The organism is Acinetobacter sp. YK3 (assembly GCF_001729365.1).
GTDB lineage: Bacteria > Pseudomonadota > Gammaproteobacteria > Pseudomonadales > Moraxellaceae > Acinetobacter > Acinetobacter vivianii.
This window is the reverse complement of the sequence record NZ_LZPJ01000101.1, coordinates 1-57671: the sequence shown is the minus strand read 5'-3', so window position 1 is coordinate 57671 and position 57671 is coordinate 1. Positions and strand designations below refer to the sequence as shown.

The 57671-nt window shown below is 41.6% G+C and carries 49 protein-coding genes, 6 tRNA genes and 1 pseudogene (1 of these 56 running past the window's edge); 35 read left to right on the top strand and 21 right to left on the bottom strand.

Translation table 11 applies throughout. The features are described from left to right. From A9Z07_RS11710 to A9Z07_RS11700, 3 genes are all read left to right on the top strand, one after another. Positions 1 to 235: the 3' portion of a zinc ribbon domain-containing protein YjdM gene (locus tag A9Z07_RS11710; protein WP_004775370.1), read on the top strand. 110 nt of this gene lie to the left of the window's left edge; 235 of the gene's 345 nt are visible here — the last part of the coding sequence; its start codon lies off the left edge, out of view; it ends in the stop codon at positions 233 to 235. Positions 236 to 549: 314 nt separating this feature from the next. Continuing rightward, a complete protein-coding gene (locus tag A9Z07_RS11705; protein WP_069578874.1) occupies positions 550 to 2223 on the top strand; it encodes a long-chain fatty acid--CoA ligase in 1674 nt (557 codons plus the stop codon). Between the two features lie 159 nt (positions 2224 to 2382). Beyond that, entirely contained in the window at positions 2383 to 2718 is a 336-nt protein-coding gene (locus tag A9Z07_RS11700; protein WP_004775368.1) for a YegP family protein, read from the top strand. A 56-nt stretch (positions 2719 to 2774) separates the two neighbouring features. Here A9Z07_RS11700 and A9Z07_RS11695 read toward each other — a convergent pair whose 3' ends face one another. Next, positions 2775 to 4490 carry a proline--tRNA ligase gene (locus A9Z07_RS11695; RefSeq protein WP_005259366.1) on the bottom strand — a complete coding sequence of 572 codons (1716 nt, stop codon included), beginning with the start codon at positions 4488 to 4490 and terminating at the stop codon, positions 2775 to 2777. A 215-nt stretch (positions 4491 to 4705) separates the two neighbouring features. Continuing rightward, positions 4706 to 5350 carry a hypothetical protein gene (locus tag A9Z07_RS11690; protein WP_069578855.1) on the bottom strand — a complete coding sequence of 215 codons (645 nt, stop codon included), beginning with the start codon at positions 5348 to 5350 and terminating at the stop codon, positions 4706 to 4708. Between the two features lie 278 nt (positions 5351 to 5628). Between A9Z07_RS11690 and pilG the strand changes: the two genes are divergently transcribed. The 6 genes from pilG to A9Z07_RS11660 all read left to right on the top strand — a co-directional run bounded on the left by pilG (position 5629) and on the right by A9Z07_RS11660 (position 14810). Next, the gene (gene pilG / locus A9Z07_RS11685; RefSeq protein WP_004652356.1) at positions 5629 to 6012 is read left to right on the top strand and encodes a twitching motility response regulator PilG; all 384 of its coding nucleotides are present in this window, start codon (positions 5629 to 5631) and stop codon (positions 6010 to 6012) included. A gap of 20 nt (positions 6013 to 6032) precedes the next feature. Then, the gene (locus A9Z07_RS11680; RefSeq protein WP_004775365.1) at positions 6033 to 6395 is read left to right on the top strand and encodes a response regulator; all 363 of its coding nucleotides are present in this window, start codon (positions 6033 to 6035) and stop codon (positions 6393 to 6395) included. A gap of 44 nt (positions 6396 to 6439) precedes the next feature. Then, positions 6440 to 6976 carry a chemotaxis protein CheW gene (locus tag A9Z07_RS11675; RefSeq protein ID WP_004775363.1) on the top strand — a complete coding sequence of 179 codons (537 nt, stop codon included), beginning with the start codon at positions 6440 to 6442 and terminating at the stop codon, positions 6974 to 6976. Between the two features lie 47 nt (positions 6977 to 7023). Further along, positions 7024 to 9105: a methyl-accepting chemotaxis protein gene (locus A9Z07_RS11670; RefSeq protein WP_005259361.1), complete on the top strand. Its 2082-nt coding sequence runs from the start codon at positions 7024 to 7026 to the stop codon at positions 9103 to 9105. 152 nt (positions 9106 to 9257) lie between these two features. Next, the gene (locus A9Z07_RS11665) at positions 9258 to 14342 is read left to right on the top strand and encodes an Hpt domain-containing protein (protein WP_069578853.1); all 5085 of its coding nucleotides are present in this window, start codon (positions 9258 to 9260) and stop codon (positions 14340 to 14342) included. Positions 14343 to 14354: 12 nt separating this feature from the next. Further along, entirely contained in the window at positions 14355 to 14810 is a 456-nt protein-coding gene (locus A9Z07_RS11660; protein ID WP_004775357.1) for a hypothetical protein, read from the top strand. Positions 14811 to 14858: 48 nt separating this feature from the next. Here A9Z07_RS11660 and dapE read toward each other — a convergent pair whose 3' ends face one another. From dapE to A9Z07_RS11645, 3 genes are all read right to left on the bottom strand, one after another. Then, entirely contained in the window at positions 14859 to 15992 is a 1134-nt protein-coding gene (gene dapE / locus A9Z07_RS11655; RefSeq protein WP_005259356.1) for a succinyl-diaminopimelate desuccinylase, read from the bottom strand. 124 nt (positions 15993 to 16116) lie between these two features. Next, positions 16117 to 16260, bottom strand: a complete 144-nt coding sequence (locus A9Z07_RS11650; RefSeq protein WP_167510625.1) for an entericidin A/B family lipoprotein — start codon at positions 16258 to 16260, stop codon at positions 16117 to 16119. A gap of 120 nt (positions 16261 to 16380) precedes the next feature. Continuing rightward, positions 16381 to 17241, bottom strand: coding sequence for a DUF1853 family protein (locus A9Z07_RS11645; protein ID WP_047429484.1), 861 nt, complete (start codon positions 17239 to 17241; stop codon positions 16381 to 16383). A 100-nt stretch (positions 17242 to 17341) separates the two neighbouring features. Here A9Z07_RS11645 and A9Z07_RS11640 point away from each other — a divergent pair, with 100 nt between their 5' ends. The 9 genes from A9Z07_RS11640 to A9Z07_RS11600 all read left to right on the top strand — a co-directional run bounded on the left by A9Z07_RS11640 (position 17342) and on the right by A9Z07_RS11600 (position 20054). Beyond that, the gene (locus tag A9Z07_RS11640; protein ID WP_004775350.1) at positions 17342 to 17707 is read left to right on the top strand and encodes a YbaN family protein; all 366 of its coding nucleotides are present in this window, start codon (positions 17342 to 17344) and stop codon (positions 17705 to 17707) included. Between the two features lie 336 nt (positions 17708 to 18043). After that, positions 18044 to 18547 carry a cell wall-recycling L,D-carboxypeptidase ElsL gene (gene elsL / locus A9Z07_RS11635; RefSeq protein ID WP_069578852.1) on the top strand — a complete coding sequence of 168 codons (504 nt, stop codon included), beginning with the start codon at positions 18044 to 18046 and terminating at the stop codon, positions 18545 to 18547. Positions 18548 to 18716: 169 nt separating this feature from the next. Beyond that, positions 18717 to 18792 (top strand) — tRNA-Val (locus A9Z07_RS11630). A gap of 23 nt (positions 18793 to 18815) precedes the next feature. Continuing rightward, a tRNA-Asp gene (locus A9Z07_RS11625) sits at positions 18816 to 18892 on the top strand. 43 nt (positions 18893 to 18935) lie between these two features. Beyond that, positions 18936 to 19012 (top strand) — tRNA-Asp (locus A9Z07_RS11620). A 101-nt stretch (positions 19013 to 19113) separates the two neighbouring features. After that, positions 19114 to 19189: transfer RNA gene (locus A9Z07_RS11615), tRNA-Val, on the top strand. 39 nt (positions 19190 to 19228) lie between these two features. Beyond that, a tRNA-Asp gene (locus A9Z07_RS11610) sits at positions 19229 to 19305 on the top strand. A 101-nt stretch (positions 19306 to 19406) separates the two neighbouring features. Next, a tRNA-Val gene (locus tag A9Z07_RS11605) sits at positions 19407 to 19482 on the top strand. Positions 19483 to 19571: 89 nt separating this feature from the next. Then, positions 19572 to 20054: a DUF2750 domain-containing protein gene (locus A9Z07_RS11600; RefSeq protein WP_069578850.1), complete on the top strand. Its 483-nt coding sequence runs from the start codon at positions 19572 to 19574 to the stop codon at positions 20052 to 20054. A gap of 20 nt (positions 20055 to 20074) precedes the next feature. On the opposite strand, the gene A9Z07_RS11595 is transcribed toward A9Z07_RS11600, so the two are convergent. From A9Z07_RS11595 to yccS, 4 genes are all read right to left on the bottom strand, one after another. Beyond that, entirely contained in the window at positions 20075 to 20860 is a 786-nt protein-coding gene (locus A9Z07_RS11595; RefSeq protein WP_069578849.1) for a YdcF family protein, read from the bottom strand. Between the two features lie 128 nt (positions 20861 to 20988). Next, positions 20989 to 23532 (bottom strand): PepSY domain-containing protein, encoded by a 2544-nt coding sequence (locus A9Z07_RS11590; protein ID WP_069578847.1) that lies wholly within the window; start codon positions 23530 to 23532, stop codon positions 20989 to 20991. Between the two features lie 159 nt (positions 23533 to 23691). Further along, a complete protein-coding gene (locus A9Z07_RS11585; RefSeq protein ID WP_005259343.1) occupies positions 23692 to 24276 on the bottom strand; it encodes a YcxB family protein in 585 nt (194 codons plus the stop codon). Between the two features lie 78 nt (positions 24277 to 24354). Then, the gene (gene yccS / locus A9Z07_RS11580) at positions 24355 to 26529 is read right to left on the bottom strand and encodes a YccS family putative transporter (RefSeq protein WP_004775341.1); all 2175 of its coding nucleotides are present in this window, start codon (positions 26527 to 26529) and stop codon (positions 24355 to 24357) included. 143 nt (positions 26530 to 26672) lie between these two features. On the opposite strand from yccS, the gene A9Z07_RS11575 reads away from it, so the two are divergent. Next, the gene (locus A9Z07_RS11575) at positions 26673 to 27887 is read left to right on the top strand and encodes a multidrug effflux MFS transporter (RefSeq protein ID WP_062846088.1); all 1215 of its coding nucleotides are present in this window, start codon (positions 26673 to 26675) and stop codon (positions 27885 to 27887) included. A gap of 26 nt (positions 27888 to 27913) precedes the next feature. On the opposite strand, the gene A9Z07_RS11570 is transcribed toward A9Z07_RS11575, so the two are convergent. Further along, complete coding sequence (locus A9Z07_RS11570) at positions 27914 to 28618, bottom strand: nitroreductase (RefSeq protein ID WP_069578846.1); 705 nt, start codon at positions 28616 to 28618, stop codon at positions 27914 to 27916. 425 nt (positions 28619 to 29043) lie between these two features. On the opposite strand from A9Z07_RS11570, the pseudogene A9Z07_RS11565 reads away from it, so the two are divergent. The 6 genes and pseudogenes from A9Z07_RS11565 to A9Z07_RS11540 all read left to right on the top strand — a co-directional run. Further along, a pseudogene (locus tag A9Z07_RS11565) lies at positions 29044 to 29475 on the top strand (hypothetical protein); the annotation flags it as partial. Positions 29476 to 29711: 236 nt separating this feature from the next. Then, positions 29712 to 30947, top strand: coding sequence for a sodium/glutamate symporter (gltS, locus tag A9Z07_RS11560; protein WP_004775335.1), 1236 nt, complete (start codon positions 29712 to 29714; stop codon positions 30945 to 30947). A gap of 94 nt (positions 30948 to 31041) precedes the next feature. Then, on the top strand, positions 31042 to 32523 hold the full coding sequence (locus A9Z07_RS11555; protein ID WP_069578843.1) for an alanine/glycine:cation symporter family protein: 1482 nt from the start codon (positions 31042 to 31044) through the stop codon (positions 32521 to 32523). A gap of 159 nt (positions 32524 to 32682) precedes the next feature. Then, positions 32683 to 33663, top strand: a complete 981-nt coding sequence (locus A9Z07_RS11550; protein ID WP_069578872.1) for a patatin-like phospholipase family protein — start codon at positions 32683 to 32685, stop codon at positions 33661 to 33663. 228 nt (positions 33664 to 33891) lie between these two features. Beyond that, positions 33892 to 35085 (top strand): peptide antibiotic transporter SbmA, encoded by a 1194-nt coding sequence (gene sbmA, locus A9Z07_RS11545; RefSeq protein WP_069578841.1) that lies wholly within the window; start codon positions 33892 to 33894, stop codon positions 35083 to 35085. 215 nt (positions 35086 to 35300) lie between these two features. Next, the gene (locus tag A9Z07_RS11540) at positions 35301 to 37352 is read left to right on the top strand and encodes a M13 family metallopeptidase (protein WP_069578836.1); all 2052 of its coding nucleotides are present in this window, start codon (positions 35301 to 35303) and stop codon (positions 37350 to 37352) included. Between the two features lie 55 nt (positions 37353 to 37407). Here A9Z07_RS11540 and A9Z07_RS11535 read toward each other — a convergent pair whose 3' ends face one another. Together A9Z07_RS11535 and A9Z07_RS11530 are read right to left on the bottom strand one after the other, a co-directional pair. Further along, positions 37408 to 37923: a chromate transporter gene (locus tag A9Z07_RS11535; protein ID WP_069578835.1), complete on the bottom strand. Its 516-nt coding sequence runs from the start codon at positions 37921 to 37923 to the stop codon at positions 37408 to 37410. Continuing rightward, positions 37920 to 38492, bottom strand: a complete 573-nt coding sequence (locus A9Z07_RS11530) for a chromate transporter (RefSeq protein WP_004775326.1) — start codon at positions 38490 to 38492, stop codon at positions 37920 to 37922. Before A9Z07_RS11530 ends, A9Z07_RS11535 begins: the two co-directional genes overlap by 4 nt. A 100-nt stretch (positions 38493 to 38592) precedes the next feature. On the opposite strand from A9Z07_RS11530, the gene A9Z07_RS11525 reads away from it, so the two are divergent. Beyond that, positions 38593 to 39492 (top strand): LysR family transcriptional regulator, encoded by a 900-nt coding sequence (locus A9Z07_RS11525; protein ID WP_069578832.1) that lies wholly within the window; start codon positions 38593 to 38595, stop codon positions 39490 to 39492. Positions 39493 to 39505: 13 nt separating this feature from the next. Here the strand turns inward: A9Z07_RS11525 and A9Z07_RS11520 are convergent, their stop codons facing one another. After that, the gene (locus tag A9Z07_RS11520) at positions 39506 to 40255 is read right to left on the bottom strand and encodes a DUF4850 domain-containing protein (protein ID WP_069578830.1); all 750 of its coding nucleotides are present in this window, start codon (positions 40253 to 40255) and stop codon (positions 39506 to 39508) included. Positions 40256 to 40384: 129 nt separating this feature from the next. On the opposite strand from A9Z07_RS11520, the gene A9Z07_RS11515 reads away from it, so the two are divergent. Both A9Z07_RS11515 and A9Z07_RS11510 read left to right on the top strand, forming a co-directional pair. Next, the gene (locus tag A9Z07_RS11515) at positions 40385 to 41155 is read left to right on the top strand and encodes a hypothetical protein (protein WP_069578829.1); all 771 of its coding nucleotides are present in this window, start codon (positions 40385 to 40387) and stop codon (positions 41153 to 41155) included. A 153-nt stretch (positions 41156 to 41308) separates the two neighbouring features. Further along, positions 41309 to 41824: a hypothetical protein gene (locus tag A9Z07_RS11510; RefSeq protein ID WP_069578827.1), complete on the top strand. Its 516-nt coding sequence runs from the start codon at positions 41309 to 41311 to the stop codon at positions 41822 to 41824. 291 nt (positions 41825 to 42115) lie between these two features. On the opposite strand, the gene A9Z07_RS11505 is transcribed toward A9Z07_RS11510, so the two are convergent. From A9Z07_RS11505 to gatC, 4 genes are all read right to left on the bottom strand, one after another. Continuing rightward, on the bottom strand, positions 42116 to 43057 hold the full coding sequence (locus tag A9Z07_RS11505; protein ID WP_171258973.1) for an SIR2 family protein: 942 nt from the start codon (positions 43055 to 43057) through the stop codon (positions 42116 to 42118). Between the two features lie 71 nt (positions 43058 to 43128). After that, positions 43129 to 44598, bottom strand: coding sequence for an Asp-tRNA(Asn)/Glu-tRNA(Gln) amidotransferase subunit GatB (gene gatB, locus A9Z07_RS11500; RefSeq protein ID WP_069578824.1), 1470 nt, complete (start codon positions 44596 to 44598; stop codon positions 43129 to 43131). Then, positions 44598 to 46076, bottom strand: a complete 1479-nt coding sequence (gatA, locus tag A9Z07_RS11495; RefSeq protein WP_047429722.1) for an Asp-tRNA(Asn)/Glu-tRNA(Gln) amidotransferase subunit GatA — start codon at positions 46074 to 46076, stop codon at positions 44598 to 44600. Before gatA ends, gatB begins: the two co-directional genes overlap by 1 nt. Positions 46077 to 46129: 53 nt before the next feature. Further along, positions 46130 to 46447 (bottom strand): Asp-tRNA(Asn)/Glu-tRNA(Gln) amidotransferase subunit GatC, encoded by a 318-nt coding sequence (gene gatC / locus A9Z07_RS11490; protein ID WP_004652310.1) that lies wholly within the window; start codon positions 46445 to 46447, stop codon positions 46130 to 46132. A 133-nt stretch (positions 46448 to 46580) separates the two neighbouring features. On the opposite strand from gatC, the gene A9Z07_RS11485 reads away from it, so the two are divergent. The 6 genes from A9Z07_RS11485 to A9Z07_RS17815 all read left to right on the top strand — a co-directional run bounded on the left by A9Z07_RS11485 (position 46581) and on the right by A9Z07_RS17815 (position 51349). Next, complete coding sequence (locus A9Z07_RS11485; RefSeq protein WP_004775309.1) at positions 46581 to 47621, top strand: rod shape-determining protein; 1041 nt, start codon at positions 46581 to 46583, stop codon at positions 47619 to 47621. A 17-nt stretch (positions 47622 to 47638) separates the two neighbouring features. Next, positions 47639 to 48496 carry a rod shape-determining protein MreC gene (mreC, locus tag A9Z07_RS11480; RefSeq protein WP_004775307.1) on the top strand — a complete coding sequence of 286 codons (858 nt, stop codon included), beginning with the start codon at positions 47639 to 47641 and terminating at the stop codon, positions 48494 to 48496. Then, the gene (gene mreD, locus A9Z07_RS11475) at positions 48483 to 48974 is read left to right on the top strand and encodes a rod shape-determining protein MreD (RefSeq protein WP_005259310.1); all 492 of its coding nucleotides are present in this window, start codon (positions 48483 to 48485) and stop codon (positions 48972 to 48974) included. Before mreC ends, mreD begins: the two co-directional genes overlap by 14 nt. Further along, positions 48962 to 49522, top strand: a complete 561-nt coding sequence (locus A9Z07_RS11470) for a Maf-like protein (RefSeq protein WP_069578822.1) — start codon at positions 48962 to 48964, stop codon at positions 49520 to 49522. The genes mreD and A9Z07_RS11470 overlap by 13 nt, the downstream gene beginning before the upstream one ends. A gap of 63 nt (positions 49523 to 49585) precedes the next feature. Next, positions 49586 to 51040, top strand: a complete 1455-nt coding sequence (rng, locus tag A9Z07_RS11465; protein WP_004775302.1) for a ribonuclease G — start codon at positions 49586 to 49588, stop codon at positions 51038 to 51040. 135 nt (positions 51041 to 51175) lie between these two features. Next, the gene (locus A9Z07_RS17815; protein WP_004775299.1) at positions 51176 to 51349 is read left to right on the top strand and encodes a PA1571 family protein; all 174 of its coding nucleotides are present in this window, start codon (positions 51176 to 51178) and stop codon (positions 51347 to 51349) included. Between the two features lie 35 nt (positions 51350 to 51384). Here A9Z07_RS17815 and A9Z07_RS11460 read toward each other — a convergent pair whose 3' ends face one another. Beyond that, complete coding sequence (locus A9Z07_RS11460) at positions 51385 to 52773, bottom strand: WS/DGAT/MGAT family O-acyltransferase (protein WP_069578820.1); 1389 nt, start codon at positions 52771 to 52773, stop codon at positions 51385 to 51387. Positions 52774 to 52954: 181 nt separating this feature from the next. Continuing rightward, on the bottom strand, positions 52955 to 53575 hold the full coding sequence (locus A9Z07_RS11455; RefSeq protein ID WP_005259304.1) for a phosphoadenosine phosphosulfate reductase family protein: 621 nt from the start codon (positions 53573 to 53575) through the stop codon (positions 52955 to 52957). 208 nt (positions 53576 to 53783) lie between these two features. Between A9Z07_RS11455 and thrH the strand changes: the two genes are divergently transcribed. Continuing rightward, positions 53784 to 54401 carry a bifunctional phosphoserine phosphatase/homoserine phosphotransferase ThrH gene (gene thrH / locus A9Z07_RS11450; RefSeq protein ID WP_038342814.1) on the top strand — a complete coding sequence of 206 codons (618 nt, stop codon included), beginning with the start codon at positions 53784 to 53786 and terminating at the stop codon, positions 54399 to 54401. 80 nt (positions 54402 to 54481) lie between these two features. Here thrH and A9Z07_RS11445 read toward each other — a convergent pair whose 3' ends face one another. Next, a complete protein-coding gene (locus A9Z07_RS11445; protein WP_069578818.1) occupies positions 54482 to 55711 on the bottom strand; it encodes an OmpP1/FadL family transporter in 1230 nt (409 codons plus the stop codon). Between the two features lie 253 nt (positions 55712 to 55964). Further along, positions 55965 to 57407 carry an outer membrane protein transport protein gene (locus tag A9Z07_RS11440; protein ID WP_062846073.1) on the bottom strand — a complete coding sequence of 481 codons (1443 nt, stop codon included), beginning with the start codon at positions 57405 to 57407 and terminating at the stop codon, positions 55965 to 55967. Positions 57408 to 57671 lie beyond the last annotated feature (264 nt).

The following is a 57671-nucleotide window of genomic DNA, read 5'->3' as shown; positions in this document are numbered from 1 at the left end:
TACTGAAGTACAAGACATTATTAAAGATGCAAATGGCAATGTTTTAGCCGATGGGGATAGCGTCACTGTTGTCAAAGATTTAAAAATTAAGGGTTCATCATCTGTTGTTAAAGTGGGGACCAAAGTAAAAAGTATTCGTTTGGTGCCAGATGCAAGCGATGGTCATAATATTGATTGCAAAATTGATGGCGTCGGTGCAATGAAACTGAAGTCTGAGTTTGTGAAAAAAGTTTAATTAAATAGACTTGGAAAGGAGCATATAAATGCTCCTTTCTGCATTTAGATTAAAGCCATTTTTATTTTCGCTTTATGTATGCGTTTAAATAAAGAATATTGAGCCGATATTACTTAGAAAAAGAAGAGGATATGCCCAGAAAAATAATAAATATTCTGATCGGTGTTCAATTTAAAGTATTAAAAATTATCATAAGTTTTATGTGGCTATGCTATGTGGTGTAGTTCACATTCTTTTACATAAGCAGCCACTTTATTTGAGTAGAAAAATTTATACTTGAAATTTCACTCAATAAATAGACTTTATAAATGAAAATTAATCGTCCTTGGCATAATGAATACCAGAAGTATAATATTTCTCATCAGTTACAGTTACCCGCTCAACATGAATCTCTCCTTGAGATGCTTGAGCAATCTTTTCAGCAATATCGTCATGCTGCTGCTTTTATTTTTCACGATCAAATACTTTCTTATGCAGAACTGGATGAACTTAGTCTTCGATTTGCAAGTTATTTACAACAATTAAATTTTCCGAAGCAAACACGCATCGCAATCATGCTGCCTAATGTATTGCAATACCCAGTCATTGCATGTGCCATTCTTCGTTCAGGTTATATCGCGGTTAATGTTAATCCTCAGTACACTGCTCGTGAATTGCAATATCAATTAAATGATTCAGGCGCGGAAGTACTGATTATGATTGATGCCGCGGTTGCAACTTTTCAGGAAATTGAAGCACAAACAAAAGTTAAAACGATTATTCAAACATCAATTTCAGATTTGTTGACTGAAGACACATTAGCTAAATATCCACATTTAAAAGAAAACAAAGCGGATCAACCTGTATTTACAGGACGTACTTATCACTTCAAAAATATTATAAATGAGACCAGTTCGCTTGATTATCAACGACCTGAATTAGAGCTGAAAGATATTGCTTTACTTCAGTATACGGGTGGAACCACAGGGCTATCTAAAGGCACGATCCTAACGCACGGGAATTTATTTATTAATACCTTGCAGATGGATGCTGCTTTTTCTCCAAACCTGGTGTTATCAGCGCAAGGTGGCAGTAGCCGAATTTTATGTATTCTGCCTTTTTATCATATATTTGCATTTTCATTTAGTATCTTATATAGCTTATATTCTGGGCAAACCGTGGTATTGATACTGAATCCACGAGAGATCAATTACATTCTCGAAACATGGAATCGTTATTCGCCACATGTATTTCCTGGCGTAAATACCATATTTAATACACTCGCAAATCAGCCTGCATTTAAAACCATCGACTTTTCTGATTTTAAACTTGCCGTGAGTGGGGGGATGCCGACTTTACAGGCCACGGCAGAGCTATGGCAGCAACTGACTGGCAATATTATTTGTGAGGTTTATGGTCTTTCAGAGACGGGTCCGTTGGCAACTTTTAATCCCAAAGGTCAAACCACTTTCAGCGGAAAGGTAGGTATTCCTGTTCCCTTAACAGATGTGGTGATTATTGATGAACAGGGCAATGAGCTGCCTTATGGTCAGGCGGGCGAGGTGGCCATACGTGGTCCTCAGGTGATGCAGGGATATTGGCAAAAAGTAGAAGAAACTGCACAGGCAATGACTCAGACTCAGCTTTTTCGTTCAGGTGATATCGGGATAATGGATGAGCAGGGATATATTGAGCTGATTGATAGAAAAAAAGACATGATCGTGGTTTCTGGCTTTAATGTATATCCAAGAGAAATTGAAGAAGTAATGGCTCAATATTCTAAAGTTCTTGAGGTGGCTGCTATTGGTATAAAAGATGAAAAATCGGGTGAGGTACCCAAAGTATTTATTGTCAGAAAAGACGAATCTTTAACGGCTGATGAAATTTTAACTTATGCGAAAGCCAATTTGACTGCATATAAGTGTCCAAAATATATCGAATTTGTGAGTGAAATTCCGAAATCAAATATTGGAAAAATATTACGCAGACATTTAAAAGAAAGCGAGTAGCTCGAGGAATCAGTACTTTATAACTTAGCTTAATTTGAAAACTAAGTTATAAAGTAAATTACCAAAAACGAACAAAAGTTAATCTTCTTAAACGGCAATTGCTGATCTATATTGGATGAGATAACAATCAAAATGTAACTCCAATAAATAGAGGTCCTTATGGCAGGATGGTTCGAAGTAAGTCAGGCAAGCGATGGGCAATACCGTTTTGTACTCAAAGCAGGAAATGGTGAGCCAGTTTTAAATAGTGAATTATATAAAACCAAAGCAGCGGCAATGAATGGTATTGCATCTGTTCAGAAAAATAGTCCAGATGATGCCCGTTATGAGCGTTTAACTTCAAAAAATGACAAACCTTATTTTAATTTAAAAGCAGCGAATCATCAGGTGATTGGTACCAGTCAGCTTTACGCTAGTGAGCAGTCACGTGACAAGGGCATTGAATCTGTTAAAAATAATGGTCCATCTGAAACTGTAAAAGATTTAACCGTGTAATTAAGCCATAAAAAAGCCGTTTAAATTAAACGGCTTTTTTACATCTGTTGGTCAGATTAACGGACAAGTTTTGCCATTAATTCTTCTTTATTCAGATTGCTTGCTTCTGCATCGCGACGACCTTTGTATTCGAAAGTGCCTGCATCCAGACCTTTTTCACCAATCACGATACGATGTGGAATCCCCATCAATTCAAGATCAGAGAATTTCACCCCCGGACGTTCATTACGGTCATCCAGTAATACGTCGTAGCCTTGTGCTTGCAGTTCTGCATAAAGCGCTTCAGCTGCTTCGAGTGTACGCGGTGACTTGTGTGCATTCATTGGTACGATTGCCACTTCAAAAGGTGCAATCGCTTGTGGCCAGATAATACCTTTGTCATCGAAGTTCTGTTCAATAGCAGCAGCCACCACACGTGTTACACCAATTCCATAACAACCCATTGTCACGGTTAATGGCTTACCATCTTCACCCAGTACTTTACAGTTTAGGGCTTCTGAATATTTGGTTCCTAACTGGAAGATATGACCGACTTCAATACCACGTTTGATCTGAAGTGTGCCTTTACCGTCTGGAGATGGATCGCCTTCGACGACATTACGTAAGTCGAATACTTCTGTGAATTTGGCATCACGATCCCAGTTTACACCCGTCGCATGTTTGTCTACTTCATTGGCACCAGCAACAAAATCAGCCAATACCGATGCTGCACGATCTACGATAACTGTTAAACCTTTTTCAACCAGACCTTGTGGACCACAGAAGCCAGCAGTCAAACCATGTTCTTGTAACTGTGCTTCAGTTGCAAAAGTCAAAGGTGCAGCAATTAACGGATGTTTTTCAGCTTTAATATCATTCAGCTCATGGTCACCACGTAAGAACAGGGCAACCACTGGTGTATTACCTTTTTCATCCGTTGGGCCTTGCACCAATAATGCTTTGACCGATTGCTTTGCATCTGCATTCAGGAATTGGCAAACATCTGCAATGGTTTTCTGATTTGGTGTGTCGACAAGCGTATAAGCTTGAGTCGCGGCAGCACGTTCACCCACTAGAACTGCTTCAGCCATTTCAACATTGGCTGCATAATCAGATTCAGTTGAGAACGCGATATCGTCTTCACCACTGGCTGCAAGCACATGGAACTCATGTGAAGCTGAACCACCAATTGAACCTGTATCTGCCTGTACTGGACGGAAATCCAGTCCTAAGCGGGTAAATATACGGCTATAGGTGTCATACATCACATCATAGGTTTCTTGCAATGATGCCTGATCTGTATGGAATGAATACGCATCTTTCATGATGAATTCACGAGAGCGCATCACCCCAAAACGTGGACGAATTTCGTCACGGAATTTGGTTTGGATCTGATAAAAATTCAGGGGTAATTGCTTATAACTTTTTAGCTCATTACGTGCCAAATCGGTAATCACTTCTTCGTGGGTTGGACCCAATACGAATGGATTATCATGACGATCTTTAAAACGTAATAATTCTGGGCCGTATTGTTCAAAACGACCAGACTCTTCCCAAAGCGCAGCAGGTTGCGTCACTGGCATAAAGACTTCTAATGCACCTGAACGGTTCATTTCTTCGCGCACAATCGCATCTACTTTCTTTAAAACGCGCGTTCCCATGGGCAACCAAGAGTATAAGCCTGAAGCTAATTTACGAATCATCCCCGCACGTAACATGAGCTGGTGTGAAATGACCTCAGCATCATTTGGGGTTTCTCTTAACGTTGCAAATAAAAAGCGGCTTGCGCGCATGGAAACTGTCCTAAAGTTAAGTGTTATTTAAAAGATGCTACAACAAGGAGCAAAAATAATAGGCTCACTTTGAGCTGTTGGCATTATGACATGAATCATTCAATTTAGCGCAGTATAAACCACTGCAATGTATTTAAATGTTGAAAATGTAGAGGCATTTAGATGAGATAAAAGCAGAATTGGCCCTGTAATTTCTTACTTTTAATGGCTGCGTTTTATTCCAGTGTCTTTAAACGGCTAATGATATCTGCGTATTCAATTTCTGTTTTATGGTAGGCATTGCGCAGGCTTTCAACGGTTTTTTTGACGTTCTCAATATTCTTGGAATTATTTTCCAGATTGCTTTTTAATTGGGCTGGCAGCATTTCACCTTTACGATGGTAATCCATTTCCTGACGCTTAAAAGCAATCTTATCTTTTTGTAGTTGCTGTAACTGCTCCTGTTGATAATTCAGCTGCTTCTTTAAATTCGCTAAAATCTGATCACGTTTGGCGGTGGCGATCTGGGTATTGCCATAAGCACGTTTTAATCTTAGATCCTGTTCCCGACGACGGGCAACAGATTCACGTTGAGCAGATTGTTGCGCATCAACAGTAGCATTATAAGGTCGATTACGCTTAATCACCTGCATATTGCGGTCAAGCGCTTCATAACCATAACGGATGTGTTCAGGGGTGACTGAGGTGCTGACATTGGCAACGCCGTTCTTGTCATAATAGCGGTACCAAGTGGCTTTGGTGGGTTCCACTACGGCAAAAGTTGAACTTGCAACAAAAAATAGAAAAAATGAGCAGATGTAAGTACGCGTAATCGTTGTAAAGTGACGAATGCGGAAACCGCACTTTAACGAACCAGCCATTACATTCCCCGAAAAAAGTTAATTAAATCACTTATTTTTAAATAATAATCAGTTGTATATTAGTGCTAATTTATACATTTAAAAATACTTATTAGGCAAAAAAATTAGGAATTTAATTAAAAGTGTGATCTGCTTAGGATTGTTTAGAGAAACTGATAGGTTGGTTCAAAAAACTTCATTGATAATGCAAGTAAAGATATGTTAAAAATATCAACTGATCTGTATAAAACAAATTAAACCAACCATAATTTGTATTGAGTATTGGGGCAGGACAATAAATGGAAGATAAATTTCAAAATTTAAAGGTGATGGTGATTGACGATTCTAAAACGATTCGTCGTACAGCTGAAACGTTATTGCAACGTGAAGGCTGTGAAGTCATTACTGCGGTTGATGGCTTTGAAGCATTATCAAAAATTGCAGAAGCTAATCCGGATATCGTTTTTGTTGACATCATGATGCCTCGTTTAGACGGATACCAAACCTGCGCATTAATTAAAAACTCTCTAAATTATCAAAATATTCCAGTCATTATGTTGTCAAGCAAAGACGGTTTGTTTGATCAGGCGAAAGGCCGTGTCGTGGGTTCGGATGAGTATTTAACCAAGCCATTCAGTAAAGATGAGTTGTTAAACGCGATTCGCAACCACGTTAGCGCATAAAATTAAAGATTGAGGAAAAAATGGCTCGCATACTTATTGTAGATGATTCACCTACTGAAACTTTTCGCTTTAGAGAAATTTTAACAAAGCACGGTTATGATGTAATTGAAGCAACCAATGGTGCAGATGGGGTGACCTTGGCACAAGCAGAATTACCTGATTTAGTGCTTATGGATGTGGTTATGCCAGGGATGAATGGCTTTCAGGCAACCCGTCAAATCAGTAAAGGTAAAGACACACAGCATATTCCTGTGGTGATCGTTAGTACCAAAGATCAGGCAACTGACCGTGTTTGGGGTAAACGTCAGGGTGCTTGTGACTATTTGACCAAGCCTGTAGATGAACAACAACTTATTGATGTGATTAAACAATTATTAAGTTAATTCGCTCAATGTGAGCCTTCTCATTATTCAATACGGGATAGGGTATGGCAGCAAATGGATTTATCGAGTTGCTTCGTTTATCCAAGCGAGGCAATAAACAATATACTTCAACTCAAAATGAAACGAACCGTTGGTCGGGCATTGCATTTGAGATGTTGGGGCAATATTTTGTTGCGCCATTGGGGGAAATTTCTGAGGTAATTTATCCTCCGAAATATACACCGGTACCAAATACTCAGGCGTGGGTACGTGGTTTGGCAAATATTCGTGGAAGACTGCTTTCGGTTTCTGATTTAACACATTTTATTTCAGGGCAAAGAAGCCAGTTTTCTCCGACGCAAAAAGTGATTTGTATTAGCCATCAAGATCATTATGTGGGGTTGGTCGTTGATCAGGTTTTGGGGATTCAGCACTTTAATAAAAAGAGTTTTTTCTCTCAAAATAATGATCTGGATAATAAGTTAAAAGACTATTGCCAAGGTCATTTCCACCAACATAATCAACAATGGCATGTGTTCTTATTGAGCCGATTATTAAAAAATCCTCAATACATGAATGCATCAATAAAATTTATAAACTAATTTAATACGCTACGGAAGATAAAGGCGTATTTCGGGGAGAAGCTGACATGGGCTTTAAACTTAAAAAAAAGAATGGTAGTGATAGTGCGGGGCTGAAAAAGGGTGGAGCGTTTCTCGATAATATACGAACGCAACTCGATCAGTTCTCCCGTTTATTCGGTGAAACTGAGAAATCAAAACCGATTATCTATCGTGCTTTAATTGCTTTGGCCCTTGCAGTCATCCTCTTAATCTACTTGTTCGTTAGTGTACCGCGTTCAAACCAGTTAACCCGTAGTCTGGGTGAATTGCGTTTGTTATCGCAAACCATTTCACGTCAGGCGACAGAAGCGACAGCTTCGGGTAAACCTGAAGAGATGAAAAAGCTGGTTGAATCGGAAAAGCAATTTACTGAAAACCTTGAAACGGTTGAAAGTGTCTATGGTAAAGGCTCAGATGAATACAAGAAGGTGAATGAGCTTTGGGGCGGAATCTCTAAAAATATTGACCTGATTGCATCACAACAGAAAGTCATTAATCAGCTTTATGATACCAACATTGCGATTAGCGATACCATCCCTGAGATTCAGGCTGAATATAACCTGATGGTTGACCAGATGGTACGTGAGAACATGCCGAGTAGTCAGGTAATTATCACCAAGAACCAAGTGTTTATTGCTGAACGTATTTTACGTTCGATCAACTCGGTGCTGGTCGGTACAGATAATTCTAGCGTTTCTGCAAATGACTTCGGTGCCGATATTGATACCTTTGGTGTGTATTTAAATGCACAGTTAAATGGTAGTTCTGAATTGGGTGTAGACCGTATTAGTTCAGCTGCTTTACGTGAGTCTGTAGACAGCATTAAATCTGACTATGACGCCGTATTGAAATCAGCAGCGGCAACGGTATTGCAAAACGCGAACCAGATCGTGCGTGTACGTCAGGCATCTTCGCAAATCTTCTCTCAATCTGATGCGCTATTGAATTCTTTAAATGCGTTATCAAATAAAGCTGAAGGTGGCTGGGGCAATGTTATTGCAGGTATCGTGCTAATCGGTGCTTTAGGCTTACTGGTTTTCTCTGCACTACAATTACTTGCTTTACGTAGTAACACCGATAAAGAGCGTGTAACCCGTTTACAAGACGAATATGACCGTAACCAGAATGCGATTTTACGTTTATTAGATGAAATCGCAGACTTGGCAGATGGTGACTTACGTTCTTATGCGACAGTATCTGAGGACTTTACAGGTGCAATTGCCGACTCGATTAACTTTGCGATCGATCAGTTACGTGACCTTGTATCGCGAATCACGGATACTTCTCAAGAAGTTGCACGCTATACCCAAGATACCCAGAACATTACCAACCAGTTAGCCGAAGCTTCTGAACATCAGGCGCAAGAAATTGCGGGTGCATCCGCGGCAATGAACGAAATGGCACTGTCCATTGACCAAGTATCTGCCAACGCATCTGAATCTGCTGATGTAGCACAACGTTCGGTACAGATTGCGACCAATGGTGCACAAGTGGTAAACCGTTCAATTGAAGGTATGGATCACATTCGTGAACAGATTCAGGAAACCTCGAAACGTATTAAACGTTTGGGTGAATCGTCTCAAGAGATTGGTAATATCGTCTCGCTGATTAACGATATTGCAGACCAAACCAACATTCTGGCATTAAATGCAGCAATTCAGGCGTCGATGGCAGGTGAAGCAGGTCGTGGTTTCGCAGTCGTAGCCGATGAAGTACAGCGTCTTGCAGAACGTTCTGCATCAGCAACCAAACAGATTGAAAGTCTGGTTAAAACCATTCAAACGGATACCAACGAAGCCGTAATCTCGATGGAACAAACTACTTCCGAGGTTGTTCGTGGTGCGAATCTGGCAAAAGATGCGGGTATTGCACTGGATGAAATTCAAACAGTATCGGGTGACTTGGCGAAACTGATTGCAAGCATTTCGGATGCAGCAAAACTTCAGTCTGCTTCTGCAAGTCATATTGCAACTACGATGAATGTTGTACAGGAAATTACGTCACAAACGACAACAGCAACGTTTGATACAGCACGCTCAGTTTCTGAGTTGGCAAATATGGCTGAATCGTTACGTGAATCAGTAACTGACTTTAAGTTACCTGAGTAAAACGAATTGGAAAGGCAGATGGGGGTGTCTGTCTTTCCATTTTAGATGTGTTGGATATCTCAACAAGGTGATGGCGAAGTGGAACTACATCTTGTGTGATAGATAGACGTAATTTTTACCCACGTTGGTGGATAAAAACGAAAGAAGCAGCTATGAAACAAATATTAAAAACGTTAGTTGAAACGATGACGCTTCCTGAAGACAGTTATCTTGAACAAGATGCAGAGATTCTTGAGATTTTTATTGAAGAATTAGATGAGATCTTTGTTGAGTTAGAGCCATTACTTGTTCAATGGAAAGAACAACCACATCAACAGAATGTGCTGACCGATATTCGCCGACATTTCCATACTTTAAAAGGTTCTGGAAGAATGGTCGGCGCAAAGTCTTCAGGTGAGCTGGCATGGACAGTCGAAGATACTTTAAATCGTGTGATTGCGGGCACGATTACTTTAAATGCTGATATTCAGCGTTTTGTACAATCGGTTTTTAATCTTTATCGCTTTAAACTTGCGCATGACTTTAAGGCAGTTCAGGCCCATCAGGTCGACTTCAAACCATTGGTTTTACTCGGACAACAATTACAACAGCAGCAAAGTCCTGAACCTGCGCTGGCAGAGCTTTTAAATCTTGCCACTGATCTTAATCATGACGAGGCATTGACTGGTCTTGAGCTAGTGGATGATGTTGTCGTTGAAACGGATGCACAGGATCAAGCGCCACAGCAAGTTGAGCCTGTATCTGAGCTTGAATTGGCGACGCCGTTTGAAGATGAGGCACTGGCCAAAGAAACTCTGGCCATTTTCCAGGAAGAAGCCGAAGAACATTTGGCGACCATCAATCAGTTCTTACAAAATGATCGTCCAAGCAATGATCAATACAATACCTTGATTCGTGCGTTGCACACCTTGCGTGGCAGTTCTGCAATGGCGCATGTCGATCATGTCTTTGAAGCCAGTTCAAAAGTTGAAAATCTGTTTAAAACATTATTACAGGAAGAGCTGGACTCAAGTTCAGATGAAACAGCTTTATTGACGCATTATGCACAGTTTGTCGGTGATTATTTACATACCTTGAAGCATGAAGGTACTCAACAAAAGTTCAATGAAATTTATGAGACTTTTAATGTTGCGTGGGACAGCTATGACTTCCAGTTAGAAGAAAAGAATGGTGAAGCAATACGTCCACAAGGTCTGGTATCTCAATTAATTGAATTGGAAATTAATGACTTACTGGATGTTGAATTTGATTTCGAGAAGCGAGCACGCCATGAGTTCCCGCAATATATCCAGTTACTGAGTCAACAGGCCGAAATTCTGTTGCAGCATACGCATCATCATGCAACGATTGGTATGTATCAGTACACCAGTTTATTGCGTTCAAGCTATCAAGATCTTATTTTTAAACCAAGTTTACTCAATCTTGATTATGCTTTTGAACTTTACCATCAAGTTCATCAACAGTTTATCCAGTTATTTGATACCTTGGCAGCCGGTCAGCGTGTCACTTTAACCAAAGCACATGAACGTGTTTTAAATGAATTAAGCTCATTTACTCAGCAAAATGTTGAGTCTGTGCAGCAAGAAGCTGTGGATGTCGAGACCCATACAGTTGAAGAAACTTTGGCGGTTGAACCACAAGCAACTTCAAGCGCTGTGACTGACTTAGCTGCCCAATTTGCACTGGATAAGCAACAGTTAGATTCGGATGAAGCGAACCGTGATTTTGATCCAGACTTGCTCGATATCTTCCTTGAAGAAGCAGATGAACTGCTTGCAGGAATTGATACTGATCTCAATACATGGGCGGCGGATCATAAAAATATTGATGCTTTAAAGAATCTGATGCGTTATTTGCATACTTTAAAAGGTGGTGCAAATATGATTCAGGCACGTCATATTGGCCTGATTTCGCATGAGCTAGAAACCATTTATGAAAAGTTGATTAACCAGCAAATTCAAGCAACACCTGCACTCATTGCTGTGATTCGTGCTGTACAGGATGATATTGCTGATCGGATTCAAATTATTCGTGATCAGCATGTCGATTATCCAGCAACGCATGCTTTGGCCGTTCTCCATAATTTGGAAAAAACCACGGTTACAGCTCCGCAAGCTGATGTTACTTTCGCTACGCCACAACCTGTCCTTGAGACGGTTGAAACACAGACCAATGATAGCGCTGTTGAGACAAGTAACTCGGGAACTGCAATCCCAGCCAATGCAACTGTCGATGTAACTGCGTTTGCAGCACAACTGGCACTGGATAAGCAGCAATTACAATCAGCAGAGTCAAATCGTGACTTTGATCCAGATTTGTTGGATATTTTCCTTGAAGAAGCCGATGAACTGCTTGCAGGGATTGATATTGACTTAAGCACATGGACCGCCGATCATCAGAATTTGGATGCTCTAAAAAATCTGATGCGTTATTTGCACACCTTAAAAGGTGGTTCAAATATGATTCAGGCGCGTCATATTGGCTTGATTGCGCATGAGCTGGAAACCATCTATGAAAAGCTGATCAATCAGCAAACTCAGGCGACTCCACAATTGGTGGCAATTATTCGTTTAGTTCAGGACGATATTGCAGACCGCATTCAGACCATTCGCGATCAGCAAACAGATTATCCATCATCGCATGTGGTGCAGTTACTTCAACAGGCAGACCAAACGGTTGCTCCTGTAACGCTTGAGCCAGTGATTGAGGCTGTAGATGCATTTGCAGCAATTGAAACAGATGTTGTTGAAGCGCAAGCCGAATTACCTGAATTTGCCGAAGTTGAACCTGCACTTGATGCACAGACGCTGACATTAGAGCCAGAAACAAGCGCGGTTGCCTCAGATGAGATAGTTGATGCGACTTCTGCAACTCAAACCCTTGAGACGGTGGCAGAGCCATTGGACGATGATGTTCGTTCGCTGGTCGAGCAGACTTTCCTCGAGGAAGCAGAAGAGCTGCTGGAACAGGCACAAAGCTTATTGAAGCAATGGTTTGAACAACGTGGTAATCGTAGTGTGCTGCTACAGTTACAACGTAATGCCCACAGCTTAAAAGGTGGCGCACGCATGGCTGAAATGGATGCCATTGCTGTAATTGCCTATCATTTAGAAAATGCTTTTGAGCAGTTTGGTGTTCATCATTTCAATTCAAATGTGTATGACAACCTGCTGAATACCGCATTAGCATGGCTGCATGAGGCCATCTTTAAGCGTCAATATGCGAATTTTGATGGTTTAAAACAAAGTCTGGAGAAGATGGAGTTTGTCGATGTTTCGGCACAACTTCCTCAGAAACTTTCTGCGAGAGATATCTTCACGCCTGAATATACGATGGAGTTTGTTCAGGGCGATGGAACAGAACCGCCATCAATGCTGGGTGAGTGGGAAACCACAGAACGTATTGAACAGAATAATGAAATGATTCGTGTCTCTGCAGATGTCATCGAGAAGATGATTGACCTGTCAGGGGAAAATGCGATCAACCGTTCGCGTATCGAGATGGACTTAGGTCAATTGGGCGGTACGCTGACGGAAATGGAGCTGGCGATCAAGCGTTTGGCGGATCAGTTACGTCGAATGGAAGGTGAGCTGGAAAGTCAGATTATTGCACGACATGGCGGAGAAGATGCGCGTTATGCCGACTTCGACCCATTAGAGATGGACCAATATTCATCTCTGAACCAGTTGTCAAAATCACTGGCCGAATCTGCTTCGGATTTGGTTGACTTCAAGACCACATTGTCTGAGAAGATTCGTGATACAGAAGGCTTGTTGCTGCAACAATCTCGTATTCAGGCTGAGATTCAAGAAAGTTTAATGCGTACTCGTCTGGTACCATTTTCACGCTTGTTACCGCGTTTACAGCGTATCGTGCGCCAAACCGCTTCAGCATTGAACCGTCCAACTGAATTGGTGGTGAACAATACTGAAGGAGAATTAGACCGTAGTATTCTTGAGCGTCTGGTTTCACCTTTTGAACATATGTTACGTAACGCGATTGACCATGGTATTGAAGATCGTGAACAGCGTTTACAAGCCAATAAACCTGAAACTGGTCACATTGTCCTGAACATTGGTCGTCAAGGTACTGATGTGGTCGTGACTTTCAGTGATGATGGTAAAGGGATCGATGTTAACCGTATTAAAGAAAAAGCACTGCAAACGGGTCTAATGACGCCAGATCAGAAGCTGGAACAGGAAGAGATTTTACAATTTATCTTCCATCCTGGTTTTAGTACCGCTGCTCAGGTTACACAGATTTCTGGGCGTGGTGTAGGACTGGATGTGGTACAAAGCGATATTAAAGCTTTGGGTGGCCATGTCAGTGTAGATTCTACATTGGGTACAGGCACTACCTTTACCATCCGAGTTCCAACAACGGTTGCAGTAAGTGATGCCTTGATGGTTAAAGCAGGCGATCAACAGTTTGCATTCCCATTGGCACAGATCGATCGTATTGTTCGTATTTCACCAATGGCACTTGAGCAATACTTTGACAGTCAGGATGACTATTTCACCATTGATCAGGAACGTTACCGTTTACGCTATCTTTCTGAGTTTGTGGCAGGACAGCCAATTCCGCGTTTGAGTGGTGTGGTGCATTCTTTACCTGTATTGCTGATCAAAGGTGCACAAGGCCAGACTACGGCATTACTGGTGGATCAGTTGATTGGTTCGCGTGGTCAGATTGTGGTAAAACCTGTCGGACAGCAGTTCTCTAGTATTGGTGTCATTGCGGGTGCAACGATTCTGGGTGATGGTCAGGTCTGTTTAATTCTGGATGGTCAGAATATTGCGCGACAAGCGCAGTCGACTGCACGTAGTAAGCAGGCCGATGAGACTTATACTAAACAGCGTTATGATGAACGCCGCCTGATCATGATTGTCGATGACTCGGTCACCGTACGTAAGGTGACTTCGCGTCTATTAGAGCGCCAAGGTTATGATGTGGTCACTGCCAAAGATGGTGTTGATGCGATGGAGCAGCTCGAAACAGTGAAACCTGACCTGATGCTACTGGATATTGAAATGCCACGTATGGATGGTTTTGAGGTCACAAACCTTGTACGACACCATGAGTTGCATAAGGACTTGCCAATTATCATGATCACCTCACGTACAGGTGAGAAACATCGTGAACGTGCATTGTCGCTTGGTGTAAGTCAATACATGGGTAAACCATTCCAGGAAGAAGCACTTCTGGAAAATATCGAAAGTTTACTGGCTGTGCGCTAAGAGGTAGAAAAAATGGTAAAGAAAAGCGCAAACTCGGCATTGGGGCAGATTGACCAGCAAGAGTTACAACATTTAATTACGGTCTCAACGGGATTTATTGATGCATACATTATTGAATGTCATCAAAAGGTTCCGATGTTGTTGCCGCAGAATATTGTCTTGTCAGCAATGGATACTCAAACCAATGTTGAACATATTGAATGGCATGATTTGAAGCTGCCTGTTTATGCGGTGAATGATCCTGAGCAAAAACAAGGTGTGGCGCTGGTTGTAGAAGGTGAGGATGTGTCACAGCGTTTTGCACTGGTTTGTAATGAAATGCCCGAGTCGATCCGTTTACGTATTTCGGAGATTGTCGATGAAGAACGTGAGATTGATGATGATAAAGTCTTTCAATATGTGAAGATGGGGGAAAACAAGTTTTATGTCCCTAATCTGCAAAATATACAAGCCCAACTGGGACTGTAATAAAAAAGGAACTCATTTGAGTTCCTTTTTTATGTGCTCTTGTAATGTTTAAGCAAGTAGCTCTACTAAAATTTGCTCATAGATTTCAGCGAGTGGCTCTAATTCTGCGACATTGACATGCTCATTGATCTGATGGATGGTGGCATTCAATACGCCCAGCTCTAGCACCTGTGCACCTGTTGGCGCGATAAAGCGACCATCTGAGGTTCCACCGCTGGTTGATAGTACAGTGTCAACGCCAGTCACATTTTTAATTGCTGTTTTTGCTGCATTCACTAGCTCACCGACTGGAGTCAGGAAGGGTAAACCAGACAAAGTCCATTGAATGTCGTAATTAAGCTGATGTTTATCTAAAGTCTCAAGTACGCGTTGTTTCAAGATATCAGCGGTGACTTCAGTTGAGTAACGGAAGTTGAAAGTTACTTTCAAAGTGCCCGGGATCACATTGGTCGCACCTGTGCCTGCCTGAATATTTGAAATCTGGAATGAGGTCGCAGGGAAATATTCATTGCCATTGTCCCAAACGGTTTCACACAACTCATTGAGCGCTTTAGATGCGGTATGAATTGGATTTTCTGCCAGATGTGGATAGGCAACATGGCCTTGTTTACCATGAACAGTTAAAACGGCATTTAATGAACCACGACGACCATTCTTAACAATATCACCAAGCTGATGCGTACTTGATGGTTCACCCACCAGACACCAAGTCATTTTTTCATTACGCGCTTCTAATGTCTCAACCACTTTAACCGTACCATTAATCGATGGGCCTTCTTCATCAGAAGTGATTAAAAATGCAATTGAGCCTTTATGGTTCGGATGTTTGGCAACAAAACGTTCAGAAGCCACCACCATTGCAGCTAGCGCTGTTTTCATATCAGCAGAGCCACGGCCATACAACTTACCATCGCGAATACTTGGTAAAAACGGGTCTGAATTCCATGCATCTAAATGGCCGGTCGGCACCACATCGGTATGGCCTGCAAAGCAGAATACTGGATTTTCAGTACCACGACGCGCCCATAAATTATCAACATCTTCAAAACGCATGTTTTCGATATTAAAGCCAATCTTTGCTAAGCGTTCAGCCATAATATTTTGACAATCATGATCAACAGGAGTGACGGACGGCTGACGTAGAAGTTGTAAACTAAGTTCAAGAGTATCGGAATGGTTCATGCGAGATGTAGCTAAATCTGGTGAAATATGAACCGGTATAATAGGGGAATCTGATCGAGAAAGGTATTAAAAATAAACCTTATCTAGGTCTAGATAAGGTTCAGGGATGCTTTTTCTATAAAAATTACATTTTATCCTGAGTTTTTTCGGCAGTCTGAGTAACCTTGTCACCAGCTTTAGATACATCTTTACCAAAACCCTTAAATGTATTACAGCCAGTTAAAACAACAGCAGCCATGATCGAAGCAACTAAGATTTTTTTCATCATCTTCTCCGTTTAAATGTAATTATGATGTACTTAAGAGGCTAAAAAATTTACCATTAAATGAACATAAGGGTTTGATGGTAAATGTGTTATGAAATGTTATTTACCTAAGTAACAAATCAATTAAGTTAAACTAAATAAAAGTGAAGATTGGCGGAACATATAATAACTAGGCGTTGGTGTATGGTGATAATAAAGCCCATTGGTCCACCAGATAGCGGGTAGCGATGAAGCGTCTTGATCAGGGCAGAGCCATTCATGTCGTTGTAAGCGATAATAGGGTGTAGTTGGTATCTGGGTTCCCCATTGACCTAAACGCCGTGAAGTATTAATCCACGAAGGTATGCTTAATTCGCTTTGATCTGTAGGCAAGTACAACTGACCTTTCATCACTGCAAACTTACGCTGAATTGGATAATGATTTGCCTCGGTAAACTGGAATTGACGTTCGGTAAAATGTTTTAATTTACGCTGTAACGTATCTTCTCTATTTAACCCAAACCATTGTGCTAGATCGAGTTTGCCTTCGCCTAAATAATATTTTAAGGCAACTTCCCAATGTTCAACTTCTTGCGTTTCCTGATTGAGCACAACAAAATCCAGCTCACCTAAGGTAATGGCACCTGCAATTTTTTGAATGCTATGCCCAAGCAGTTGATAGGGATGGTAGTCATCATCCAATAACCAGAACCAGAGTAAGTTTTCAAAACGTAAGCCAAGTCGTGTGCTTTTAAGTTGGGCCAGAAAATCAATCAGTGGTTGTGGTTGCTGATCCAGTTGCTGTAAACGTGATTCATAATTTTGATAATGCGTTTGCCATTTCTGATCAGGATGTAATTCAAAATGATTTTTTATGGCGAGATCGTTTGGAATTTCAGTCAGGATATTCGGGCTGGCAATACAGAATGCCAAATGCCGTACGATTGGATTGTTAAACTGTAACCACGGCTCAAAAAAACAAGGGGTGGTAATCATTTTCGACATCAAGCCACTCAATCATTGAAATAATAGGTTAAGTTTAAGAAACCACAATAAAAACACTTTATACTAGCACGGTTGTAAACAGCTGTTGGTTAATTGCTCAATGAAAACTTTATTCTGGCGTAGCTTAGTCGTGATTTTTATTACGTTGGGAATCATTGGGGCAATTTTACCGGGCATGCCTACAACCGTCTTCCTGATTTTGGCTGCATGGGCTGCTTCTAAAGGCTGGCCTGAAATGGATGCATGGTTATTGAACCATCCTAAATATGGCCCCACCTTACGCAACTGGCGTGAACATGGCACAGTACCGCGTAAAGCAAAATGGATCGCCAGTATCATGATGCTGCTCAGTGGTATTTTGATGCTATTCACCAATGCGCCATTCCTCGTCAAAGTTTTTACCGATGTCACTATGTTTATCGTGGCCGTGTGGTTGTGGTTACGACCCGAGCCTGAGCAGCGTTAAGAAAAGCAACGCTCTTGCGGAATATATTCCTCATGCGCAAGATGAGCAGCTATGCTGCAAGTGGCGAGTTAAGAAAAGCAACCTCTTGGGAAATGTATTTCTCATGCGCAAGACGAAAACCGTATTCGAGTAAATGTATTAAGCAATCTTTATCTTAAGTCCCATCCAACACATATCCGAATAACACGAACAAAGAACGCAGATCATGTCTACGACTCTATTTTATTTTCCTCGTCAGCTTTAACACCTACCACCCACTAAAACTACTGAAAAGTACAAGAAAAAGTGCTTCATCTATGTTGAAATAAATGTGTTCTATCATTTATCGAGATAATAATGACCTATACCCTTGATCAGGCAGACATCATCATAGACTTGGCACAACAAACGCTACGTTTGCCTAAACATAACAAATTCTATGTGATCTCTTCGGGCAAAAACGGTATTGGTGAACAGGAAAATAGCGGTAAGACCCCAAGAGGTTGGCATCAAGTCGCACAAAAGATTGGTGGTGATGCACCAAAACATGCAGTATTTATCGCGCGTCAACCGACTGGTGAAGTCTATGATCTGCAATTAGCTCAGCAATTTCCTCAACGGGACTGGATCTTGTCACGCATTTTATGGCTGGATGGTCTGGAAGAAGGCTTTAATCATGGGGAAGGGCACGATACCTTTAAGCGTTATATCTATATTCATGGTACACCTGACACCGAGCCAATGGGCATTCCAATGTCTCATGGTTGTATTCGAATGAAAAATGATGAAATCGTTGAGCTGTTTGATCTCGTTTCTGAACAAGCGCTGGTCTATATTTCTGAACAAGCCTTAGAAAACTAAATATGAAAATGCGAATAAGTGCTTAAATAAAATACGAAAATATCATTTTTTGCATGGAATTACTTATTTTTTAATCATTCGTTCGGTTTTTTCAGAAAAGAATGGCAAAAGCGTTTGACAGGCTGTAAAGATTCTCTATAATGCACCTCACAAACGATGAAGACGTTAAGGGCGCTTAGCTCAGTTGGTAGAGCGTCTGCCTTACAAGCAGAATGTCGGCGGTTCGATCCCGTCAGCGCCCACCAAGCCTTTACGTTAAGACTCAAGTGCAGCGGTAGTTCAGTTGGTTAGAATACCGGCCTGTCACGCCGGGGGTCGCGGGTTCGAGCCCCGTCCGCTGCGCCACTTAAGTTTTAATATTCGTTTGCCATGATTGCAAAATTATCGTGCAGCGGTAGTTCAGTTGGTTAGAATATCGGCCTGTCACGCCGAGGGTCGCGGGTTCGAGCCCCGTCCGCTGCGCCACTTTAAGATTGCAAGATTGGATAGAGTTGAGTAAATTAGAATTTATTCTTTTTATTCAAACAAATTCCTAAAGCATTGCTTTAGATTTGTTACCTCGCTCAGGGCGCTTAGCTCAGTTGGTAGAGCGTCTGCCTTACAAGCAGAATGTCGGCGGTTCGATCCCGTCAGCGCCCACCATAATTTGTGACATTTACTTCTCTATGGAAGTAATACAGTGCAGCGGTAGTTCAGTTGGTTAGAATATCGGCCTGTCACGCCGAGGGTCGCGGGTTCGAGCCCCGTCCGCTGCGCCATTCTCTTGATTCCCTGTTCAAGAGGGTGATAATGTAAGACACTACGCACTCCGTTTGTCTTGCGTCATAAAAATTGATATTCAATCAATTTTTATTCCTCAGGGCGCTTAGCTCAGTTGGTAGAGCGTCTGCCTTACAAGCAGAATGTCGGCGGTTCGATCCCGTCAGCGCCCACCATATTTCTTCCCCAATCTCATATCATTGTAATCAATACAAAGTTATTTTATGATTAGCGTCAATATAATGATTCTAATATGAAGTACTTTATGAGAAATCCTTATCAACGCAAGGCTGCGTCGAAATCTCAAGCTACACCTGCCAATTTTTCGCTCAAAGACACCTATCGTCAATTTATTCAAAATATTATTATGCAACGTCACGTGATCGCGCTCTATCATGACGGCTGGGCTTTATGTTCAACACCATCGGGTCAGCATGCGTTATCTGTATGGCAAAATAAAAGCTTGGCGAAATTATTGATTAAAGACAATTGGGCGCAATACGAAATTCAGGAAGTACCCTTATTGGCTTTTATTGAGAAGATGATTCCCTTTCTAAAAGAAAATAACACGATTTTATCTTTGGATTTAACACCTGAAGGGAATAACCTGCTGGTTACCCCTGATGCTTTATTATTAGATATTAAGAATTTTTTATACCAGATTTACTTACAACGACCAGATGTGTTTGCTGAGTTAAAGCTTCCGTTGCCTCGAGATATTCGTTTGCATAACTCAGCTTCATCATAATTTGAACAGAAAAACCTTAATCAATATTCATTCAGCAACCAGCCGCTGGCATAAGCAAAATATTCTCTTAACCAGGCGTTATAGCGTGTGGCTAAAGGCGTGGTTGCACCGAGCAAGGTAATGTCACGATAGCCTTGTTTCTTGGCAATTGCGGCAGCTCTTAAAGTGTGGAAATCACTGGTCACAATTGCAATCGGTTGCTGGATATTGATGTGTTGGGCTTGTAATAAAGCCTGACTGTTTTTCAGATTGAGTTCAGTACTGGTGCTTTTATCTTCCAGAATGATTTGTGACACAGGAATATTATATTGCTTCTGTAGATAACGAGACATCACCACGGCTTCGCTATCCGTTTCACCATAATCAATCCCGCCTGTCAGTACCAGTTTCGCATTTGGCTGAGCTAGGGCAACAGGAGCCGCACGGTCTAAACGTTTTGCCAGCGTCGCCGAAGGTTCTCCATTTTCTACACCGCTACCCAAAACAATAATGGCCTTTATGGGTAAAACATGTTGTGTTTTTGCATTGTTGTCAGCAAGATAATCAAAGAAATAGCCTAAGCTAATTAACCATGCCCAAAAACAGAGCCAGCCAAAACGCCAGATTGAATGCAAACGGAAGTGGTAGAAAAAGAAACGCTCAATATGATAATAGAAGTAAGAATATAGGCAGAAAAATAATCCAAGCAGGAGAGGGAGCACTGTACCAATATGAATCTTTTTAAATGCGATGAGAATAGCGCCATCTAAAAATAAAACTGAACCAATAAGGGCGAGAAAAACACGAACCCATGAACTTATTTGCATAATCTTAATCGTAGTCGATTTGAACCGTGCTAAGTGTATGCAAAATTAAAAGAAAGGCAAACTCTCCGATTGTCTTAGGAAAATAAAAAAACGAGTGACTGGCACCCGTTTTTTAGAAAAGAATAACGTTAGTAAACGTCGCGGCGATAACGACCTGCTTGTCGTAATTCATCCAGCGTTGCTTCACCAAGAATATCAGTTAAAGCTTGGTCTACACCTGAGGCCATACCTTCAATACTACCACAGACATAAATCACGGCACCTTGCTGAACCCACTTCAGCAGTTCCTCTGCATTATTACGTAAAACATCCTGTACATAGATACGCTGTTGCTGATCTCTTGAAAAAGCGAGATCAAGTCGTTGTAATGTGCCCATGTTTTTCCACGCTTCAATCGTTTCCTGATGGAAGAAATCATGTTCGCGTTGGCGTTCACCAAAAATGAGCCAGTTGGCTGTGTAATTTTGTCGGTTACGCTGCTGTAAAAGGCTCATTAAACCTGCGATACCGGTACCATTACCAATGCAGATAATTGGACGGTTATCATCGATTAAATGGAACGATTCATTGGTGCGGATGCGTAGAGCAATCGGTTGTTTGAGTGGCGCATATTCGGTTAACCAGCCAGAACCTAAACCGAGCTGATTATTTTCATCACGGTTTTGACGTACCACCAGTCTTAATAGCTGTTGGGCAGGAATACTGGCAATTGAATATTCACGCGTTGGCAATGTTGGAAGCTGAGCTAATAATTCTTCTACAGTATTGGAAGGTTTAACTTCAACACGTAGATTTTTATCCCAAAGTGCCTGTTCAATAGTCTGATTGAGAGATTGCACAACAATTTGTGCTGCAATTTGGTGTTTAACCAAAAAGTTTTGGATCTCTGTCTGGCTATTTGCTGGCTGAATCTCAGCAATATCTCCCGCATGCCACGTCATATCCGAAGCTGTGGTCAGTTCAATATTGTAAGCCGCTTGGCCTACACTATTTGGGTTGAGTAGAGTGCGTTCGCTTAATGTCCATTGATCAAAGACTTTTTCAATATTCATGGCATGTAATTCATGCTTGGTCACGACTGAAAGTGCTTCATTCCAGCGCTGAATATCATTGGCATTGGCGTTATCTACTTCGATGAGGTCGAAGAACGGTTGTGCCTTGGATTGTTTTAACCATGCATCCACTGCATAACCAAAGCTGCAATAACTTTCTGGATATTCCTTTGAGCCAAGCGCAAGCACTGCATATTGCATGTGACTTAAATCAAGACTTTGCTGCATCAGCTTTTTGCTAAAACTAGAGGCGAGGTCTGGTGCATCACCAGTACCATAGGTACTGATCACGAATAAAACCTGTGGTGCCTGTAGCAGATCTTGTTCAGTAAGCTGTTGAATCGGTTTTACGTTGGTAGGCTGTTGTGCTTCTTGTAAGCTTGTGGCTGTACGCCACGCCAGTTGCTCTGCGACACCTGTTTGAGACGCGTAAGTAATCAGCCAAGGTTGTGCATTTGGATCAACCTGTTGAGTACCAAGTGATTGACGTGCGGCTTGAGTGAGTTTCTTTTGTTTACGACGCTTTAAGTACAACATCCAGCCAGTTATGAAAAACAGTGGCATGGTCAGTGACGCTAGCATCGCAATGAATTGATAGGTCGAACCAAAGAAACTACCGCGATGTACAGGAAGCATACTGCTCATGATCTTTTCATTGAGCTTTTTATCTTCATACAGTTCAAACTTTTCAAACTGCTTATCTTGGTAATTATAGACGGCCTGATTTCGTGCGCGCTCGTGTTGCGGGATGATATCCACAAAAGACACTTCAACTTTTGCATCATCACGCTTTGGAATATTTAAGGTCAATGTTGAATATTCATGACCAATTTGAGCATTCACACCTGTCCAAGTTTGGGTCAGGATGGTATTGACCTGCTGAGTCGATAAACCTTCTTCTTTATGCTTTCTATTTCTAGGTTCATTGTGCTGTTGGTTACGTTGTGGCTGTTCGACGCCCATGACTTTGAACATACCCGCACGCCACCAGTCATACGACCAATATAAGCCTGTGCAGGCAAACAGTAGATAGAAGATAACCACCCATGTACCGACAACGGCATGAAGATCCCAAATAAAATTACGGCCTTTTAACTTGGGTTTGATAAAGAACCATTGTTTAAAAGTATGTTTCTTTGGAAAGCGTAAATAAAGACCACTCAATACAAAGAAAATCAGCATCAGGGTTGAGGCGCCCGTAATTTGTGCACCAAACTCACCCGCAGTTAAATTTCGGTGTAAACGTTGGATAAATTGCAACGTATCACGACCTTTAATATCGGGTAAGACTTCCGCTGTATATGGGTTGACCATCATGTTATAGCCGCGACGTGCACCTTCTTTTTTAATATTCACGGTGGAAGAGGCGGCGGGATCAGAAGCGATTGTAATACTGTTGATTTCGATTTCTGGTTGTTTTTGGTTGAAATGTTGATAAAGCTGAGCAGGTGTTAATTTGGGTGATTGAGCCACTTCAACAACATAGCTGTCCTGATTAATCCATTTGAGAATTTGTGGTTCATAAGAGTAAATCGCCCCCGTTACGCCCATTAAAGAGAGTATAAGCCCCGCGGTGATCCCTAAAAACCAGTGAATCTGGAAGAAAACTTTTTTAAACATGGTCAAAAAATGTAAATAGAGTGGAATTCATGTAAAAAATTATAACTCAAGAATAAGAATACATTGTGGATTTTGCAGGTAATATTGATTTTGATTCTCATTTATTTTACGGGCAATAAAAAAACCTCTCATTGCGAGAGGTTTTTATTCATCCATGTCTTAAATCGATTTAGGCGCGCCTACAGTTTCATTTAAGTGCTTACGAACGGTATTGAAAGAAAAGTTCTTTGAATCCATACGTTTTGGCAAAATATAAGCACCTTGCTGTTCTTCACCTTTTGGGGTTTTTACCTTGAAATTTACAAGGATAAAGTCTGGTGAGCTATACCATTCATAAATATCTTTCCAGCCAATTGTCGCTGTGCCTTCTTGTAGGCCAACTTTTTGACGCATCACGATACCATGCGGTTGTACACCTAAACGTAAACCTTTAATTTCCTGAACAGGGAATTCAGTCATTTTACGTTTGACGTACCACTCCAGACCAAATTTCTTGATCAAATAAAAAAGAACCACACTCACAATCACTACCCAGCAAATCACGGTAGAGTAGGTTGAGTAATATTTAATAAGTCCTGCTGCAACTAAAGAAAGCACAACAAGTGCAATCATAATCATCCATGCTTTGCGGCTGAATTTGTTGGTACTACGCCAAATCATAAGTTGAGCTTGACGTTGTTCAGCTTCAGAAACTTCGTAAGGAACAGGTTGTAGCGTATAAGCGTATAGCGTTTTGGCGGTCATAGTGTAAAAAATGAGTTTAGAACTGGGTTAAGTTTAACACCTATTGGCATGCAAAGATATTATGCCAATGGCGAATGATTAGAGCGATGCATACTCTGTGCCGTCTTCATTTGGTTCATGACTCAGGCTTTGTTTCAGCATACTTAAACGGGTCAGTACACCTAGCATCAATGACAGTTGCTGCAAGATAATTAATGAGTTTTGATCATTTTCTTCATTGCGGCTTAGACGGTCACGAATGGTTTGCATCATATTTTGTGCTGATAAATCAGGAACTTCATCTCTGAGTAATGCACCTTGAATATCATCCAGCGCCTGATCAAGTAGAGATAATACTTCCTGATCCTGAATTTTTTCACGATGTGCCCCTAATGCTGCGATATAACTTAAAAAAGTATGGCTGAGACATAGAAACTCGAAGGCTAGACTTTTTTGGTTCACATCAATATTCGGTTCGGTGGCAATGGTTGAAATCAGCGAAGCCACTTCTGCATCAGTATTGTGGGCAGCGCGTCGGACAACACGATAATTCAGGGCATTATTACGGCCATGATGATATTGCTCGACCACTTCTGCAAGATATTTACATTGCGCCTGTAAAGAACGACGGATCGAGCGGGGCAGTCTGCGGAATTTCCAGTCTGGCCAGATAAAACTGACACCAAACCAAGCCAGAGCACAACCAATCACCGTATCAATCAAGCGTGGAAAACCAGCTGCAAAGGCTGAGCCATCCAGATTAAAGTTGATTAAGGCTAAAATGGTAATAAAGGCAGTGGCTTGTGCATACTGTTTACTGCGCAATTCTAAAAATAGCACACCGCTCAGCACCAGCATGACCAGTTGTCCTTCAATCGAAGGAATAAAATAGATAATCGCAAGACCGACAATAATGCCGACCAATGTACCAACAATTCGCAAATACAAACGGCGTTTGGTGGCGTTAAAGTTCGGTTGGCAAACAAACAGTGCTGTTAACAGAATCCAGTAACCGTAGGCGATATCAGTCATCTGGATAAATAGATAGCCGATAAACAGCACAATCGATAAACGGACAGCATGGCGAAATAACACCGACTCAGGTGAGAGATGTTGTTTCACACGCACAATAATGTCATTCCAGCCTTTGAGGTCATCATCTTTGAGCTGGCTTTCCGCATGTTGTGCATTGATTTTTTGCAGATTCCGTTCGGTTTCCAGATTCTGTAATTGTGCATCAATTGATTTCAGGTTCTGATATAGCGCAAACAATGCATTAATCCGCACCTGATCATAATGTCCATCTTCGCGCAGTTTTTCCAACGACATCCTTAAATTTTCAAAACTATGTTTGAAGCGTTTGTTATGGACATAACGGGTACGACTGAGGATCGACTGAGACAAATCCTGACAGGCCTTGCCTTGAATGGAAAGAATGCGCTGGAAACGGAACAGAATATCGCTGTGCTGGAAGACTTTTGCCAATTTCTGATAATCAATATGGGCTGAATCGGCACGCTCATGAATATCTTGAGCTACAAAATAATATTGCAGGCTACGCCGTGTGTCCTTTTGACCGCGGTCACCTTTGAGACGAGTTAATAAGGACATGCGTAGATCATTAAAGATCGCCACCAGCTTGCCATTCTCCATGGCAATATCAATCATGCTTTGTTGATAGCTGGATGGAGTCATATCCACATCAAACAGGTTAGACTTGGCAAATAAGAAACTACCTAGCGCAGAATAGGAAGCTGAAAGCTGATCCCGAACTTTCCGCACAGGGAAAAGCAGGAAGCTGATGGTGGAGAGTAGGCCATACCAAGCCGCACCTGCGACTAAAAGGGCGGGTTGAACATACCATTGCTCAAATAAATGCACCCCCAACATGGTATAGACGGAAGTGACCAGACAACCGTAAGCGATTGTGGCATAACGTCGCCCGAGTGAACCGAGTAAGATCCAGCCGATACATGAGGCAATTAATCCGATTGCAAAGGCAACAGGATAGGGGAATAACAGTTGAACCGATGCAGCAGTGATAAAAAATCCGATATAGGTATAAATCAGATTCATGATGCGCACAGAGAAGCGGTCATCAATATCACTAATCGCTGCAGCGACGACACCTAATGTTAAGGGAATCGTTGCAAGTTGATAATCTAATAAATAAGGAACAAAAGCTGTCCCTGTAAAGGCAATTAACATACGCACGTTATACATAAACGTGGTGTTATAGGTTGTTTGTTTTAAACGTCCGAACCAAGGATTCAAGGGTTGTCCTTCTTGTATTCTACAATTGAATTTTCATCGTGACTGTTCACAGGGATAAAGTGTTCGCAGACGTTAATATTATGCACAAATCTGGTGGGGATGCTAAGCTTAGAATATTCCAAAATTTGTTAAAGTGGGGCAGTATGCAGGCCGAGCAAACCAATCAACGTCAATATTCAACAGCATGGATTATGTTGCTTGCTTTGTTAACTGCGTTAGGGCCGTTATCCATTGATATGTATTTACCTGCTTTGCCTCAAATGGCAGATGAATTCGGGGTAAGTACACAAATGGTTGCCAATACCTTGCCTGCTTATTTCTTGGGTTTGGCAATTGGTCAGTTGATTTATGGCCCTGTCAGTGACCGGATTGGACGTAAAACCCCTCTTTATTTTGGCTTGGCGCTTTATGCCATCGCCAGTCTGGCTTGTGTCTTTGCAACCAATGAATGGGCCTTGATTGCAGCCCGTATTTTTCAGGCTTTAGGTGGTTGCGTGGGTGTCGTGATGGCACGCGCTGCAATCCGTGACCGTCTTGACATGCAAGGATCTGCACAAGCATTTTCCAGCATGATGATTGTGATGGGATTAGCCCCAATTCTTGCACCGATGTTTGGGGCGTGGATTCTGAATTTTTTCCCGTGGCAAGCAATCTTTATTAGCTTGGCCATTATTGGCGTAATTTGCTGGTTCTGTGTGCATTTCTTCTTTAAAGAATCTTTGCCCGTTGAGCGCCGTTTAAAATTATCGGTCTATCAAGTCACAACATTATATGGGGCGATCTTAAAGGATGAGAGTTTCCGTGTGCCGATGTTTGCGGGATGTTTAACAGGCGCTGCCTTATTCTGTTATATCAGTTCTGCTTCAGCTGTTTTCATGGGACAGTATGGTTTATCTCAGCAAAATTTCTCTTATGCTTTTGCCTTAAATGCAGCTGGCATCATGTTGATGTCTTCTATTAATAAACACTTAAATACCCGTATGGGCATTTTCCAGCGTTTAAAGCTGGGTGGTGCGATTCAGTGTTTTGGCGCGTTGATTGTGCTAGGGGCGGGCTTTATGGTGCATGCGCCATTATGGTTACTCATGTCTGGCTTGTTCTTGGTGGTGTCTGGCATTGGTTTAACGGGGCCGAATGCGATGGCTTTGGCAATGTCTCAACAAGGCGCGCGTGCAGGCACAGCCAGTGCGATTATGGGCAGTATGCAATTTGCTTGCGGTCTATTGGCGGGGATTATCCTGAATTTCCTGCTCTGGAAAGCGTCCCTGAATATGGGCATCATGATGCTGTTATTTACCAGCGCAGGTTTCTTGGCGATTTTAAAAGTGGGTAAGTTGCAAAGCAGTCGTTCTAGCTAAAGAACTACTGCTGCATTTCTAGTGGATTAATCTAAAAAGACGGTGAAGTTTTCAACTGGTTCGCGTGGCGTAATGAAAGTATTCACAATATGGTCAGGATCGGCATAACCCAAAGCAATTGTGCATACCAGTTCTTCGTCATCTGGTGCACCTAAAATATCTAAAACGATTGGGTGGAAATGATTCCATGCGGCTTGTGGGCAAGTATCCAGACCACGCGCCTTAGCAGCCACCATGACATTTTGGAGCATCATGGAAATATCCATTTTGGAACCAATGCCCATTATTTTATTTACGGTAAAATACAAGGCAACAGGCGCATCAAATAGCTGAAAGTTACGCAATTGCTGCGCTGCCATTTTTTCTTTTTCATCTTTCTGGATGCCGAGCAAGCCATAAAGTCCCCAGCCATTGGCACGACGACGATCAATAAACGGTGAAATCCAGGTTTCAGGATAGTAGGCAAAAGTTTCCTGATATTGGGCAGCCAGTTCAGGCTTTTGCAAAAGTTCAATTTGCGCTGCACAAACACGGTCAATCATTTCAGCACGTTTTTGCCCTGTCACTACATAGACTTTCCATGGCTGAACATTAGTACCAGAAGGCGCACGACTGGCAACCGTCAAGATATCTCTAATGGTTTGGGGATCAACAGGGGTATCTAAAAACGCACGTACCGAGTGACGAGATGTAATGGCCTCATCCACAAGGCGGACTTGTTCCGTGTTCATGAAGACTCCTCAACATTTTGATTTTTTAATGTCTGGAGACTATAAATCAATAAATGTTTTTTGTTGCCAGTTTTTCAGGTATAAATATAGGTTTGAGTAAAAAATATGCAAATAAATTAGCGGATTAACATTAATTGTTGTGAGTTTTCTATCTTTTGTCTGATTTGTGTGAAAAATAATTCTATTGGTAACATAATGAAATCGAAATAATATTTATGCATACTCAATGAAATCAATAAAACTCTTTAAATAAAAAGTACACACAATATTCGAAATTTATGCATAATACGCCCTTTTTAAAATTGATTAGGCTTTCCTTGCTGATCCGGTGAGGGGGAATTTTCTATTTAAAAGACAGCTTGAGTTTATCCAGTTCAATGTCTGTGGGAATTGTTGAAATATACACTATATACAAGGAGCTTCTCATGAGTTTAACTCTCATCCGTAAGCCGTTCGTAATGCAAGGTCTGGCAATTACTGTTGCAACCTTAATGATGAACAGTACACATGCTGCTTCAGAGCAAAAACAGATTCAGCGACTTCATGATGAAGTGAAGGAATTAAGCGCTTTATTACAGCAATATGTTCCCCAAGCAAAACAACAAAATGATACGCCTCAAGTTGCCGTAGCTCCTGCTAGTACAGGGGTTACCACCAATAATCAAAATACTCCTGCTGTTGTCGCGGCCAATACCCCGAAAAAATCTCCATTAAGTTTTAGCGCTGCATCTGGTGCAGAAGTAAAGCTTTATGGTTTCTTGCGTGGTAATGCTTTGTATCAATCAAAAGGCGGCGATGGTATTTTTAACCGCATCAATAAGGTTGATCTGGAAGGCGCTGAAAAGAATAGCGATCGAGGGTAAAGATAATCGTGTAGGGGCAATGGCTTGCTATAACTTCTAAGCCATCTATCCTACAGATGAAAATCATCCGTGAAAACTGAATCACTATAATGTGTAAAAGGTTCTTATATCGGACTGTATGCTTTTTATAAAGTTGATTGAGTTTTCACTCATTTTGAGAGTTACTATTTTAGCAGTTTTGAGGTGGGGACAAGCCATCGAATGAACTGGTGAAATAAACGGAAGAAGATATGGAATTTACTTTTAATGGTTTTTATACCCTGATTTCAGCCGTTATCGTGTTGTTATTAGGGCGTTTGCTCGTTAATAAAATTGATTTTTTAAGACGCTATAATATTCCTGAGCCTGTTGCAGGTGGTCTTGTTGCTGCGGTAGTTTCGCTACTTGTGCATTCGCTTTGGGGCTATAGCATTGTCTTTAGTAGCGAGTTACAAACCAGTTTTATGTTGATCTTCTTTGCTTCTATTGGTTTAAGTGCCAATTTCATGAAGCTCAAAGAAGGTGGTATCGGGTTGGTGATCTTCCTGGTCTGTGTTGCATCATTCATCGTGGTTCAGAATGCTGTCGGTATGAGTCTGGCAACGATGCTGGGTATCGATCCGCTGGTTGGTCTGATTGCAGGTTCAATCACGTTGACAGGTGGTCACGGTACAGCAGGTGCATGGGGTGAGATTCTTGAAACTCAACATGGGATTCAAGGTGCCTTGGCGTTAGGTATGGCGAGTGCAACGTTTGGTCTGATTATCGGTGGTATTATCGGTGGTCCATTGGCTAAATTGTTGATTAACCGTTATAGCCTTGCTCAAGCACAGACACCAGCAGAAATCAAAAACCGCGATACGCATTTAGATCAGCATCCTGACGAACTGGCACCATTTGAAAATCCACATCAAGTCCGTTTAATCACTGCTGATAATGCCATTACTACTTTAGGTATGTTTGCTGCGTGTCTTGCATTTGCAGAGTTCATGACTGGCTTTAGTAAGGGGACATGGTTCGAGTTACCAACTTTCGTTTGGGCACTCGGTGGCGGTGTTATTTTACGTAATATCTTAGAAAGCGTATTAAAGATTGATATCTTTGATCGCGCGATTGATGTTTTTGGTAACGCGTCATTGTCACTTTATTTAGCAATGGCATTGCTTTCGCTTAAATTATGGCAGTTGGCAGATCTTGCTGGGCCGCTCGTCGTAATTTTAGGTGCGCAAACTATTACTATGGCATTGTATGCAGCATTCGTGACCTTCCGTGTCATGGGTAAAAACTACGACGCTGCTGTATTGGCAGCTGGTCACTGTGGTTTTGGTATGGGGGCAACACCAACAGCAGTTGCAAACATGCAGGCAATTACCAACATGTATGGACCATCTCATAAAGCGTTCCTGATTGTTCCGCTTTGTGGTGCGTTCTTTGTTGATTTAATTAACGCAACAGTAATTCAATTAATTTTGAAATTCTTTGCCTAAGTCGGATCAAAAGCCCCCAACGGGGCTTTTTTGATTCATCCATTGTTATCGTATATGTACGGATGTACATAAAATATTTAAAAGCGAATAAGTGATGAATGAAAAATTAAATGACACCCTGATGGCTTGGGTAAGTTTTTTCAATGATCCTTTATGGGACTTCCTCGTTGTTTTCCTTCTTGCAGTGGGTATCTTCTATACCATTGCGACGAAAGCTGTACAGATTAGAATGTTCTTTCACAGTATCAAGGTGATGAAGGGCAGTCGTACTAAAGGTGAAGAGAAAGATTCACACGGACTTACACCCTTTCAGGCATTTGTAACGGGTTTAGCAAGCCGTGTTGGTGTAGGTAACATTGCGGGTGTTGCGATTGCGATTGCGATTGGTGGACCTGGCGCCGTGTTCTGGATGTGGTTTACTGCATTATTGGGTATGAGCTCAGCTTTTATTGAGTCTTCGCTTGCTCAGTTATTTAAAGTGAGAGACAGTAATAGCAAGCAGTTTCGGGGTGGACCAGCTTACTATATTACTCAAGGCTTACGCAGTAAAACCTTTGGTGTGATCTTCGCACTTGCACTGATCTTTACTTATGGTTTCGTATTCAACTCAGTTCAGATCAATGCGATTGCCAACGCTTCTTCACATGCATGGGGCTGGGACAAAGCCAATCTTGTTGCGCACCTAGGTGGTGTTGATCTTGAAATCTCATGGGTTGGTCTGGCACTTGTTGTTTTAGTGGCACTCGCAATTTTTGGTGGTATTAAACGTATCGCTAAATTTGCTGAAATGTTTGTTCCATTAAAAGCAGGTCTGTATTTAGCCGTTGCTTTGTATATTGCACTGAGCAACTACGAACTTCTTCCTGGCATTTTCAAATTGATCTTCACTGAAGCGTTCCAGTTCAACGCCGCAGCGGGTGGTTTCTTCGGTGCCATGATTTCTATGGCAATGATGCAAGGGATCAAGCGTGGTTTGTTCTCAAACGAAGCAGGTATGGGTTCGGCTCCGAATGCTGCCGCTGCTTCTGATGTAAAACATCCTGTGAACCAAGGTTTGGTTCAAATGCTTGGTGTATTCGTAGATACCTTCATTGTATGTACAAGTACGGCAATCATTATCCTTGTTTCTGGTGTTTACCATGATGCAGGCTTCGTGGGTGTTGAATTAACTCAACGTGCTTTAGAGTCTCAAGTGGGCAGCTGGGGTGGTGACTTCCTTGCGATTCTCTTATTCTTGTTCTGTTATTCAGCCGTGTTAGGTAACTATGCTTATGCGGAAAGTAATGTGCAGTTCATCAATAACAATCCAAAAGTCATGTTCATCTTCCGAATTTTTGTGTTGGTGATGGTGTACTTTGGTGCAATTGGTAGCGTTCCGTTAGTTTGGTCAATGGCTGACTTGTTCATGGGAATCATGGCAACCATTAACTTGATCGCAATCTTATTGTTAACACCAATGGCGCGTACTTTATTGAAAGACTATACCTCACAGTTGAAGAAAGGCATTAAAGAGCCAGAATTCAAAATTGATAACTATCCAGAACTGAAGAAAAAAGTCGGTTCTGATATTTGGTAATTTGTTTTTAATAAGACATTGAATCAATGAAAAAAGTCCCTTTCGAGGGACTTTTTTTATGAAGTTTTTATGACAAATGCAAAGAAATTGATACATCTTTTCAAATGTGCTGGCGCTAAAATCCGACACAGAAAAATAGTCAATATGGCAACACTGCGTATGAAACAGCTTAAATTATGGACGCTTGCGCTTTCAATGGTGACCTTGGCGGGTTGCCAAACGACAACTCATTTAAGTCCTGCTGTGGAAGATGCTCAAGCACATGCTGTTTCGCAACCATTTACCTATATTAAACAGCAACAAAAGCGCCCTGTAGTGGCACTGGTGCTTGGAAGTGGTGGGGCGCGTGGCTATGCTCATATTGGTGTGATCGAAGTTTTAGAACAACAAGGCATTCGTCCTGATTTTATCGTGGGAACCAGTGCGGGTAGTATTGTGGGTTCAATCTATGCCAGTGGAAAAAGTGCAGCTGAATTACGTGATATTGCCTTGAAGCTAAAAGCCAATGATGTCCGTGATGTCAATCTGAGTCTGAAAGGCTTTTTTGATGGAAAAAAGGTTGAAGACTATATCAATCAGCAAGTTCACAATACACCCTTAGAAAAGCTGAAAATCCCGCTCTATGTGGTTGCGACAGAGTTAAAAGATGGTACGAAAACCGTATTTAACTATGGCAATACAGGGCAGGCTGTTCGTGCTTCTGCTTCGATTCCAAGTATGTTTGTGCCGACCATGATTCATGATGTGGAATATGTTGATGGTGGTCTGGTCAGTCCTGTACCTGTGCAGGTGGCACGCGAATTGGGCGCAGATGTAGTGATTGCAGTAGATATTTTGGCTCAGCCGATCCATACCGAAACCACCAATGTATGGGGCTTGTTTAACCAGAATATCAATATCATGCAAGGTCGTCTGGCTGAAGAAGAGCTCAAGGAAGCAGATATTGTGATTCAACCTGATCTACGTGAGAAAGCGCATATTTTTGATGTGAAAGGCCGAGAGTCGACCATGCAGGCAGGGATTGATGCAGCCAATGAAAAACTGGCAGATATTCAATGGGCGATTCAAAGTAAAACGGATTTTTCAAAGACTGATCAGCAAAATATGGCGGTACAGCAAAACCGTTCTCTACCACGATAACTTGGTATTCTTCATATTTATACATGGACTTAAGTCGTTGAGTCCATTTACTAAAATGGATTTTCTATAAGAATAAGTTATAAATATTCTACAAAATGCTATTAAAAAGTGCAGAAAAATAGTAAATAACTACAAATCATAAAACTTTTCTATCAGATAGTTTTAAGTTTTGAGTCATAGGATGACGCATTAAAGTTAATTGCAGCACAACAAGGATTGTTAAACACGATGTTTAAATCTTTTTTTCCTAATCCACGATTGTTTTTTATTTCAGTGATTGTGTGGTTATCTCTCAACATGTTGCTCTGGTATACCGGTGGGCATAGTTGGGGAGAGTATCTTGGTTTTCCTAAAGGCTATGCTGAGGCAGAGCTGTCTGTCGGAGTCAATCGATTCTGGGAACCTTCTTCACTTTGGTTTTATCTCTGGTTTATCACTGCAACAGCATTATTCGCTGGGTTTTGGCGTATTTTCTCAGATAACAAATGGCAAGGTTGGTCGATCTGGGGTTCTGCTTTTATTCTGTTTAATATTTGGTTTGGCGTTCAAGTGAGTTTGGCCATAAATGCTTGGTATGTACCCTTCTGGGATATGATTCAGAATATGCTGACCAATGGCGGAGGAAGTATTTCTGATTTGTATAAAGAAACCATGGTTTTTTTATACATTGCCATGGTTGGTGTAACTATGGCTGTGTTAAATGCTTTTTTCACCAGTCATTATGTATTTCGTTGGCGTACAGCAATGAATGAGTATTATACCGAACACTGGCCTAAGCTACGCCATGTCGAGGGTGCGGCACAACGTGTGCAGGAAGACACGATGCGCTTTGCCACGATTGTTGAGGATCTGGGTGTTGAACTGGTCAAAGCGATCATGACATTGATTGCATTTCTGCCATTATTATTTCAACTTTCAAAACATGTTCCTGAAATCCCCGTAATTGGAGAGCTTCAATATTCGCTTGTTTGGGCTGCAATCGCATGGGCGATATTTGGTACGGTTTTGCTCATGGTGGTTGGGATAAAATTACCAGGGCTACAGTTCAATAATCAGAAAGTCGAAGCCGCATTTCGTAAGGAGTTAGTTTATGGGGAAGATCACGAAGATCGAGCACAGCCAGCAACTCTAAAAGAGCTGTTTGGACGGGTCCGCAAAAATTATTTTCGCTTATATTTTCACTATACCTACTTTAACTTAACTGCTTCATGGTATGGGCAGCTGGATATTCTTTATAACTTATTCGTACTATTCCCAGCGATTGCTTCTGGTAAGTTGACGCTTGGTTTAATCAATCAGATTGGCGGTGTTTTTGGAAAGGTTCGTGAATCCTTCCAATATTTGATTAGCTCATGGAAAACCATTATTGAGCTACTCTCTATTCATAAACGTCTTAAAGCTTTTGAAAAAATCTTGGATTAGTTCAGTCATTTGTATAGCAAAGCCTTAGTTCAACACTAAGGCTTTTTTTATGGGCGATGATTTTTTGTGTATTAGTTTTTATGTGAAAAGTGAATATATATTGCAGGGAAAATGACTTTATTCAGCAAAAGTGTTTCACTATAGTCTGTTGATAAAATTAATGATCTCTCATTTTTCTCTTGTATCGCTTAGAACTTAAATAAACAGGATAAATCATGAAACCTTTATTGCTTAAAAGTGCCTTGGCCGTTGCGCTGACTGCGACAACAATAAATGTCTGGGCAGCTCAAGCTATTCAATCCGCCCAAACTCAAAAAATCTCAGGTATTGATCAACAGTATATTGATCAGAATGGCAGTGCAAATAATGACTTTTATGATTATGTGAATGGAACATGGCTGAAACAAACTGAAATTCCAGCGGACAAGGCTCGTTGGGGTGCATTTAATGAGTTACATGAATTATCAACCAATCAATTACATCGCATCGTTGAAGACCTGACTGCGCAAAAATGGGCAGCAGGCAGCGTAGAGCAAAAGATTGCCAGTCTGTATGCCAGTTTTATGGATGAAAAAGCGATTGAGGCGAAGGGCATTCAATCTTTGCAGTCAGAGTTAGCACGGGTCGATGCACTTCAAAGTAAACAAGGTTTTGCCCAATTAATGGGGCATTTTTCTCGAATTGGCGTCAGAACACCGTTTGATATCAGTATTGGTCAAGATATGAAGCGCTCAGATGTGATGATTGCGGGATTGGTGCAACGTCGACTGGGTTTACCTGATCGTGACTATTATTTAAAAGACGATCAGAAGTTTGTAGAAACGCGTGCAAAATATCTCAAGCATATTGAACGTATGCTGCAATTGTCAGGTGATCAGCAAGCGGCTCAACATGCAAAAGAAATCCTGACGCTTGAAACCGAACTGGCGAAGATTCAGTGGAGCAATGTTCAGAATCGTGATTTATCGAAGCGTTATAATATTTATAAAACCAAAGATCTAAAAAAATTAACGTCGACATTTGACTGGAATACTTATCTCAATTCGGTTGGGGTGAAGGATAAAATCCAAACCATTCAGGTGAACCAGTTAAGTTATTTTCAATCCCTTGATCCAGTGATTGATCGAACTCCTTTAAACGTTTGGAAGGCTTATTTTAAATGGAATCTCATCAGCAGTTTTGCGCCTTACCTGAATAAAGCCTTTGTCGATGAAAGTTTTGCTTTCTACGGTAAGACTTTACGTGATGTTGCCGAACAGGAAGTGCGCTGGAAGCGTGGTGTACAAACTGTGAATGGGGTACTGGGTGATGGTCTAGGCAAAATCTATGTGGAAAAGCATTTTTCTGCGGATAAAAAACAACGCATGGATACTTTGGTTCAGAACCTGATACAGGCTTATGACCAGAGTATTAGCCAATTGGACTGGATGAGTCCCGAAACTAAAGTACAGGCCAAAAAGAAATTATCCAGTTTGTCGATTAAAGTCGGTTATCCAAAGAAATGGCGTGATTACTCAGCGCTAGATATTAAAGAGGGTGACCTCATTGGTAACGTGATTCGTGCCAGCGAGTTTGAGCATCAAGATGATTTAGATAAACTAGGTAAGCCAGTGGATCGTGATGAATGGTTTATGACACCGCAGACGGTGAATGCCTATTACAATCCATCATCTAATGAAATCGTATTCCCAGCTGCCATTTTACAACCGCCATTTTTTAATATCGATGCCGATGATGCAGTTAATTATGGTGGCATCGGCAGTGTCATTGGACATGAGATTAGTCATGGTTTTGATGATCAGGGTAGTCAGTTTGATGAATTGGGGAATATGCGCAATTGGTGGACTGCACAAGATCACAAGCGCTTTAAAGCCAAAACACAGGCTTTGGTGGCACAGTATAATGCCTATGAACCGATTGCAGGGTATCACGTCAATGGTGAGCTGACTTTGGGTGAAAATATTGCAGATAATTCTGGACTATCGATTGCCTACAAAGCCTATCAAATTTCATTGGCAGGCAAGCCAGCACCTGTTATTGAAGGTCGAACTGGTGAACAGCGTTTCTACATGGGTTGGGCACAGGTCTGGCGTGCCAAGACCCGAGAAGCTCAAGCGATTGTATATTTAAAAACAGATCCACATTCGCCAGATAAAGTTCGGGCCAATGGCGCTTTAGTCAATCAAGCACCGTTCTATGATGCGTTCAAGATTAAGGAAGGGGACAAAATGTATTTGGCGCCTGAAAAACGGGTCAGTATCTGGTAATTCGAGATTCAATAAAAAACCTGCATCAAGCAGGTTTTTTATTGATGTTTAAAGCTTAAAGAAAGGCAATTCCCAGTCCAGCACCCGCAGCCATGACCCAGAGTGGATGAACTTTTTTAAACATGCCCAAGATTGCGGTGACGATTACGATCATTACCAGCAGCAGGTTTTGTGCAGATGCATCGGCAATCAACCACGCACTGACTAGAACCAAACCCACAGTAATCGGTTTCAAGGCTTTTTCAAAACGTGCACGTAATGGATTGGCTTTAAAACGTTCCCAGAATTTAAGTGCATAAATGGTAATGATGGATGAGGGGCCAAATTTCGCTAGTGACGTAACCAGTAGTCCTGCTGGGCCTGCGACATGCCAACCAACCAAAGGCACAATCATCATATTCGGGCCAGGGGCCGCTTGCGCCATCGCAAACAGTGAACTAAATTGCTCGGCAGTGAGCCATTGATGGACAGTAACAACCTGATGCTGCATCTCAGGCAGAATGGCGTTACCACCACCAAAAGCCAGCAATGAAAGTTGAGTAAAAACAATGGCAAGGGTGAGTAAGATCATGATTTTTTCACTCCTAAAACCAGCATGTTAATTGCGAGTAGAATGGCTAAAGTCAGTGCCAGTGGGAGCTTGATCCAGATCATAAAGACGAAGGTCAATCCAATGGTAAAGATGGTCAGGTAACTTTTTAAGATCGGTCTGAGCATCTTCAATCCTGTCGCAAAAAGTAAGCCTGCCGCCGCTGCTGCTAGACCTTGAATCATATGTTTGACTGCTGGGAGATACTGAAAATACTCATACACCTGATAGATGATCAGCACGATTGCCGTCGGTGCGGAGATCAAACCAAGCACTGAGCTGATTGCGCCTTTAACACCTTCGAATTCCATGCCAATTGCAACAGCCATATTGATGATGTTGCCGCCGGGCAATAATTGGCAGACGCCTAACAAGTCGGTAAATTTGCCTTCATCTATCCATTTGTGTTCTTCAACGATGATGCGATGAGCCAAGGGTAAAACCCCACCAAAACCCATCAATCCCAACTTCATAAATCCCGTGAATAATGCCTTACAATCAGGAGCAGTTGTGATGGGCTCATTCTGTATTGATAGGGCTTGGGCTTTCATTGGATAACCTTTCTGTTCAACTTCGTGAGCTATAGCATGAAAGATTTATGGTATATTCACAAATGCTATTTTTGCTGTTAGATATACTTTTAAGGTATGTATGATTGATATCCATAAACTGAACGCATTCGTTGCTGTGGTTGAGGAAAGTAATATTTCCAAAGCTGCCGTTCGACTACACATGCAACAGCCACCTTTGACCCGACTGATTAAAAGTCTGGAAGAGGAGTTGGATACAACATTGCTAAAACGTTTGCCACGTGGGGTTGAAGTCACCGAAGCGGGGAAGGCTTTATATCAGGAAGCGATCACGATTCTGGCACATGCCCAATCCATTCCAAAACGAGTAAAAAATATTGCACAAGGTCTGGAAGGACAGATCAATATCGGTTTTACCAATTCGGCTGGTTTACATCCATTTCTGCCTGCCTTATTGCGTGAGTTTCGGGAAAAATTTCCAGCCGTTGCCATTCATCTGGAAGAAAAAAGTAGCAGCTCCTTAACCGATGCAGTGATTAATCAAGAGCTGGATATTGTGTTTTTACGCAAGCCTGCGCCGATTCGTATTGGACTGCAAAGTCTGCATGTGCTGGATGAACCATTAATTGTGGCATTACCCAGTAATCATCCTCTAGCCGTTGAAGAGGGGCCAATTCGACTGCTAGACCTCGAGCCTTATGAGTTTGTATTGTATCGCCGTATTGCTGGACAGGACCTGTTTGATAATATTCTGGCGAACTGCTATCAGGCTGGTTTTAATCCCAATATTGTGCAGGAAGCACCGCGCTTAACTTCAAGTCTTAATTTGATTGCTGCGGGGATCGGCATTTCCATTGTGCCCGCTTCAATTCAGGATTTTTGGAACAAGCAGATTGTCTATCGCAGTCTGGAGGCGAAAAAACCGTGTATTGCCCCCATTTATGCGATTTTTCGAAATAAAGAAAACAATGTTCGGGTCGAGCATTTCCTGAATCTGCTCAGAGCCAGCCAGTCTACTTAAACATTCTCACAGGCTAATGAGTAAAATGATAAAAATTTAAAATCGTCCCGACCAAAGGCTGTTGGGATTTATCTAGGGTTACTTTAATGATCCTGAAGTTAAAGTCGCCATCATCGATATATTTAGCCACACCATGGGTTTTGTTATTCAGCTTTGGAATCTGATAACTAAAGAAGGCCACTTGTTTGGAAGGGTGCACAACGTTGACTAATTTCTTTGGATCTTTATATCCACCATATTCATTTTCAATACTTTGTTTTAGCAAGTCTGGAAAATAAAGGCTGGCATAGGGCATACCACAGCCAACACAAACAGATGAATCATAGAGTTCAATGGCCTGTTTCTGATTTGGACTCATGAGTAATGCTGAGCCTGTGCCATTTGCCCCTGCATGCGCTTCTACATCGCGCCAGTCTCTAGGTAAAAGAACAAGACCAATTTCAGGCAATGCAACCAGTTTAAGTTGCTTGGCCTGATCTGCGGCTAATTTAAAATTGAAATGACAACTTTTTGCCGTACAGGTTTTAAAATCTTTTAATAGTCCATCATCGACAGGATTTGGCGCAGTAATACCATAGAACGGTACACGAACGTCATTGGCAAAGGAGACTTCACCCAGTGCATAGATTTGGTTTTCGGTTTGACGTTGTTGTGCTGTATTTGAGAATTGAGGAAAATTCGGTTTGAAATTGTGAATCTCCGCATGCGTTGCCGAAGTGAAGATCGAGAATACAAAAGCAAAAGTGGTAAGGAATATTTTCATTTTTAATGGCGTGTTTTAAGTTTCGCTTTAAATTAACATATTTCGGATGATGAAGATTTATCACCAGATCAAACTCAAGCAATTGTAAAATCATTGGATAAATCTATAAAAATAGCCTAAGGAAATACCATGTTTAAAAATAACAATAGATTGAGTCGAGCCATTTTCACTGCTGTGTTGAGTTGCATGAGTGTCTCTACTTTTGCTGCACCATTACAGATTCTGGAGTTTAAGAAAGCACAACTGAGCCAGTCAGAACAAAAACAACTCTGTGAGCAAGTCAAAGATCTTTGTACGCAGCAAGCAAAATGGCTGAGCTTAAAAATACCCCCTCAAGATGTATGGTTATTATCTGAGGGAAATATTGTCCAGTTTTATCACTCAAATTCTGGCTTTAAATTATTGAAGCAATGGCATATTCCATTAGCACCTGCGGAGGAGATGGCAAGATCAGGACAGTATATTTTTCCTAAACTGTTCCCGATGGATCAGAACCGTTATGCCATTGCGGTGATTGATACTTTTTCTGAAATGTATTCAGGTGGTGGGGCGGGGATTGAGCGTGCCAGCTTTTATGAATTAAAGGATTCAGGCAAAACCCATCGTTTTATTGAAAATTATCCTTTTAGTTTTCATCGTATGATTCGAGCTTGTTTCTCTGAACAGGATTATGAGAATTCCAAAGGCAACTGTCATGATGAAGATGGATTGAGTCTGGATATTCGTCCGATCAAGCCGATGGTCTGGCAATTTCGTTATCGTTACAGTCTAGATGTATCACCAGCATCAGATTCGGGTGAGAAATCGTTTAAAGGCAGTCGCAACCTGAATATTGATTTAAATAAAGTGCCAAAGCAGCCGAATATTCCCGCATCATGGGATTATGCAGGTATGGAATAAATGCGCATTCAGGAATATAGGATTGTTTTAGAGGTTCATTTTACACTTTGCCAAAGCTTTAAAGGCGTGGACTTACGCAATTTACAGCGTCATAACAGATGATTTGCCTTGTACATGGTACAAAGGGAAAGATTGAAATTTGGAACTGTGCTTATGTCTCGTGTTTATTCTTCTGCCCGCCGTAAATTTTCTCATTTGAGTCGTTCTGTGTTCATGGCTGCGGCTGTGTTGGGTACAACCCAAGTGGCAATGGCAGGGCCAACAGTCGATCAACTCAGTGATTGTTTGGTGAAAGCGACCACCGCAGCGGATAAAACCACAGTTTTGCAATGGACTTTTAGCGCTTTGTCTGCGCATCCAGATTTAAAGTCCTTCAGTAATGTTACGCCTGAGCAGAAAACCCAGTTGGATCAGAAGCTGGCACAGGTGTTACAGCGTGTGATTGTGGAGCAGTGTTCGACACAGACTAAGGCTGTGATTCAAGCCGAAGGTGTTAAAGCAGTTGGAGAGGCTTTTCAGCAGTTAGGTCAGAGTGCAGGACAGGATATTGTCAAAGATCCAGCAGTTAGACAGCAGTTGCAAGGTACCTTGCGTTATATTGATTTAAATAAACTAGTTATGACTTTTTTAACACCTGATATTTGGAATAAATTGGGTGTGGTGAGGTAGTTATTACTACTTTTTCTTCCAAGAATGAGAGAGGATATCCAATTTAAAATCCATGATGTTATTAGATTTTAATAAGAAATACTTCCTCTCGTTAGGAGGAGGGGAGATAAAATTAACTATAAATCACGTATAAAGTAGTGCTTAGAGACTTGGATGCTTCCTAGTCTTCGATTTAAATAATAGGGAAAATTTATCTAATAAATTAAGAAAAAATAACCTACTATATAATTGATTCATTGGGTTCAACTATATAGCAGGCTTTAATAATTCATTTATTTTTACGAGGAAAGTTTACTCTGTACGCATAAGTTCGATGAATTCATCCCATTGACGTATATAATCATATTCATCTAAGTCATTTTTATGAAGTTCTACTTCTCTAATTTCTACAGATAAAATTTCTAGCATTTGTCTTTTTCTAATTTCAACTTTTTTGATCGCATCATTAACAATTTGGCTTAGCGGTTTTGTATAGTAATAAATTCTATTATTTATTTGAGATTTTAGCCGAGCACGTTTGGTTAAAATATTCCATAAATCGATTTCATAAAAGTCAAAACTGAAACCTGCAATATGAACATCGCTATTAAAAAAAAGCTCAACCCATGATAGGCTGTCGTAAGAATTTGTTGCGATTTTTTTTTCAATTTTCTTAATCTTGGGGATATTAGGGTTTGAGTCTGATCTATATTTACCTTTCATGTATGAGTCGACTTTAGCTACAGAGCCTACATAATGGTTGAAACCTAACATGATGCTATTACAAGGATCAATTTCACCATGTATATGCCAAACTATTCCAACAGTATCTTTTCCAGTTTTTAACTCAGTCTTTCTTCGAATACTGTAATACTTTTCACCTTGCTGATCATTTTTCTCAGAATTGGAAAATGTATTTTTGTTATTTAGTGATTTGAATGAGTTTTCGATAGCATAATCATAGTTGGTGGTAATGTAATTAGTAAATCCTGACTCTAATATTTTTTGACAAGTAGGATTTCCTGGATGATCTTTCAGTTTTTCTGCGATATGCTGTTTCAAACGTGAACTATCTTGATCACGATAATGTGCTTGCCAATCGAATCTAATTTTTTCATAGGCCATCGCATATGGTAATTCATCAAAATCAAATTGTTCATATTTCATCAGCTCTTTTAATAATTTGCTCCAACTTATAGGTGTTCCACCTAGGTAGTTAATTCCATTACCAACAAAAATTGTTTTCGATTTCATTATTTTCTCTCGTATAAAACCCCACATTAAGTGAGGTTTTTTATCATGAAATCAATTGATTAGCTAGTAAGTTAACCAATCAATTTCTTCATTAATTCATTTACTTGGGCTGGGTTAGCTTTACCTTTTGCCGCTTTCATGACTTGACCAACAAGACCATTAAAGGCTTTTTCTTTACCAGACTTGTACTCTTCGACCATTTTTTCATTGGCTGCAAGTACGTCTTTGATAATCGCTTCAATCGCACCTGTATCGGTTTCTTGCTTTAAGCCTTTCTCAGCAATGATGTCATCCGCAGATTTTCCTTCTGCTTCCCACATAAAGCCAAATACTTGCTTCGCGATTTTGCCGTTAATGGTATTGTCGACAATACGCGCGATCATGCCGCCCAATTGCTCAGCAGAAACAGGAGAGTCCGCCAATTCTAGGCCTGCTTTGTTTAAAGCACCTGAGAATTCACCCATCACCCAGTTTGCAGAGACTTTACCTTGCTTCGCACCGCCAGCAGCAGCCACAACCGCTTCGTAGAAGTCCGCCATTTCGCGTGACAGTGTCAATACGTGTGCATCGTACTCAGTCACACCGAAGTCAGCAATAAAGCGTGCACGGCGTGCTTTAGGCAGTTCTGGAAGGGCAGCGCGTGCCGCTTCGATTTGCTCATCAGCAATGATTACTGGTAACAAGTCTGGATCTGGGAAGTAGCGATAGTCGTTCGCTTCTTCTTTCGAACGCATTGAACGGGTTTCCATCTTGTTTGGATCGAACAAACGGGTTTCCTGATCGATCTCACCGCCATATTCCAAGATTTCCATTTGGCGTTCAATTTCAACATTGATCGCTTGCTCAATGAAACGGAATGAGTTGAGGTTTTTTAACTCGCAACGCGTACCAAAAGGTTGGCCCGGACGACGCAACGACACGTTACAGTCAGCACGGAATGAACCTTCTGCCATGTTACCGTCAGAAATACCTAACCAACGCACAAGCGTGTGAATCGACTTGATATAGGCAACCGCTTCTTCAACCGAACGCATATCTGGCTCAGATACGATTTCAAGCAATGGTGTACCCGCACGGTTTAAGTCGATACCTGACATGCCTTCGAACTGGTCATGGATCGATTTACCTGCATCTTCTTCAAGATGGGCACGAGTCACGCCAATGCGCTTTATAGTGCCATCTTCAAGCTGGATGTCGATATGACCCAAGCCCACAATCGGATTATCCATCTGGCTGATCTGGTAGCCTTTTGGCGAATCTGGGTAGAAGTAGTTCTTACGTGCAAACACAGAGGCTTGATCGATATAGGCATCGATTCCCAAACCGAAGCGAATCGCAAGATCAACCACTTCAGCATTCAATACAGGTAAAACACCCGGCATTGCTAGATCAACAAGGCTGGCTTGTGTATTTGGGTCTTGACCAAATTCAGTCGATGAACCTGAGAAGATTTTAGACTTGGTCGCCAACTGCGTGTGGATCTCGATCCCGATAACGACTTCCCAACCGTCAATTAACTTTAACTTTTGAGCTTCAGCCATTATGCATTCTCCTCAGCAATTGCCGCACGTTTGGTATGCCAGTCTGTGTTTTGTTGATATTGATGCACAATCGAAAGCAATTGTGATTCTGACCAGTAGTTACCAATCAACTGTAAGCCCACAGGCAAGCTGTCTTTATCAAAACCAACAGGTGCGTTGATGGCTGGTAGACCTGCCAAGTTCACAGCAAGGGTATAGATATCACCTAAATACATTTCAGTCGGGCTGAGGTTGGCTCCGATTTTGTAGGCAGTGGTTGGAGCAGATGGCGCAGCAATCACGTCAACATTTTCAAATGCTTTCAAGAAATCTTGCTGAATCAAACGACGAACTTTTTGTGCTTTGACGTAGTACGCATCGTAATAACCTGCAGAAAGGGCATAAGTCCCGATCAGGATACGACGTTGTACTTCTGCACCAAAACCTTCTGAACGTGAACGTTTGTACAAGTCCATCAAGTCCACAGGATTTTCACAACGGTAGCCATAACGAACGCCGTCAAAACGTGACAGGTTCGAAGATGCTTCTGCAGGAGCGATCAAGTAGTAAGTTGGTACATAGGCTTCAGTCATGTTGAGATCAACCTCAACCAGGGTTGCGCCCATCTCTTCAAGCTTTTTCAATGACTCTTCAACGCGTGCTTTCACATCTGCATCTAAACCAGCAACATTGAAGTACTGTTTTGGAATACCAATGCGTAAACCTTTCACCGCCGTGCCATTTAGGTTGGCAACATAATCATCCACTTCTTTATTGATCGAAGTAGAGTCTTTGGCATCATGACCCGCAATCACATTCATCAAGTACGCACAGTCTTCCGCCGAGCGCGCCATTGGGCCGCCTTGATCGAGAGAGGATGCATACGCAATCATACCGAAGCGAGACACACGACCATAAGTCGGTTTTAAGCCTGTTAAGCCACAGAATGAAGCAGGTTGACGAATTGAGCCACCTGTATCCGTGCCTGTTGCGATTGGCGCAAGATCAGCCGCAACTGCTGCTGCAGAACCACCCGATGAGCCACCCGGAACGTGATCCAGTGCCCACGGATTCGAGGTTGCGCCGACATAAGAGTTTTCAGAGGTTGAACCCATTGCGAATTCATCCATATTCACCTTACCTAAAGTCACGAGACCGGCAGCTTTCGCTTTTGCAACAACCGTTGCATCGTAAGGTGAAATGAAATTATCTAGCATTTTTGAACCAGCAGTGGTTTTAATGCCTTGAGTACAAAAAATATCTTTATGTGCAAGTGGAATACCTGCCAACGCGTGTGCATTGCCTGACTTAAGTGCAGCATCTGCGGCATCTGCTTCAGCAAGTGCCTGTTCTGCGGTTACCGTCACATAACTTTTTACTTTTGGGTCAATGTGGGCAATACGCTTTAAATAATGTTCAGTCAATTCGCGTGATGAAAATTGGGCTGTTTTTAAGCCTTCAGAGAGTTCACGGATTGATAAGCGATGTAAATCTGTCATATGAAAAATTTCTTTACATTCTAAATATAAAATATTGACTAATCGAATAAAACTTATTCAATTACGCGAGGTACGAGGTATAAACCTGCTTCTGTAGCAGGTGCGACCGCTTGATATTCATCACGATGGTTGCTTTCAGTCACAACGTCAGCGCGTAAAGGTTGCGGGTTGTCAAATGGGCTCTTTAAAGGCTCAACATCATCGGTATTAATGCCTTTCAAGCTTTCCATCATGCCAAGGATTTTATTTAAACTTTGAGCATATTCAGCAGATTGCGTGTCATTGAGAGATAAACGGGCAAGGTGTGCAATTTGCGATACCGTTTGCGCATTTAAGTCTGTTGTCTGCTGAGCATCTGATGATGTAGACATAACTTTACCTAATTCAGTATTAAAAAATTTCAAAATATCGTGCGTTATAATAAGCGATTGACTTGTTCAAATCATCACATTTAGTTAAAGTTGCCACCTTGTATTCACACAAAGTTTAATTGAGAACGCCCCCGTGATTCTAAAACGACTAATTGGCTTGTTTTCGCCGGATTTAGCCATTGATTTAGGTACTGCAAATACACTTATTTATGCACCAGGCCGTGGCATTATATTAAATGAACCAACTGTTGTGGCAATTCGTCACAGTGGTTCGCAAAAAATTGTTGCCGCTGTAGGTCTTGATGCTAAACAAATGTTAGGCCGTACACCAGCGAATATTTCAGCGATTCGTCCAATGAAAGACGGTGTCATTGCTGACTTTGAAGTAACTGAGACCATGTTGAATCAGTTTATTGGCAAAGTGCATGAGAAGCGTTTATTCCCACCAGCGCCACGTGTTGTGGTGTGTGTACCATGTAAATCAACCTTGGTTGAGCGTCGTGCAATTCGTGAGGCTGTATTCAATGCAGGCGCACGTGATGTCCGCTTGATCGAAGAGCCGATGGCGGCTGCAATTGGCGCAGGTATGCCAGTTGAGCAAGCTTGTGGTTCGATGGTTGTAGATGTGGGCGGTGGTACGACTGAAATCGCAATCATTTCATTACAAGGTTGTGTATACGCAGATTCATTACGTATAGGTGGTGATGTATTTGATGAACAGATCATCAACTACGTTCGTAAAGCGCACGGTTGTGTGATCGGGGAAACCACAGCTGAAGTGATCAAGAAAGAAGTGGGTATGGCTGTTGCTGATGGCAAAACTCTCGAAATCGAAGTTCGCGGACGTAATCTGGCAGAGGGTGTACCTCGCGCGATTACCGTCACTTCGGATGAAATCACTCAAGCCATTGCTGATCCATTACAAAGCATTGTGAGTGCGGTTAAATCTGCACTTGAACAAACCCCACCTGAATTATCTTCTGATATTGCAGAGCGTGGTATTGTCTTGACAGGTGGTGGTGCATTACTACGTAACCTCGATAAATTGCTTGCTCAGGAAACAGGTTTACCTGTGATTGTTGCAGATGATCCTTTAACTTGCGTCACTCGTGGTGGCGGTAAAGTCTTAGAATTCTTTGACAATCCAAACCATGACATGCTTTTCGTTGGTTAAATCATAAGGACTAGGCGGTGCAACCGAATCTTTTTTCAAGACAACCGCCATCTTTTCGCTCATTTGTCATTGCGGTCATTACATGTTTGGTGGTGCTTTTCTTTGATTGGCGCATGCCCTATGTAATTCAACCAGCAAGGGATGTCTTGTATGCCGCGTATAATCCAATTTATGCGCTGGCAAGCTATCCTGTACTGTCGCGAGAATGGCTTAACCAACAAACCAAATCTGAAGCCCAATTGCGTCGTGAAAATACGGCCATGCAGGCTGAACTTCTTCAGGCACAAGTCCGTCTACAAAAACTTTCAGAACTCTCTGCGGAAAATAACCGTCTAAGAGGGCTTTTGGATACGCCATTAATTATTGATGGTCGTATGCAGATTGCTGAAGTGATTGGAACAGATGCTGACCCATTGCGACATATTATTATCATTAACCGTGGTTCCGTGGATCATTTAAGAACAGGTCAAACTGTGCTGGATGATAAGGGGATTATGGGGCAGATTATTAATGTCTATCCACATAGTTCACGGATTATGCTGCTATCTGATAAGGAACATTCATTGTCGGTGCGTTTAGAGCGTACGGGAATGCGTGCCATTGTCACGGGTACAGGCGATTTGGGGCAACTCAAAATGGAATATGTCCCGACCAGCGCCAATATTCAGGTTGGGGATAAAGTATTTAGTTCTGGACTCGGTGAACATTTTCCAGCAGGTTACTTAGTGGGTACGGTATCAAAAGTCAGTCGACATACGTCGGGTGAATTTGCTGAAATTGATGTAGCTCCAGCTGCCCAACTGGCAAGTGGTCATCATGTGGTCGTATTATTCTCTGAATCTTTAGCGCAGGAGCAACCTTATGCCGATCGCTAAACTGAACTATGAGAAACGTAAAGATCCATTGTTGATGATCATCCTGTCCATTGTTATTGGCTCAGTGTTGATGGTTTATCCGATGCCTTATGAGGCTTCTGGATGGCGCCCGTCGATGATGTTGATGATTATGCTGTTCTGGATTCTATATCAGCCTGTCTGGTGTGGAGTCTGGTTTGCCTTTGGCATGGGACTTTTTGTCGACCTGTTACTCGATGCACCTTTTGGCTTAAATGCACTGAGCTTTGTACTGATTGCCTTTGCGACACGTTATTTGATTCGTGAACGTCGCATTCTGACGTTTGGGAACTCATGGGTGATTGCGGTGATTGCCATTGTTGCGCATATTACCTTTCTGTGGATTAGCCAGACCATTGCGGGAACTCACTTTTCGATTGCCCGTCACTGGCAACCTGTGGTGACAGGTGTGTTAGCATGGCCTTTGGTTTATTATTGTTTACATAAATGGCGCATATAATTCTTGCATCAAGCTCGCCTCGTCGGCAGGAGCTATTAACACAACTGGGGCTAGATTTTGAAATCTACAGCCCAGATGTTGATGAGGCTGTGCAAGAAGGGGAAGCGGTTGAGCACTATGTTGAGCGTCTGGCCAGAGCCAAAGCCAAAGTTGTTTTAGATCAATTTCCTGATGCAATCGTGATTGCGGCTGATACCAGTTTAAGTTTTGCTGGAAAGATTATTGGAAAACCAGAATCAAAGCAGCATGCCTTTGAAATCTGGTCAGCACTATCCGGACAATGGCATGATGTCTATTCTGGTCTATGTGTTGCGACTTCTGCACAGATGCTCAGCACCGCTGTACGCACTCAGGTTGAGTTTCAGCAACTGAGTCACGCAGAAATGGAAAAATACTGGGCGACTGGCGAGCCGATAGGAAAAGCTGGCGCCTATGCGATACAGGGAATTGCTGCACAATATATTCCTCAAATTCGGGGCAGCTACAGTAATGTAGTGGGTTTGCCTTTATACGAGACAGCACAGTTATTAGAAAGAGTTAAAGCCTAAGTATTGGAATACTGGGGATAACACTTTCGGATATAAGAATTTTTATAAAGTTTTGAGTTTGTTATGGCAGAAGAGTTGCTGATTAACGTCACGCCGATGGAATGTCGTGTGGCATTGATTGAAAATGGTACGGTCAATGAACTATTCGTTGAGCGGACTGTTAAACGTGGGTTGGTGGGTAATATCTACAAAGGTAAAGTTGTGCGTGTACTTCCGGGTATGCAAGCGGCCTTTGTTGATATTGGTTTGTCTCGAACCGCTTTTTTGCATATTAACGATATGGTGTGGTCGCGTTCGCAACCTACGCCAAATGTCTTTGAGTTATTACATCCCGGGCAAATGCTGACGGTTCAGGTCATGAAAGACATGCTGGGAACCAAAGGTGCCCGTTTAAGTACCGATCTTTCCATTCCTTCGCGTTATCTGGTGTTGATGCCTTATGGTAATCACATTGGTGTGTCTCAGCGTATCGAATCTGAAGAAGAGCGTGACCGCTTACGTGGCATTATTGAAGGTATTCAGGCTGAGCATCATTTGCCGGGCAGTGTGATTGTACGTACTGCCGCAGAAGGGGTGGATGAAGCTGCGATTGCGCAAGACATGTGCTATCTCAGCAAATTATGGGAATTTATCCAGCGTAAACAAAAAGAAGCAGCGACGGCTGAACTGATTTTTGAAGAGTTACCTTTACCGCAACGCATCGTGCGTGATTTGGCGAGTGATGAAACGGCAAAAATTTATGTCGATTCACGGGAAATTCACGGCAAACTGAGTGAGTTTGTGGATGAGTTTGTGCCGACCATTCAAAACCGTTTGATTCATTATCCGGGCGAGAAGCCGTTATTTGATTTATATAACGTCGAAGAAGATATTCAAAAAGCACTGCAAACCCGTGTAGCACTTAAGTCTGGTGGCTATCTGATGATAGACCAGACCGAGGCCATGACCACCATTGATGTAAACACAGGTTCTTATGTCGGCGGGCGTAGCTTAGAAGACACGGTATTTAAAACCAATATGGAAGCCACACAAGTGATTGCAAGACAACTTCGTCTGCGCAATCTGGGCGGCATTATCATTATTGATTTTATCGACATGCAAGAAGCTGAGCATCGAGAGGAAGTGATGCGTCAGTTTGAACGCATGCTTGAGCGTGATCATGCCAAGACTAAAATTACGCAGGTTTCCGAGCTCGGTTTAGTGGAAATGACGCGTAAACGTACACGCGAATCTTTGGAACATTTGCTTTGTGAATCGTGCCCAACCTGTCAAGGACGGGGCTATGTGAAAACAGCAGAGACAGTATGTTACGAGATATTTCGAGAAATCTTACGTTATGCTCGTGCATTTGATTCCAAGGGTGGCTTTACTGTCGTTGCCCACCCAGCGGTCATTGATCGGCTATTAACAGCAGAAGCCCCAGCTGTCGCGGATTTAGAACATTTTATTAATCGTGTGATTAAATTCCAGGTGGAAAATCTGTATACGCAAGAGCAATACGATATCATTTTAACCTAAAGTTGTAACAAGATTTCGCTTAAGCCTTGTTACAACTGAAATTTTACTTTCTATCATGAATTTTAAATACTAGAACCATAGAATGAGCCATAGGTACTTTTGGGTACCTTAGCAAATAATATGAGGTATATAATTATGAATGTGAGTGAAAGATTAGTGAACCACGGTTTCAAACATGTTTTAGACAGTAATCCTGTAAACACATGCTATATGGTAGACAGTCAAGGTAAAGAAGTTCAGATCACCACCGCGATGATTCGTTCAGCCTGCCATCAGCTTTTGCAGCGTTGCCGTACAATTAAAAAGTAAGGGGCTAACGAAAGCCCCTTAATTTATTCTGGGATTTAATTCGCCACTTTCTGAGGTTGAGGCAAGTCTTGAATCGCTTGTTCAAAACGTTGAATTTCTTCTTCTAAATGAGTCAGTAAATTCTGCATTTTCGGTAGTGCATTGCGACATGCAATCAAACCGACTTCCAGCTTGTCCAAGTAACTTGTCATGGTGATATTCAGCGCCTGACCATCCATCACAATCGATGCAGGATAGAGTGCATCTAGTTTGGCGCCATTCCAATATAATGGCTCACGCGGGCCGGGTACATTTGAAATCACAAGGTTAAAGGCTTGACGCTTAGGCAACATGCCAGATGCAATGTTTAAACCAGCAGGGCCATACACCACCGCGCTATAGTTTAAGATTTCGTTGGCAGTCATACGACTAAAACGCTGTTTTGAGTTTTGTACGCTACGACGAATAATTTCCAAACGCTCAATCGGGTCTTCGATATGAGTCGCAAGATTTGCCAGAATCATGGTAATACGGTTGCTAACATCAGAATCATCCGTACGTAAAGACGCAGGCACCATCGCAATCAGTGGCTTTTTAGGCAAGCTATTGTGACTGAGTAGATATTCACGTAATGCGCCCGAGCAGACTGCCAAAATTACATCATTCAGGGTCACACCCAAAGATTTGGCAATACGACGGAAACGTTCCAGTTCAAAAGATTGTGCAGCAAAGCGACGTGAAGAACTCACGCGTTGATTCAGGATAGAGGGCGGTGCCTGAAAGGTCGACACATAGTCTGGATTTCTACCCATCTCTTTAAAGATAGTTTGTGACAGCTCCTGCATGACCTTTGGAGCTACTTCAAGCTGGGATTTAATCCCTTCCATCACGCTTTTAATTTTGCTCACCGTCGGTGGCTTAGGCGCTTTTAAACGTTTAGTTCTTTTGCCCTCTACACACCATAACGGTACAACATGCTTTTCATTTGGATCATGAGAAAGTGATTTTTCAATCAGGCGCATTCCCGCAACGCCGTCTACCATCGCATGATGGATTTTGAAATACATGGCAAAACGGTTGCCTTCAATACCCTCGATAATGTCACATGTCCAGAGTGGTTTGGCCCGATCAATCAAGGAACTATGCTGCTGAGAGATATACACCAGAAGTTCACGGATACGCCCTGGATTAGGTAAAGCGATATGACGGAAATGATGGTCGATATCAAACTCGCTATCTTCACCCCAAAACAAACCATTCAACTGATTGTTAAATGGCGGGACAGGAATACTTTTAGATTGACGAATTTCGTTAACTAGATCATGCACAAATGTAGGTGAAGCATTCTCTGGAAGCTCGAATAAAAACAAGCCGCCTACATGCATAGGCTGTTGTCTTTTCTCTAGCGAGAGAAAAATAAAATCAATGGGGTGTAGTGGGCGCATAGCAGATCTAGCCTCTCATCGCATTTTTTATAAGATACTCTTTGAGCTCTTATTAGTATTATTGAACCGTTCTGCGCAGTATATACTGTTTGTTCTGGTTAAAATATGACTTTGTACAGACGAGTCAGGAAAAATAAAACCACTGATGAATCAGTGGTTTTATTTTAATGCGGCCCTGAAATCAGTGATTTAAGTGCAAACCACATTCGCGATGCTCTTCACCTTTTGTTGGATCAAAATAATCTTCATTATCAGGTAGGTTATGCTTTTGCATATATTCCCAAAGGTCTTTTGAAGTCCATTTTAATAATGGGGCAACTTTGATCAGGCCATCTGGATTAATGCTGACAGGATCCATTTCTGCACGTACAGCGGTATCTGTAGCACGTAAAGCGGTAAACCAGACTTTAGGAGCAGTTTCACGGATTGCACGTTCAAACGGCTCTAATTTTACTTCCGCAGTAAAGGCTTCGTGTTTTGGATCATCGAGTGCAGGAACAGGACCTTCCAGTGCTTCACGATGTGCACGTGAACGTTTTGGTAAGTAGGTAAGAAGGTTCAGGTTCAGTAACTTGGTAATTTCATCCACATATTTATAGGTGGTTTCGGTATTGTAACCATTATCCATCCAGACCACCTGAATATCCGGTTTGACGCGGGTCAACATATGCAAAATGACAGCTTCAAATGGACGGAAATTCGTTGTCACAATGGCCTTTTCATTTAAGCTTAATGCCCATTCAATTAGTTTTTCAGCATCATTGCCAAATTCTGTATTGATTTGATCCAAATTTAAAGTCATAACACGTTGCCTTTTATGCTCATCGGTCTTCGTCGTTTACACGACATACTGCCTCATATAGTAATGCAATTATGTCTGGTCGGATATGTTCACCAAGGAAATTCTTATTCAAAAAATCTATGGTTGGACCATGAAAAAAGGGCAATTGTTGAGCACATCTCCATGTTAAACTAGCGCAATTTTTAACACATAGGATAGTTGAATAAGCATGGAAATCGTATGCCTAGATCTTGAAGGGGTTTTAGTTCCAGAAATCTGGATTAACTTTGCAAAAAAAACAGGGATTAAAGAACTTGAGGCAACGACACGTGATATTCCCGATTACGATGTGTTGATGACTCAACGTTTGAATATTTTAAAACAGCATGGTTTGGGCTTAAATGATATTCAGGCCGTGATTGCAGAGATGGGGCCTTTTGAAGGTGCGAAAGAGTTTGTGGAATGGGTACGTACACATTTTCAACTGATCATTTTATCTGATACTTTCTATGAATTTGCTCATCCACTCATGAAACAATTGGGATGGCCAACGATTTTCTGTCATAAGCTTGAGACAGATGAAAATGGCATGATTACCGCGTATAAATTACGTCAGCCAGATCAAAAGCGTCAGGCGGTAAAAGCATTGCATGGTTTGAACTTCCGTGTTATTGCGGCAGGCGATTCTTATAACGATACCACCATGCTGGGTGAAGCCGATCATGGTTTCTTGTTTGATGCACCAGCCAATGTGATTGCCGAGTTTCCACAGTTCCCACCATTGCATGGCTATGAAGCATTAAAACAGGCGATTCGTTCAGTATCACAACGTGATATTCCTGAATAATGAATCAATTTGATTGCTGATTTTTTAAAACTCCAAAATAATAAAAGGCGCTTAAAGCGCCTTTTATTATGCGTCAAGCATTAGAATTTATAGCCAATTTTTAAACCATATGCGATCGCATCATTATTCTCAAATTCAGCCACATAACCGGGTGTATTAAATTGAGAACCTGATTGCGCTTTTGCATCACCGAGCCAAAAGTATTTCACACCACCCGCAATAAAGGTAGAAGGTGTAGGGCTATATTGAACACCTACGCCGACATTCCAGTAGCCTTCTGTTGGGCCTAAGGTGGTGACAGGGTTGCCAGCGCCAGAGTCCCAACCTACAGATAGATTACCTGCCCATTGGTCATTGATTTTACGACCTACACCCGCAGTAATTGAGTATTGATCTTCGGTATAAGCGACTAGATCGAAACCGTCTTTTTTACCTGTATTTTTGATGATAAATGGTAGAACTGACCCTTCACCAAATTTATATGGACGAATGGCAAAGTCTTTCCAGTTCACCCAACGGAAGTTAGCAAATGCAATCGTATTCTCCATGATTCCAGTTTGAAAATCGAGGTTAACTGATTGAGGTGTGGTGATTTCCGTTTGACCTTCAGCATTATTAATCTGGGTGAAACCTGCGTTAAGCTCAGGGTATGGTGTCATACCCGCTGAGCCATGCTTTTCATAAGCATTCATTTCATGCTTGATTTTGGCACGATACGTTACAGAGGCTTTAAGTGCAATCTCAGGGATTTGATATGCCACACCTGCTAACCAGCCAACTGCTTCGTCCCGACCTGTTTTAAAATCATAACCGTTATAGGCACTATAGCTTTGGCCACGTAATAACACAGTACTGTCTAAGGTTTGATAAACCGCACCTGCATACAGGTTCCAGTTCTGGTTCGGTTGGTAACCAAATAACAGGTTTAAGTTTTCAGTATCAACCGTAACAGATGTACCACCTTTAAAAGGAACAGGGCGGCTTTCGATAAAGTTACTATGGCCTGTATATTCTGCATCAGCACCATAAGGCTGGTCATAAATCAAACCAATTGAAAAATGATCCGTTGCCTGAATTTTTAAGGCAGCATTTGGCGAGTAGTAATGGTTCGCCATATTGCCTGTATTGTTTTGTGATATGTCTTTACCTGATACATTTGGATCAAGAATCGTAATACCCGCTTCAAAATAATTGTCTGGTTGCAGGAACGCTGCAATTGATTGGCCTGAGCGATCCAGTGCTGCGGCAAATGTTGTCGTTGTTGGAACTAAGCTAAGTAGAAGAGCCGTTTGAATAGCATTCAGCTTCATTAATATGTTCTCTCAAATCACTTTGTAACAGAATGGCGCGAAAAGTATCATAATTTTTAGAGGCTTAAATATTTTACAAATGTCCATAAATGAACTGGCAAGGTCACCAAAAATACTTGAGCATTCAAGTTTTATATAGGTGGATTGTGTGCGAGAAATGAGCAGGAAAATTTATCTATTATTTTGATTTTATTTATTAAAATTGTATAAAAAAAGGCCATCCTGAGATGACCTTTTGATTTAAATCATTTGATTAGAATTTATAACCAATTTTTAAACCATATGCGATTGCATTGTTGTCTTCAAACTTAGCTACATAGCTATCGCTACCTGCTTGAGCACCAGTTTGCGCTTTAGCATCGCCTAACCAGAAGTATTTTACGCCACCCGCGATAAAGGTTGCAGGAGTTGGGCTGTATTGTAAGCCTAGACCGACGTTCCAGTAACCTTCAGTTGGACCAAGTGTAGTAACAGGGTTACCTGCACCAGAATCCCAACCTACAGAAACGTTTCCTGCCCATTGCTCGCTAAGTTTGCGACCAACACCAGCATTCACAGACCATTGGTCATCAGAATATTCAACAAGGTTGAAACCATTTGGACGACCAATTAAGCCACCAATTTGTTGTGATAAAACACCAAATTTGTAAGGCTGGATTGAGAAATCTTTCCAGTTCACCCAGCGAACATTAGCAAATGCAACTGTATTTGCCATGATGCCTGTCTGGAAATCTAAGTTAACAGATTGAGGTGTAGTAATTTTTGTTTTCTTGTCTTGGGCAAGGCCCGCTGCAAGTTGACTTGGATCTAATCCTAAACCAGCAAGTACACCAGATAAAGCTGGGAATGCTAATAAAGAAAGATCTTCCTGAGCTTTTACATCATGATCAATTTCTGAACGGTATGTTACAGATGCTTTAAGTGCAATCTCTGGAATCTGATAAGCAGCACCTGCTAACCAACCCACACCAGTTGTTTCTTTAATTTTTGCATCGTAGCCATTGTATACGCTATATGCTTCACCACGAAGGCTCACATTACCTTTGATCGTCTGGATCGCTGGACCTGCATAGAAGTTAAAGTTTTTAGTTGGTTGATAGCCAAATACCATAGAAAGGTTTTGTGTATCTACTTCAACTTGAGTGTTATTTGAACCTGTGCTTGCACCAAGATAACCTTTAGCTGCATTTAATGCGCCCGCTAATTGTTGAAATTGTGGGCTGCCTTGTACTTGAGCTTTTGCTGCTGCAAGTGTTTGCTCATTTACAGGAATATTTTGTGCTTCTAATGCAGCTACAGCTCTTTGAGTAACAATATTATCAATAGATTTTGCTGATAGGACGCCATCATTTGCATTGGCTACAAAAACATTGTCGCCACTATATTTTGCATCAGCACCAAATGGTTGGTCGTATAGTAAACCGAAGGAAATTTTATCAGTAAGTTGAAGTTTTAATGCTGCGCTAGGGAACAAGTAGTCGTCGCCCATGTCGCCAATTTTACGTTGTGTTGCAGTATCACCTGCTTCTTTACCCTTAACTGTCGGGTCTAAAACTGAGATACCCGCTTCAAAATAATTACCCGGCTGTAAAAATGCAGACATAGATTGACCTGAACGGTCCAACGCTGCTGCAAAAACTCCAGTTGCAGGTAGCGTTGCTAAGATCATGGCAGTGCTAAGATGTTTTAATTTCATTGTAAATCTTTCCTTGAACTTCAAGATTCTTTAGTGTTAAGAAGCTATGATCTGACAACAAAAAAGTTATCTATTGTGATTGGCTATAACTTCATGTAACAAAAATACCATAATTAAAATAAGAGTAAATGTTCTAAATGAACTAAGCAGTATTAACAGAAAGATGAAAGTGTACAAAAATAAATCTTAAAAAATTTATATACATATGTGTTTTTATTTGTAAAATAATGATAAATATAAATTATTATTCTAAAATAATAATCA

Coding starts and splice junctions, on each gene's coding strand:
- A9Z07_RS11600 (WP_069578850.1), top strand. CDS start 19,572: ATGAGAAATCCTTATCAACGCAAGGCTGCGTCGAAATCTCAAGCTACA.
- A9Z07_RS11670 (WP_005259361.1), top strand. CDS start 7,024: ATGGGCTTTAAACTTAAAAAAAAGAATGGTAGTGATAGTGCGGGGCTG.
- A9Z07_RS11690 (WP_069578855.1), bottom strand. CDS start 5,350: ATGGCTGGTTCGTTAAAGTGCGGTTTCCGCATTCGTCACTTTACAACG.
- A9Z07_RS11595 (WP_069578849.1), bottom strand. CDS start 20,860: ATGCAAATAAGTTCATGGGTTCGTGTTTTTCTCGCCCTTATTGGTTCA.
- gatA (WP_047429722.1), bottom strand. CDS start 46,076: ATGACAGATTTACATCGCTTATCAATCCGTGAACTCTCTGAAGGCTTA.
- A9Z07_RS11570 (WP_069578846.1), bottom strand. CDS start 28,618: ATGAACACGGAACAAGTCCGCCTTGTGGATGAGGCCATTACATCTCGT.
- A9Z07_RS11460 (WP_069578820.1), bottom strand. CDS start 52,773: ATGCGCCCACTACACCCCATTGATTTTATTTTTCTCTCGCTAGAGAAA.
- A9Z07_RS11645 (WP_047429484.1), bottom strand. CDS start 17,241: ATGTCGAAAATGATTACCACCCCTTGTTTTTTTGAGCCGTGGTTACAG.
- A9Z07_RS11640 (WP_004775350.1), top strand. CDS start 17,342: ATGAAAACTTTATTCTGGCGTAGCTTAGTCGTGATTTTTATTACGTTG.
- A9Z07_RS11590 (WP_069578847.1), bottom strand. CDS start 23,532: ATGTTTAAAAAAGTTTTCTTCCAGATTCACTGGTTTTTAGGGATCACC.
- rng (WP_004775302.1), top strand. CDS start 49,586: ATGGCAGAAGAGTTGCTGATTAACGTCACGCCGATGGAATGTCGTGTG.
- sbmA (WP_069578841.1), top strand. CDS start 33,892: ATGTTTAAATCTTTTTTTCCTAATCCACGATTGTTTTTTATTTCAGTG.
- gatB (WP_069578824.1), bottom strand. CDS start 44,598: ATGGCTGAAGCTCAAAAGTTAAAGTTAATTGACGGTTGGGAAGTCGTT.
- A9Z07_RS11530 (WP_004775326.1), bottom strand. CDS start 38,492: ATGAAAGCCCAAGCCCTATCAATACAGAATGAGCCCATCACAACTGCT.
- A9Z07_RS11515 (WP_069578829.1), top strand. CDS start 40,385: ATGTTTAAAAATAACAATAGATTGAGTCGAGCCATTTTCACTGCTGTG.
- A9Z07_RS11695 (WP_005259366.1), bottom strand. CDS start 4,490: ATGCGCGCAAGCCGCTTTTTATTTGCAACGTTAAGAGAAACCCCAAAT.
- A9Z07_RS11675 (WP_004775363.1), top strand. CDS start 6,440: ATGGCAGCAAATGGATTTATCGAGTTGCTTCGTTTATCCAAGCGAGGC.
- A9Z07_RS11470 (WP_069578822.1), top strand. CDS start 48,962: ATGGCGCATATAATTCTTGCATCAAGCTCGCCTCGTCGGCAGGAGCTA.
- A9Z07_RS11525 (WP_069578832.1), top strand. CDS start 38,593: ATGATTGATATCCATAAACTGAACGCATTCGTTGCTGTGGTTGAGGAA.
- A9Z07_RS11505 (WP_171258973.1), bottom strand. CDS start 43,057: ATGAAATCGAAAACAATTTTTGTTGGTAATGGAATTAACTACCTAGGT.
- thrH (WP_038342814.1), top strand. CDS start 53,784: ATGGAAATCGTATGCCTAGATCTTGAAGGGGTTTTAGTTCCAGAAATC.
- gltS (WP_004775335.1), top strand. CDS start 29,712: ATGGAATTTACTTTTAATGGTTTTTATACCCTGATTTCAGCCGTTATC.
- gatC (WP_004652310.1), bottom strand. CDS start 46,447: ATGTCTACATCATCAGATGCTCAGCAGACAACAGACTTAAATGCGCAA.
- A9Z07_RS11555 (WP_069578843.1), top strand. CDS start 31,042: ATGAATGAAAAATTAAATGACACCCTGATGGCTTGGGTAAGTTTTTTC.
- A9Z07_RS11535 (WP_069578835.1), bottom strand. CDS start 37,923: ATGATCTTACTCACCCTTGCCATTGTTTTTACTCAACTTTCATTGCTG.
- A9Z07_RS11660 (WP_004775357.1), top strand. CDS start 14,355: ATGGTAAAGAAAAGCGCAAACTCGGCATTGGGGCAGATTGACCAGCAA.
- mreD (WP_005259310.1), top strand. CDS start 48,483: ATGCCGATCGCTAAACTGAACTATGAGAAACGTAAAGATCCATTGTTG.
- A9Z07_RS11540 (WP_069578836.1), top strand. CDS start 35,301: ATGAAACCTTTATTGCTTAAAAGTGCCTTGGCCGTTGCGCTGACTGCG.
- A9Z07_RS11445 (WP_069578818.1), bottom strand. CDS start 55,711: ATGAAGCTGAATGCTATTCAAACGGCTCTTCTACTTAGCTTAGTTCCA.
- A9Z07_RS11575 (WP_062846088.1), top strand. CDS start 26,673: ATGCAGGCCGAGCAAACCAATCAACGTCAATATTCAACAGCATGGATT.
- dapE (WP_005259356.1), bottom strand. CDS start 15,992: ATGAACCATTCCGATACTCTTGAACTTAGTTTACAACTTCTACGTCAG.
- A9Z07_RS11510 (WP_069578827.1), top strand. CDS start 41,309: ATGTCTCGTGTTTATTCTTCTGCCCGCCGTAAATTTTCTCATTTGAGT.
- A9Z07_RS11665 (WP_069578853.1), top strand. CDS start 9,258: ATGAAACAAATATTAAAAACGTTAGTTGAAACGATGACGCTTCCTGAA.
- A9Z07_RS11455 (WP_005259304.1), bottom strand. CDS start 53,575: ATGACTTTAAATTTGGATCAAATCAATACAGAATTTGGCAATGATGCT.
- A9Z07_RS11440 (WP_062846073.1), bottom strand. CDS start 57,407: ATGAAATTAAAACATCTTAGCACTGCCATGATCTTAGCAACGCTACCT.
- A9Z07_RS11585 (WP_005259343.1), bottom strand. CDS start 24,276: ATGACCGCCAAAACGCTATACGCTTATACGCTACAACCTGTTCCTTAC.
- A9Z07_RS11520 (WP_069578830.1), bottom strand. CDS start 40,255: ATGAAAATATTCCTTACCACTTTTGCTTTTGTATTCTCGATCTTCACT.
- A9Z07_RS11680 (WP_004775365.1), top strand. CDS start 6,033: ATGGCTCGCATACTTATTGTAGATGATTCACCTACTGAAACTTTTCGC.
- A9Z07_RS17815 (WP_004775299.1), top strand. CDS start 51,176: ATGAATGTGAGTGAAAGATTAGTGAACCACGGTTTCAAACATGTTTTA.
- A9Z07_RS11550 (WP_069578872.1), top strand. CDS start 32,683: ATGAAACAGCTTAAATTATGGACGCTTGCGCTTTCAATGGTGACCTTG.
- pilG (WP_004652356.1), top strand. CDS start 5,629: ATGGAAGATAAATTTCAAAATTTAAAGGTGATGGTGATTGACGATTCT.
- elsL (WP_069578852.1), top strand. CDS start 18,044: ATGACCTATACCCTTGATCAGGCAGACATCATCATAGACTTGGCACAA.
- A9Z07_RS11700 (WP_004775368.1), top strand. CDS start 2,383: ATGGCAGGATGGTTCGAAGTAAGTCAGGCAAGCGATGGGCAATACCGT.
- A9Z07_RS11650 (WP_167510625.1), bottom strand. CDS start 16,260: ATGATGAAAAAAATCTTAGTTGCTTCGATCATGGCTGCTGTTGTTTTA.